Genomic DNA, 55,742 nt, shown 5'->3' with positions numbered 1-55,742 from the left:
CCCTGCGACGACGAACTGCGCGCCGAACTGCGGGCCGCCGTGGTGGCCCACCTCGAACCGGTGCTCGCCGCGTTCGCCGGACCGACCCGGCGCCGCGACCGCGCGCTCTGGGGCATGGTGACCGACGACCTCGCCTCCGCCGTCTGGTACCTCGGCCGGATGCTCGACGCGCAGGACGGCGCGGCCGCGGGTTCAACACCCCGGGGCGCAACACCCCGGGGCGCAACGGCCCGGGGTGCAACGGCCGGAGGCGCTAAAGCCGGGGGTGCAACGGCCGTGGGTGCAACGGCTGGTGGTGTTTCGGGTGGCGGTGTTACGAGCGGCGAGGACGCCGCCGTCGCCGCTGCCGCGGCGCTGTTGCCCGGCGGCACCCTGCCGCTGCCCGGAGCCGCCGACTTCCGCTGGCTGCGCACCCCGGACGGCCAGGACCACCACACCCGCACCCGGCTCGGCTGCTGCCTCTACTACGCTGTCGGGCCCGAGGCACTCGCCTGCCTGACCTGCCCGCGCACCACGGACGAGGAGCGGATCCGCTGGCTCTGACGGACGCCAGCTCTGACGGACGGTCCACGGAACGCGGCCGCGGCCACCGGGCCCCGGCCCCGATGCCCGGTGGCGGTGCTACCGGGTGTCGTCGCCGTCCGGTCGGCGCAGCACCGCCACGCCACGGTCCAGGTCGACCCCGAAGTGCGGTGGGGCCCCGGCCCGGGTGTCGTCCCGGCGGGAGGTCTGCTCCCGGCGCTGCTCGACCTGGATCCGCTTGCCCGGGCTGAACAGCGCGTGCATCTCGCCCAGCACGCCACCGCCGCCACCGCCACCGCCGCCGAGGCCGGGCCCGCGCTCACGACGGCGCGGCGAGGACTCGGACCACACCTGCCAACCCGCCAGCACCACCAGCCCGACCGCGGCCAAGGCCACGCACGCCACTCCCACGACCAGCCCCATGCCAGGCCCAACGCCTCGCCCCGGCATGAGCGTTCCCGGTTCCGGGTCCGCAGCGGCTACGCTGCCCGTGACCCCAAGGAGAGCTCTCACCCATGACCGTGCGCGGAACCCTCGTGGACATTCCGACAGCAGACGGCGTCGCCGACGCCTACCTCACCCACCCCGATGACGGCCTGCCCCACCCCGGCGTGTTGCTCTACCAGGACGCCTTCGGGCTCCGGCCCCACCTGAAGGCCATGGCCGACCGGATCGCCGAGGCCGGCTACACCGTCCTCGTCCCCAACCTCTACTACCGCAGCGGCCGCGCCCCGCTGGTGGAACTGCCCGAGATGATCGACATCGAGCAGTGCGACGAGATCTTCGCCCAGCTCGGCCCGCTGCTCTTCGGCGCCAGGAACCCGGAGACGGCCGCGCGTGACGCGGACGGCTTCCTGGCCTGGTTCGAGGAGTCCCCGCTGGTCCAGGACGGCCCGATCGGCGTCACCGGCTACTGCCTCGGCGCCTACCTGGCCCTGAGCGCCGCCGTCAGCCACCCGGACCGGATCGCCGCGGTCGGCGCCTTCCACGGCGGCCACCTCGCCACCGACCGCCCGGACAGCCCGCACCTGCGCGCCGAACGCATCACCGCGGAGCTGCACTTCGGCCACGCCGACCAGGACGAGTCGATGCCGCCCGAGCAGATCGCCCGGCTCGACGAGGCCCTCACCGCCGCCGGGGTCCGCCACCGGACGGAGGTGTACGAGGGCGCCGGACACGGCTACACCCAGGCCGACACCACCCGGTACCACGCGGGCGGTGACGGCCGGCACTGGTCGGCGCTGTTCGACCTGTTGAAGCGCAACCTACCGGCATAGCACGCCGGTTCGCCGCCCCGGCGCCCCGTCCGGCCGTAGCCGGAGAGCCGGAGAGCCGGAGAGACGTAGGGACGCAGGGACGTAGAGTGGCCCCCCGTTGTGGCCGACCGGGGGAGCGGAAGTGGCAACCAGCAGGTGGAGTGGGCGAACCGGCCGAGCACCGGCCCTGACCGGAGTTCAGCAGGTCATCGCCGAGGCGCTCGCCGAGCAGCTGCCCGGCGGCGTGCGGCGGGGCGAACTCGACCGTGACGGACGGGCGTTGCGCTGGCTGGAGGCGGGGCCCGGGACGGGCGGCGGTCCGCCGGTCGTCCTGGTCGCCGGGATGGGCACCAGCTCGCTCACCTGGGCCCCGCTGCTGCCCGAACTCGCCGGGCGGGCCAGGGTCGTGGCGTACGACCGGGCCGGGCTCGGCGCCAGCGAACCCGACCGCGCTCCGGCCCCGACCCTGGACACGCAGGTCGCGGACCTGGCCGCGCTGGTGCGGCACCTGGACGCCGGGCCGGCCGTGCTGGTCGGGCACAGCTGGGGCGGGCAGCTGGCCCAACTCCTGGCCAGGGAACGGCCGGAGCTGGTGGCCGGACTGGTCCTGGTCGATCCGGCGCACGAGGACTTCCGGCCGCGGGCGATCAGCGTGATCGAGTCGCTGCTGCTCCGGATCGAGCTGGTCCGGATCGGATTGCTGCGGATCGGGCTGTTCCGGGCGGCGCGGGTGCCCGCCGCGCCGGGCACCAGTGACGTGCCGGGCACCCGTGACGTGCCGGGCACCCGTGACGTGCCGGGCACCCGTGATGTGCCGGGCACCCGTGATGTGCCGGGCCCGGGCAACGCGGCGGCCCGGGCCGAGGCGGCCGTCCTCGCCCACCCCCACCAGCGGCGGGCCGTACTGGCCGAGAACCGGCTGTCGAACCGGGCGACCGGGCAGCTCCGCCGCCGTCGGGCCGCCGGGCCGTCGCCCGAGGTGCCGGGCACCGTGCTGAGCGCGACGCTCGGGCTGCCCCGCGGGCTGCGGGCCCGCTTCACCGCCGCCCAGGCGCGGATCACGGCCGGTGCCGCCCTCGGCGTCCACCTGGTGGTGCCCGGTGCCGGGCACGCGGTCCACCAGGACCGGCCGGGGGTGGTCGCCGAGGCCGTCCTCGCGGTGTCCCGGCAGGTCCGAATCGCCCGGAAGGCCTGACTCCCAGGGGCAATCTCCCTTCTCACAGCGGCTGCTGAGCCCGCGGCACGCTCTGGCACACTGTGTGCCGACGACCCGGCGGGGAGGGTCATGACACCTGGGGGCAGGGGAGATGAGTAGCGCGGGCACTGTGCTCGGCGGGCGGTACACGCTGGTCGAGAAGGTCGGCGGCGGGGGGATGGGGGCGGTCTGGCGGGCCGAGGACGGGGTGCTGGCCCGGCCGGTCGCCGTGAAGATCCTCCGCGCCGACCTGTTCGAGGACGGCACCGGCCTCCAGCGGTTCCGCCGTGAGGCCCAGCTGGTCGCCGCGGTCGACCACCCCGGCATCGTGGGCGTGCACGACTACGGGGAGAGCGGCGGGGACGGCGACGACGCCCGCTGCGCGTACATCGTGATGGACCTGATCGAGGGCCGGCCGCTGGACCGGGTGCTCGAGGACGACGGTCCGATGAGCGCCGAGCGCGCGCTGCGCCTGCTCGCCGACGCCCTGGACGCGCTGCACGCCGCCCATCGGCGGGGGATCGTGCACCGCGACCTCAAGCCCTCCAACCTGATGGTGCGCGAGGACGGCGGGGTGGTGATCACCGACTTCGGCATCGCCCGGGCCGTCGCCAGCACCAAGCTCACCGCGCCGTACGCGGTCATCGGCACCGCGGCCTACATGTCCCCCGAGCAGGCCTCGGGGGAGGCCACCGGCCCGGCCTCCGACCTGTACTCGATCGGCGTGGTCGGCTACGAGCTGCTGGTCGGCCGGGTGCCGTACCAGGGCGAGGGCCCGCTGCAGGTCGCGCTCAAGCACGTCAACCAGCCGGTACCGGAGCTGCCGGAGACCCTCCCGGCGGCGGTCCGGGCGCTGATCGCCACCGCGCTGGCCAAGCAGCCCGAGGACCGCTTCGAGAGCGCGGCCGGAATGGCGGCGGCGGCCCGGGTGGCGATCGGGCTGCCGGGGGCGGCGCGGAAGGCGGCGGACAGCGGGACGATCGACCTGCGGGCGGACGCCGGCGGGGCCGGGGCCGTACCTTCGGCGGCTCCCGAAGCCGGTGCGTCACCTGGCGCCGCACCCGGTGCCGCACCCGCCCCGGTCGGTCCGGAGCAGGTCGTGCGGATGGACCCGCAGGCGGAGACCGAGCCGGGCCGACGCCGCTCGCGCCGTACCCTGCTGCTCCCGGTCGTCGTCCCGATCGTGATCTCGATGGGCACGGCGACGGTGCTGCTGGTCGACCGCGGCCCCGGCCGGTCCGACGCGGCCGTGCCACCCGCCGCCCAGCCCACCGTGGTGGTGACGGTCCCGGCGGTCCCGGCCACCACCTCCGCGGCCGGCTCCGGACCCGTCACGCCGCCACCGACCGACACCCCGTCGGCCACCCCGACCGCCGACCAGCAGGCCACCGGCGGCGGGGTGCCGCCCGGTACCCAACTGCCCGTTCCCGTACCGGCGCAGGGCGGCGGCGGCTCCCAGGGGCGCGGCGGCTCGAACCCCGGCGGCGGCGCGGCCGCCGGTGGGGCTTCGGGCGGCCAGCCCGCGGGCGGGGGTACGGCGGCGGACCAGTCGCCCGCCAAGCCCGGCAACCCGGCGTCCCAGGGCGGCGGTTCAGGCGGCTCGGGAGGTTCGGCCGGTTCCGGGGGTTCGGCCGGTGCGGGCGGTTCGGCCGGTGCGGGCGGTTCGTCGGCGGGCGGCAACCCGTCCGCCCCGTCGGCGGCCGCCCGTCCCGCGTCCTGCGGCGGCAGCAGCTGGAGCACCATCGTGAGTGTCAGGAACGGCCGTCCGATCGGGATGCGCAACGACAACCTGAACGGCGACAACCCGATCGTCCTCGGCGGTGCCTCGCAGTACGGCTGGGTGCGCGCCACCGACCCGGGCAGCTGGATCGTGTTCAACGCCTGCAACAACGGCGGCCCGCAGCTGGTCCAGACCATGGACGGCAAGGTCGTGCTGAGCAACGGGTTCAGCTTCCTCACCCGGTGGACGGTCCGCAACGGCAGCACCCCGGGCTCGTACACGCTGGCCGACTACCAGAACCAGTCGTGCATGACGGACAACGGCCCCGGCAACGAGCTCACCATGGTCGCGTGCACACCCGGGAACACGGCGCAGGAGTGGAGGTTGCAGTGACGGACGCGGCGAGCGGTGCGACGGCGGACGGGGTGGCCGGGGCCGGTGAAGTGGTGCTCTACTGGCGCCCCTTGTGCACCTACTGCATGAAGCTGCGGTTCGGTTTGCTCTTCACCCGCCTGCGGTACAGCCGCCGCTTCACCCGGGTCAACATCTGGAAGGACCAGGACGCGGCCGCCTTCGTGCGTTCGGTCGCGGACGGCAACGAGACCGTGCCGACGGTGAGTGTGGCCGGCCGTCCGATGGTGAACCCCTCGTTGCGCCAACTGCTGGCCGCCGCAAGGGAGTACGGCGCGTAGGCGCCCGGTCACCGGGGTGCCGGCCTCTATCAGGCTGTCACCCCGGCGGGCAAGGGCGTTCGGTGGCGGGACCTCGCCACCGGGGCGTCAAGGGTATGTATGGAAACTTCTACAAGGATGTAAAAGTCGATCGGCCGGTCATCGGTATTGACACCCCGGCCGACCGTCGGTGGCCGACCCGCCGTCGGCGCAGGCGGTCGGGCCTGGTTCGGATCGGAGCCCCCTGCAAGGCCGCTCGAATTGCCCTGGTTCGACCGCCTTTTGAATCCCTTTACCAACTGGCGGGACCTGGCCAATCACTGATGCAGACCTGTCAATTCACCTGCCGGATTGTCATGCTTCTGGTCACCCCCCAGCGGTAGCCCCCCACCCCCACCCCTCGGTGGCAAGCCGCTCGACCGCACGGGGTTCCTGCACGTCAGCGCCCGCTCCGCCCCACAGGTGCCGACCCCGGCCCCCGGAGCGCGGCGCGACCGCGCCCAGACGCGGTTTCCCGGAAGGACTCTTACGTTGAAGCGTAAGCTCGCCGCTGTCGCCGTGCTTTCGGCCACGGCCATGCTGACCGGTGTCATCCAGGTGGCCACCACCGCCGCCCAGGCCGCCCCCGCGTCCCCGTCGCTGCAGGCACAGGCCGCCTCGCAGCACGCGGCCGTGCTCGCCGTGGCCAACGGCCAGTCCACCCCGCTCGCCCAGGCGCTCGGCCTCGGCGGCGAGGAGAAGCTGGTGGCCAAGGACGCCGTCGTCGACCAGGACGGCACCCGTCACCTGCGCTTCGAGCGCACCTACGCGGGCCTCCCGGTGATCGGCGGCGACCTGGTCGTCCACCAGAAGGCCGGCGGCGCCGTGAAGTCGGTGGACAAGGCCGTCTCCGCCCGGATCGCGCTGCCGAGCCTGACCCCGAAGATCCCCGCGGACAAGGCCGCCGACCAGGCCTCCGGCACGGTCAAGGCCACCATCGGCCAGACCATCGACTCCGACGAGTCCCCGATCGCCGACGTGCACCAGGTCGGCAAGGCCGAGCTGGTCGTCTGGGCCACCGACGGCAACCCGCGCCTGGCCTACCGGACCACCGTCGAGGGCGTGCGCGCCGACGGCACCCCGAGCGCCCAGATCCTGGTCACCGACGCGGCCGACGGCAAGGTCCTCTCCACCCACGAGAAGATCGAGACCGCCGCCGGCACCGGCAACGGCATCTTCGTCGGCCAGGTCCCCCTCGACACCAACGAGAACGGCTCGCAGTTCGAGCTCAAGGACACCAGCCGCGGCGGCCAGTCCACCACGGACATGAACAACAGCGCGTCGGGCAGCGGGTCGCTGTTCGCCAACCCCAGCAACAGCTTCGGCGACGGCACCAACAACAGCCGCGAATCCGCCGCCGTGGACGCCCAGTTCGGCGCCGCCACCACCTGGGACTTCTACAAGAACACCTTCAGCCGCAACGGCATCCGCAACGACGGCGTCGGCGCCCTCAGCCGGGTGCACTACGGCTCCAACTACGTCAACGCGTTCTGGAGCGACGACTGCTTCTGCATGTCGTACGGCGACGGCAGCAACAACAGCGCGCCGCTCACCGAGATCGACGTGGCCGGCCACGAGATGACCCACGGCGTCACCGCGGCGACCGCCAGCCTGAACTACTCGGGCGAGTCCGGCGGCCTCAACGAGGCCACCTCCGACATCATGGGCACCATGGTGGAGTGGTACGCCAACCTGCCCTCCAACCCGCCGAACTACCAGATCGGCGAGCTGATCAACCTGCGCGGCGACGGCAGCCCGCTCCGCTACATGGACCAGCCCAGCAAGGACGGCTCCTCGGCCGACTACTGGGACGCCAACGTCGGCAACCTGGACGTGCACTACTCGTCCGGTGTGGCGAACCACTTCTTCTACCTGCTGTCCGAGGGCAGCGGCGCGAAGACGATCAACGGATTCAACTACAACAGCCCGACGGCGGACGGCTCCTCGCTCGCCGGCATCGGCCGGGACAAGGCCGCGCAGATCTGGTACCGGGCGCTGACCGTGTACTTCACCTCGACGACCGACTACGCGGGCGCCCGTGCGGCCACCCTGAGCGCGGCGTCGGACCTGTACGGCGCGAACAGTGCCGAGTACAACGCGGTGGCGGCCACCTGGACCGCGGTCAACGTCAACTGACCCGGGCCTGAACCGGGTCGGGCCTGAGTTGGGCAGGCCCGGCCCGGGGCGCGTCCGAGCAGGGCCCGGTCGGACTGTGGGTGCCGAACGGCCGGGTCGGACGGCGGGGGCGACGGTGTGCGGACCACCGTCGCCCCCGCCGTCGTGCGCGTCTGGCGTGTCATGCGCGTCCGGCGCGTCTGGCGGGGCGTGCGCGTCGGGCGTGGCGGGTGGGGCGCGGGGCAGGCGGGTCAGGTGAGGTCCTGGGCGACCTCCCAGACGTGACCCGCCGGGTCGGCGAAGGCGGCCGTCCGGCGGCCCCACGGGCGGTCCACCGGGCCGTTGAGCAACGCGACGCCGCGCTCTGCCAGTTGGGCGCAGACCGCGTCCACGTCCGGGACCCGGACGGTGAGCAGCGCCCGCACCCCCACGGCGGGCGCTGCCACCGGCGCGGGCTCCACCAGCTCGGGCGCCTGGTCCGCCGCCAGCAGGTTGAGCAGCAGGTTCCGCAGTCGGAGGACGGCCGAGGCGTCGTCCTCGTGGACCACCGGCAGGCCGAAGACCTCCTGGTAGAAGGCCTTCGCGGCGGGGACGTCCGCCACGAAGAGGGTGAGGACTTCCAGTTCGTCCAGATCGGTGTGCACGGGTGCCTCCGGTTGTCGTGGGTGCACGAGGAGGATGGCACGCGGGACCGACACCGGGCTCAGCTGACGTACCGTCAATTGGCTTTGTCTTCGTACCTCTCCTGGGCGGCGAGGACGGCGTCCGCGTGGGTCTCTGCCCAGGCGCCGAGGGCGCGGATCGGGTCGAGCAGGGCGGTGCCCGCATCGGTCAGGGCGTAGTCGACGCGCGGCGGGGCCTCGGCGTAACGGTGGCGCTCCACCAGGCCGTTGTACTCCAGTCGCCGCAGCGTTTCGTTGAGCACCTTCGGGCTGAGGCCGCCGATCCGGTCCAGCAGGGTGCGCGGGCGCATCGGTCCGCCCTCGCCGAGGACGTACAGCACCACGCTGTCCCAACGGTTGGCGATCACCTCGAAGGCCAGTCGGGCACGGCAGTCCGCGGCGAACCCCGCATCGCCGCCCGGGGCGCTGCCCGGCCCGTCGCCCGGCCCGCCGCCCGATCGCTCGTCGCTGACGCCCTCGTTCCGCATGGGTCCATCCTGCCCTGTCCGTTGCCTACCCGGCGGTGTGCATCGACCCGGCTAGCGTCCGGGCACGGCATTTCACGTGACGAGGAGTGGATGGACCATGCGGATCGGCATTCTCGGTACCGGCGCCATGGCGGGCGCACTGGGCGGGGCGTGGGTACGGGCCGGGCGCGAGGTGGTGGTGGGTGGTCGGGAGGCGGCGGCGGCACGGAAGCTCGCCGGGGCGATCGGGGCCGCGGGCGGCGGCGAACCCGTGGAGGCGGCGCGGTTCGGGCAGGCGGTGCTGGTCGCGCTTCCGGCCGGGGTGGCGGAGCCGGTGGTCGCGTCGCTGGCGGACGAACTGGCCGGACGGGTCCTGTTGGACTGCACCGTCCCGATGGCCCCGGGCCCGGACGGGCCGGCGCTGACCACGGCGGGGGCCGCCGACTCCATGGCCCGGCGGCTCGCCTCGGTGGCCCCGGCGGCGCGGGTGGTGAAGGCGTTCGGCGTCTGCCACGAGAGCATCTGGTCGCTGCCACGGCCCCGCTTCGAGGGGGCGCCGCTCGGCGTCCCGTACTGCGCGGACGATCGATCGGCTGCGGCCCTGACCGCCGAGCTGGTGGCTTCGATGGGCTGCACGCCGGTGCACTGCGGCGGCCTGGACCGGGCGGGGCTGCTGGAGGCGACGGCGGTGTTCGCGATCGGTGTCTGGTGGGCGGGCGGCGAGGCCCGGCACGTCTTCCCGTCGCCCGCGCTGGCGCCGGGGGCGGTGGACGGCTGACGGGGCCGGCCGATGACGGCTGACAAGTAGCAGCGAACAGATCACAGCGAACAGATAACAGATTTCAACATCTGTTATCTGAAATCTGTTCGCTGTGATCTGTGATCTGTCAGCCGTCAGCCGTCGGCTGTGAACTGTCACCCCTCACCCGCCGGCCGTCACGCCAGGTCCTTGCGGATCTGGTCCAGGATCAGCCCGGCCCCGGTGTAGCCGATGCCGAGCATCCAGAGGCTGTCGTCCACCTGGTACACCCGGCCGTTGCGGACGGCGTCGATGTTCTTCCACAGCGCTCCCTCGGTGATCTGGGTCCGGTCGGACTTCGCCGGGTCCCCGTACACCGAGTAGAAGATGACGTCGGCCGCCGCCTGGTCCACCTGCTCGGGGCTGATCTCCAGCGAGAACCCCGGCTTGCCCTGGTTGGCCGGGCGGCCGAGCCCGAGGTCCTTGAACAGCGAGCCGACGAAGGTGTCGTCGAGGTAGAGCCGGGTGGGCGCGCCGGCCAGGAAGCGGGCCATCTCGACCCGGGTGGCCGCCGCCTTGGCCGGCCCGCCCAGTGCTGTCACGAGGTCCCGCACCTTGGCCCGGTACGCCGCGTCCGCCGCCTCGGCCTCGGCCCCGCGGCCCATCGCCTCGGCGTGCAGCCGGACGTTCTCCTTCCAGGTCGGGCCGGTGGTCCTGGACAGTACGGTCGGAGCGATCCTGGACAGCTGGTCGTACCGCTTGTCGTCGCGGACCTGGTTGCTGAGGATGAGATCGGGCCGCAGCGCCGCGATCGCCTCCAGGTTCGGCTGGCCGATCGTGCCGACCGCCTTCGTCCCGGCCAGCCGCTCGGAGGGGAGGTACCCGGGGAAGGGCGCGCCCTCGCTGACGGTGGTGGCGCCGACCGGGCTCAGTCCGAGGGTGACCGCCGAGTCGAGGGCGTCCGTGTCCAGCGCCACCACCCGCGCGGCCCGGTCCGGTACGGTGCTCGTGCCGCGCGCGTGCTGGACGGTCCGGGTGCCGCCGGAGCCCGTCGAACCGCCGCCGGGCGTGGGGGAGTCGGCCCCGCAGGCGGCGAGCAGGAGGCCGGGGGCGAGCCCGGTGGCGAGGCCGAGTGCCGCGCGGCGACTGAGAGTTCGACGATCGGGGGTTCGACGGCCGAGGGTGCGGGGCATCGGCGGCTCCTCAACGGACTGACGGGGCGCGGAAATCCCTGCCCGCCCAGCCGCCCCGCTACGCCTCGGAGCCGTACTCCCGTCGCTGGCGCAGCAGTTCGGCGTACTCGGCACGCACCCGGCGGTCCATCGCGAGGGTGAACTGCGCGTCGGCGACGGTGCGGGCGAGCGGCCGTACCCGCAGGATGCGTTCGGTGAGCTTGGCCGCCTCGCCCGGCGCCAGCGGGGTGTCGGCGGAGAGCACGCTCAGCAGGTGGTCGCTGACCACCTCGATGAAGATCTCGGCGATGGCGTCGACGTGCTCCCGGGTGCGCCGGCTGGCGTCCAGTACGGCCGAGAGCGGTACACCCTCGGCGACCAGCTCGGTGGTGGCGTCCATCAGCCGGCGGCTGACGTGGGTGATCCCGTCCTCCTCGACCGTGATGTAGCCCTGGGCGATCGATTCGGCGGTGTTCTCCTCGGTGAGCTGGTCCCCGAAGGCGGCCTTGAGCTCGTCCCACTCCAGGCGCACCGGGGTCTCGTCCGACCAGGGGGCGACGATCGCGGCTTCGAGCCCGATCAGCTCCGCGACATCCCGCCCGCTCTCGCCGGCGCCGATCAGTTCGGCGATCCCGCCCAGGGTGTGGCCGCGGTCGAGCAGTTCGCCGATCATTCGCAGCCGGGTCAGGTGCTCCTCGCCGTACCAGGCGATCCGGCCCTCCTTGCGGGGCGGTTGGAGCAGTTTGCGCTCACGGTAGAAGCGCAGGGTGCGGGTGGTGATCCCGGCCGCTTCGGCCAGTTCCTCCACCCGGTACTCGCGTTTTCTGTCGTCCGCAGCAGCTCTGACCTTGTCCACGGCGATCAGCATAGGTCCGTCAGGTCGGCGGCGGGCCCTCCGGGAATTCCGGGGACTTCCGGTGGATCCGGGCTGTCGTGCTTCTTCCATCCGGTGTCAGCAAGGACTACCCTGCCCACCATGCCAGTGATTACTGGCGCGATCGGCAGGGCTCCGGGGCGCGGCCCCGGAGGTTTCCGAGGGCGCCGCCCCCGGAAGAGCGTGAAGACCACCGCCCCACCCTCAGGAGGAGGCCGCATGGCATCCAGCAGCAAGCGCCCCCGCCCCGGCGCGACCACGGCGCCCGACCCCGGCGCCGCAGCGGAGGCCGTACCGCACGTGCGGGTGGCGGTGATCGGCTCCGGCTTCGGCGGCCTCGGTGCGGCCGTCCGGCTGCGCCGCGCCGGCATCACCGACTTCGTCGTGCTGGAGCGCGCGGACTCGGTCGGCGGCACCTGGCGCGACAACAGCTACCCCGGCTGCGCCTGCGACGTACCCTCGCACCTCTACTCCTTCTCCTTCGCGCCCAACCCCGACTGGCCGCGCAGCTTCTCCGGCCAGCCCGACATCCGCGCCTACCTGGAGAAGGTCGCCACCGTCTTCGGAATCCGCCCCCACCTGCGCTTCAACGCCGAGGTGCTGGAGGCCCGTTGGGAGGCCGAGCGGACCCGCTGGCGGATCACCACCTCGGCCGGCCAGTGGACCGCCGACGCCGTCGTCTCCGCCGCCGGACCGCTCGCCGACCCGCAGATCCCCGACCTGCCCGGCCTGAGCACCTTCCCCGGCAAGGTCTTCCACTCCTCCCGCTGGGACCACGACTTCGACCTGACCGGCAAGCGCGTGGCGATGGTCGGTACCGGCGCCTCCGCCGCCCAGATCATCCCGTCGATCCAGCCGAAGGTCGGCAAGCTGACCGTCTTCCAGCGCACCCCCGCCTGGGTCCTGCCGCGACGCGACCGCGAGATCAGCCAGCTGGAGAAGTGGCTGCACGGCCGGCTGCCGGTCACCGCCAGGATCCGCCGCGGCACCCTGTTCGCGCTCCGCGAGCTGCAGGTCGACGCCTTCGTGCGCCGCCCCGGGCTGCTGCGGGTCGTCCAGCAGCTCGCCGAGCGCCACATCGCCCAGGGCGTCGCCGACCCCGCGCTGCGCGCCAGGCTCACCCCGGACTACCGGATCGGCTGCAAGCGCATCCTGCTCAGCAACACGTACTACCCGGCGCTCGCCGCGGCCAACACCGAGGTCGTCTCCTCCGGCCTGCGCGAACTGCGCGGCTCCACCCTGGTGGCCGCCGACGGCAGCGAGCGCGAGGTCGACGCGATCGTCTTCGGTACCGGCTTCCACGTCACCGACATGCCCATCGGTGCCCGGGTGTTCGGGGTGAACGGGACCAGTCTGGCGGAGGAGTGGAAGGACGGCATGGAGGCCCTGCGCGGCTCGGCCGTGCACGGCTTCCCCAACCTCTTCTTCGTGATCGGCCCCAACACCGGCCTCGGCAACAGCTCGATGATCCTCATGATCGAGTCCCAACTGAACTACATGATCGACGCGTTGACCACTCTCGACACGGTGGGCGCCGCCGCCATGCAGCCCACCGTCCGCGCCCAGCGGCAGTGGAACCTGGAACTCCAGCACCGGATGGACCGCACCGTCTGGACCACCGGCGGCTGCCGCAGCTGGTACCTGGACCCGAACGGCAAGAACACCGTGCTCTGGCCCGGCTCCACGACCTCCTTCCGCCGCGCCACCCGCAAGGTCGACCTGGGCGAGTACGAGCTGATCATGCGCACCGAACCGAGCACCGCCCGTCCCGTCGCTTCCACCGCCGCCCAGGAGGCCACCGCATGAGTGCCGTCCAACTGCCCGCCGAGTACGTTCCGCCCACGCCCGTAGAGGAGTTGAGCATCCGGTCGGCGGACGGCATCCGGCTGCACGCCGAGGTGCACGGCCAACCCGGCGCGCCCACCGTGGTGCTGTCCCACGGCTGGACCTGCTCGACCGCCTTCTGGGCCCCGGTGATCCGCGAACTCTCCGACCGCTACCGGGTGGTGGCCTACGACCAGCGCGGCCACGGGCAGAGCGAGATCCCGCCCAGCCGGGCCCGCTACTCCACCCGGGCGCTCGCCGAGGACCTGGCCGCCGTGCTCGCGCGGACCGTCCCGGCGGGGGAACGGGCCGTACTGGCCGGGCACAGCATGGGCGGCATGACCATCATGGCCGCCGGCGGCCGCCCCGAGGTCGCCGAGCGCACCGCCGCGAACGTCCTGATCTCCACCGGTCCGGCCGACCTGGTCGCCGAACTCACCGTCCTGCCGGACGGCGTGCGCGCCCCGGGTCTGCGGCGCTTCCTGCACCGGCAGCTGCTGCGCTCCCGGTTGCCGCTCGGGCCGGTCTCGGGAGTGAGCCGGGCCGCGCTCAAGTACGCGACCATGGGGCCGAGTTCACCTGCCGGACAGGTCGAGGCGACGGCCCGGATCGTGCACGCCTGCCCGACCGCGGTCCGCTACCACTGGGCCGGGGTGCTCGACCGGCTGGACGTACGGGCCGGGCTCGGCCGGACCACCGCCCCCACCGCCGTGGTGGTGGGCACCGCCGACCGGCTCACCCCGCCGGTGCACGCCCACCGGATGGTCGCCGAACTCGCCGACCCACAGGGATTGTTGCTGCTTCCCGGGGTCGGTCACATGGCGCCGCTGGAGCGCCCGGCGGAGGTCGCGGCCGAGATCCACCGGATGGCCTGCGCCCATCTGGCGGGCGCGCCCACCGAGACCGTTTCCGTCCCTGCTGCTGCCTCCGCTCCTGCTCCTGCCTCCGCTCCCGCCTCCGCCCCTGCCGTCGACCCCGCCGTCGAGAGGACCACCGTCGCATGAACGCCATCCCGCCGCTGTCCGCGCAGGTCGTGGTGGTCACCGGGGCCGCCCGTGGGGTCGGTGCCTCGCTGGCCCGGAAGCTGGCCCGACGTGGGGCCAAGGTCGCTCTACTGGGCCTGGAACCCGAGGAGTTGAAGGCCGTCGCGGCGCAGTGCGGCGCCGACGCGACCGCCTGGGAGGTGGACGTCACCGACCTGGAGGCGCTCGGCGCCACCGCCGAGCGGATCAAGGAGCACTACGGGCGGATCGACACCGTGGTCGCCAATGCCGGGATCGCGATCGGTGGACCGCTCGCCGACAGCGACCACCGGGCGTTCAGTCGGGTGATCGAGGTCAATCTGCTGGGCAGTGTCGCCACCGCGCGGGCCTTCCTGCCGGCCCTCACCGAGAGCCGCGGCTACCTGCTGCAGATCGCCTCGCTCGCCGCACTCACCCCGGCGCCGCTGATGAGCGCCTACTGCGCCAGCAAGTCCGGGGTGGAGGCCTTCGCCCACTCGATCCGCGCCGAGGTCGCCTACCAGGGGGTCAAGGTCGGTGTGGGGTACCTGAGTTGGACCGACACGGACATGGTGCGCGGTGCCGACGAGGATGCCGTGCTCAAGCAGATGCGCAGCCGGCTGCCGTGGCCGGCCAACAAGACGTACCCGCTGGAGCCGGCCGTGGACCGGATCGTCGCCGGGATCGCCCGGCGCTCCGCCCATGTGTACGCCCAGGCATGGCTGCGCGGGATGCAGCCGGTGCGCTGGCTGCTGCCGAGCCTGATCGCCGTGGTCGGCTCCCGCGACGTCGCCAAGCTCGCCCCGCAGCTCGCGGCCACCGCCGCCTCCCGCCTGCGCGCGGTCGGGGCCGGCGGCGCGGCCGACACTGCGGCGCGGAGGGAACGGACGGGGGCGGGGGACTGACGGCGGGCGGACGAGGGGCGGCGCGTGACAGCTGACAGATGACGGATTTCAGATAACAGATAACAACTTTCGAAATCTGTCCGCTGTTATCTGTCAGCTGTTATCTGTTACCTGTTAGTTGTCACCCGCCACCCGCGATCCCCGCCAGCACCCCCAGCGCCCACCCCAGCACCGGCAACGGCGGCGAGGCCAGCCCCACCCGCACCGCGGACGGGGTGCTCCGCGGGTCCACCGCGAAGGCGGCCGCGGGTGTGACCGAGATGCCCGCCCGGGCGGCTGCGGCGACGAAGGTCTCCGCCCGCCAGGCCCCCGGCAGTTCCCACCACAGGTAGTACGAGCACGGGTCTGCCCGCAGCCGCTGCCCGGGGAGCATCTCCCGGGCCAGCGCCTGCCGGGCGGTCGCGTCCGCGCGCTTCGCCGCCGCCACCGCGGTCGGCGTCCCGTCCCCGATCCAGCGCACCGCCGCCTCCAGCGCGAAGCCGTTCGGCGTCCACCCGCCCGCCCGCAGGGCCGCCGCGACCCGCTCGCGCAGCCCGTCCGGGACGACCGCGACCCCGGTGGTCAGTCCGGGGGCGAGCCGCTTGGAGAGGCTGTCGACCAGCACCGTCCGCTCGGGCGCCAGCGCGGCGAGCGGAGCCGACCCGGGCCGCAGGAAGGACCAGATCGCGTCCTCGACCACCGGCAGGTCCAGTCGGCGCAGCTCCCCGGCCAGAGCCGCCGCCCGCTCGGGCGGCAGGCTGGTGCCGAGCGGGTTGTGCAGCCGGGGCTGGACGTACACCGCGCTCAGCGGCGCCGCGCGGTGGGCCGCCACCAGGGCGTCGGGCCGCAGCCCGTGCTCGTCGACCGCGAGCGGCACCAGCCGGATGCCCAACTGCCCGGCCACGGCCTTGACCACCGGGTACGTCAGCGCCTCGACCCCCAGCCGCTGCCCGGGCGGCACCAGCGCGGCGAGCGCCCCCGCGACCGCCTGCCGCCCGTTGCCCGCGAACAGCAGCTCCCGCGGGTCGGCGCCCCAGCCGCCCGCATCCGTCGACAGCAGTTCCGCGAAGGCCCGCCGGGCGGCCGCCGTCCCCGCCGCGCCAACCGGCCGCAGCGCCTCGCCCAGCGCGTCCGCCCGCAGCAGCGGTGCCAGGGCGGCGGCCAGCAGTTCGGACTGTCCGGGCGCGGTGGGGTAGTTGAGCTCCAGGTCGATCGGCGCGTCGGCCGGTTCGGCGAGCGGGATCCGTCCGTCGTCCGCCGCCGTACCGCGCCCGGCCCGGACGAAGGTGCCCCGCCCGACCTCGCCGACGGTCAGCCCGCGCCGGGCCAGCTCGCGGTAGACCCGGCCCGCGGTCGAGGCGGCGATGCCCCGGCTGCGGGCGAAGGCCCGCTGGGTGGGAAGCTGCTGCCCGGGTCGCAGCCGCCCGGCCGTGATGTCGGCGGCGACCCGGTCCGCGATCAGGTGGTAGTCGTCCATCCGTCTCCGAGCCCCTTCTTCGCGCCCAGGGGGCATTGCACCGAGCAGAGACGCACCGAGCATGGATACACCGCGCATCGATTGCGCCGGGCAGACATTGCACCGAGCGCAAAGCCATCATTGCATCGATCGGGATCCGCGCCCTAGCCTCCTCGCATGGACGAGCTGGACACGCTGGACACGCTGGACACGTTGACATCCGCAGTGGACGGCCACGCCGTGCTCGGCATCGCCGCCGTGGCGCTGGGCATGGCGCTGTCCCCGGGGCCGAACATGATCTACCTGGTGTCGCGCTCGATATCCCAGGGCCGCCGGGCCGGCCTGGTCTCGCTGACCGGCGTGGCGACCGGCTTCCTGGTCTACCTGGTCGCCGTGACGGCCGGAGTGGCCGCGGTCTTCTCGGTCGTCCCCGCCCTCTACACCGGGATCAAGCTGGCCGGTGTCGGCTACCTGCTCTGGCTGGCCTGGAAGGCGGTCAAGCCCGGCGGCACGGCGGTGTTCGCCCCGCAGCAGCTGCCGCCGGACCCGCCGCGCCGCCTGTTCGCGATGGGCTTCCTGACCTGCCTGCTCAACCCCAAGATCGCCATCATGTACGTCTCACTGCTGCCCCAGTTCGTGGCGCCCGAGCGCGGGCACGTCGCCCTGCAGAGCCTGGTGCTGGGCCTGGTCCAGATCGTGATCGCGGTCGGCGTGAACGGCCTGATCGCGATGACCGCGGGCGGCATCGCGGGTTTCCTCGGCCGCCGCCCGGCCTGGCTGCGCGTCCAGCGGTACGTGATGGGCACGGTGCTCGCCGGTCTCGCGGTGCACATCGCCGCCGACCGGGCCAAGGCGGTGGCCGTCTAGCCGGCGCGGCTCACGGCCCGCAGCACCTCGTACCCGGCCTGCACGAACCGTCCGTTCAGTGCCGGCCCGGTGTTGGCCAGTGCGGCTACGGCGGCCGATCCCTCCGGTGAGAATCCGACGAAGGCGGTGAACCCCCGGGTGCCACCGGAGTGGAAGTAGAGGTCCCGGTCGCCCGAGCGGCGGTGCATCCAGACCAGGCCGATCCGGTCGGTCGAGTGCGGCAGCCGCAGTCTCGAGCGCTGGACGTCTCGCGCTGCTGCCCCCAACTCGCCTTCTGCTCCGTCGAGATGGAGCCTCAGATAGCGCAGCAGGTCGGCCCCGCCGGCCCGTACCGCGCCGGCTCCCGGGAGTCCGGGGATCCGCCAGGGCGGTAGTGCCCGCCCGCGCCGGTGTCCGACGGCCCGCCCCGGTGTGTTCGGTGCGCAGCCCGTGGAGCGCAGCCCCAACGGTCGGCAGATCCGTTCGGCGAGCAGCTGCTCGTACGGGATCCCGGCAGTCTCGGCGAGCGCCCGGCCGAGGAGCGCGACCCCGTAGTTGGAGTACCTGAACCGGCTGCCCGGTGTCCCGCGTACGGTGGTTCGGGCCAGTCCGTCCCTCAACTGCTCGTCGCCGTAGGCGGCGTAGGGGTTGCTGGACCAGGCCGGCAGGGCGCTCGCGAGCAGCCCCGGCGGTAGGCGGGACAGGCCGGAGGTGTGGGTGGCCAGGTGCAGCAGGCGGATCGGTTCGCTCGAACGGACGCGCGCCGGGCGCCAGTGGCGCGGAAGCCGGTCCTCCACCGGGTCGTCCAGGGCGAGTTCGCCACGCACGGCCATGTCGGCCAGCAGCAGTGCGGTGAAGGTCTTGGTCACCGAGCCGAGTTCGAAGACGGTGTCCGCTGTGCACGGCGGCGCGGTCGGCTCGTGTCCGAGCCGTCCGTGGCAGTGCACCTCCTCCGCCTCCCCGCGTGCCACGGCCACCGTGACGGCGGTGGCGTGCGGTTGGGCAGCCCGGACCGCCGCCGCCACCGCGGCGGCCAGCTCGCTCACCCGGTCACCGGGGTGCCGCCGAGCGCACGCGAGAGCGCCACGGTGGCGGCCACCACCCCGACCACGGCGGTGTGCCCGTGATCGCGGAAGGCGTCCTCCGGGTCGTCGTAGTCGGGCGCCGACCCCTCGCACGGAATCAGGCCGTCCGGCTGCTGGACGGCGGCCAGGGCCTCCCAGCCGATCCGGCCGGTGACGGGCCGGCCGATGCACGAGTCGACGATCAACAGTTCGCCCGCGAGGTCCCACTGCTCGATCTCCAGCCAGATGTCGAGCCAGACCGGCAGCCAGTCGCGCAGGTACTCGCGCATCGGTTCGGGCAGGCACTCGGGCCGGGCGCCCCAGTCGGTGACGTGGAAGACGGTGTGGGTGACGTGGTAGGCGATCAGCCAGGCGATGGTCCACGGTTCGGGGAGGGCGCCGAGCCAGGTGGCCCCGGTGAGCGCGTTCCAGTCCGGACGGTGTTCCAGCCCCGCGATCCGCCGGGCGTTGGCCAGGGCGAGCCGGCGGTTGGCCGGGATCTCGACGGCGTGCACGGAGCGCAGACGGCCGAGCGAGTCGAGCAGTTCCTCCAGTGCGGCGTGGCGGAACCCGGCCCGGGCGAAGTGGCCGTACGTCTCCAGCGGGTCGATGACCGTGACGTGCCGCAGTTGCCGCTCGTACAGCAGCTCGCCGTCCCGGAGTTGGGCCCAGGCGGTTTCGAGGAGCTCGCGCGCGAGCTCGGTGTCGCGTGGGCCGGTGATGCCGTCGCGCATCACGAGCGAGGAGGCCAGGGCGACTTCGCAGAGCGGCTTGTAGACGTCGTTCGGTTCGGCGAGGTCGATGATCGTGTTGTCCTCGAGCCGGCCGTAGCCCTTCCGGTAGCCGTCGTGCAGCCAGGCCAGCGACCGGGAGCCGAGCTGTTGGGCGGTGGCGAGCAGCTGGGTGTCGGTCATCTGGGTGTCGGTCATCGCGGAGCCCCGTTCGACAGGGCCCGGGCTATGGCGAGTTCGAGCCCGGATCGGTCGGTGCCGTCATTGACCTGGTCGATCCGGTCCAGGACGGGCTCGAGCTCCAGTCGCAGCGGCCGGCCGTCGGCCTGCGCCCAGGCGAGCCAGCGGGCGAGTCGGACGGAGGTGGTGGCGTCGCGCCGCAGCATGGCGCGGACGGTGCCGCGGGCGAGGTCGAGCGTGCCCGCCCGGGCGGAGTCGTGCACGGGGCCGTCCAAGCCGGGCAGGGCGAGGACGGACAGTTGTGCCATCCGCGCGGACCAGGTCCGCCAGCCGAGCCGTTCCCGGTCGAACGGGGGCACGGGCGGCGGGGCGGCGGCCCGTGCGCCGTCCCCGTACGGCGTGCGGGCGAGCAGCCGGTCGGCCGCCCAGTCCCGCCAGCCGATGACGAGGGCCGCGTCCTCGGAGGCGGGCGCCGGTGCCGGGAGCGCCCGGCGCGCCTCGGCCAGCAGCGCGGCGGTGGCGGTGTCGGGCTCGGCCCCGGAGATCAACTGCGGGGCGAACACGTCCGCGCCCAGCACTCGTACGGCGGCCAGCACCGGACGGGGAGCGGCGGTGTCGTGGTCCGCGAGCGCGGCCGTGCCCCCGCCGTCCCGGAGGGCGTCGAGGGTACGGCCCGCCACTCGCTCGACCGCCGCGGCGTACTCGTCACGGAGTGGGGTCTCGGCGAACGGCATGGTGTCGTGGTTCTCCTTCGAGACGCTGAACTTACGAGATGCTGAACGTTCGAAACGCTGAACGTTCGAGAGGCTGAGCGCAGGCGCAGGCGCAGGCGCAGGCGCGAGCGCGGGGCCCGGGGGCCTGCGGGCCCGGCTAGCGGGTCGGCTTCTCCTTGGGGCCCTTCGGAGAGAGCAGCAGGAGGCCCGCCAGCAGGGCGGCGCCGGCGGCCTCCGGCAGGTACGTGGGCGCGTCGGACACGACGGCCTCGTCCTCCACCATCAGGCTCGCGAGTGTCTCGGCCTCGGCGAGCGTCGCGCTGCGTGACGCCGAAGCGGTTTCGGTCCGGAACTGAGTAAGCATCAGATGTGCCTCCTCGTCTGGTGTTCATCACCCGGTCGGGCGATGCCCCTGTCCGACACTACGAGCACGAACCGGTGCCTGCATCCGCACCTCGCTGAGCTGGGACGTTGCCCTGGGTGTGGGCGTGGCTGCGGTGAGTCGGTACGGTCTGGGCATGACCACAGCCTTGATCACCGGCGCGACCGCCGGCATCGGAGCCGCGTTCGCGCGCCGGCTCGCCCGTAGCGGCCACCGCCTCGTCCTGGTGGCCCGCGACACCGAGCGCCTGGAGCGGGCGAGCGCGAACCTGCAGCTCAAGTACGGCGCGGAGACGGAGGTGCTGACCGCCGACCTCGCCACCGACGAGGGCATCGCCGCCGTCGAGGCCCGGCTCGCGGACGCCTCGCGCCCGGTGGACCTCCTGATCAACAATGCCGGCTTCGGCAACAAGGGCGCCTTCGGGACCGTCCCGCTCCAGGACGAGCTGGACATGCTCAAGGTGCACATCGAGGCGATCCTGCGGCTGACCACGGCCGCCCTGCCGGGGATGCGCGAGCGCGGCCGGGGCGCGATCGTGAACGTCGCCTCGGTGGCGGCCTTCCTGCCGCGCGGCACGTACGGGGCGAGCAAGGCCTGGGTGGTCAGCTTCACCCAGGGCGTGCTGCGCGACCTCGGCGGGACGGGCGTGCGGATGATGGCGCTCTGCCCGGGCTTCACCCGGACCGAGTTCCACCAGCGGGCGGGCATGGGCACCGGCAACATCCCTTCCTGGTCCTGGCTCTCGGCCGAGCGGGTGGTGGACGAGGCGATGCGTGACCTCGCCCGCGGTCGCTCGGTGTCCGTGCCGGGCAAGCGCTACAAGCTGGCCGTGGCGGTCGCCCGGGTGCTGCCGTCCGGCAAGCTCGGCGGCCTGTCCTCGAAGGCGGCGCGCACGTACCGCACGAACTGAGACGGCTGCACGGACCGGGACGGCCGGACCAACCGCGACGGCGGGATGAACTGAGACGGCCGGGCCAAGGCGGCCGGACGGAGCCGGCTCCAGCGCGAGGGAACAGAGCCACCCCGAGGGAATAGAGTCACCCTCACTATTAGCTTGCCTAACTATGAGCTACTCTCGCTATGCTGGTGTCCGTCCGGCCGCCGCACCCCCGTCCGTGCCCGCACCCCGGCGCGCCCGACCCAGGGAGGCCTGTACTTGAGGCCCGCCATCAACTGGACCCCGCCCGAACGCGCCGAGGGCGCCCCCCGCCCGCCGGCCCAGTGGCGCCGCATCCTCGCGCTCTTCCGCCCGTACCGGGGCCGGCTCGCCACGGTGGGGCTGCTGGTCGCCGCCTCCGCCGTGGTGTCCGTCGTCTCGCCGTTCCTGCTCAAGGCCGTGCTGGACACCGCCATCCCGCAGGGCCGCACCGGGCTGCTCAGCCTGCTCGCGCTGGGGATGATCCTCACCGCCGTGGTGAACAGCGTCTTCAACGTGCTGCAGACGCTGATCTCCACCACCGTCGGCCAGCGCGTCATGCACGACCTGCGCACCTCCGTCTACGGCCACCTGCAACGGCAGTCGCTGGCCTTCTTCACCCGCACCCGCACCGGCGAGGTGCAGTCCCGGATCGCCAACGACATCGGCGGCATGCAGTCCACGGTGACCTCCACCACGACCAGCCTGGTCTCCAACCTCACCGCCGTGATCGCCTCGATCGTCGCCATGGTCGCCCTCGACTGGCGGCTGACGGTCGTCTCGCTGGTCCTGCTCCCGCTGTTCGTCTGGATCAGCCGCCGGGTCGGCCAGGAACGCAAGAAGATCACCACCGAGCGGCAGAAGCAGCTGGCCGCGATGAGCTCGGCGGTCCAGGAGTCGCTGTCGGTCAGCGGCATCCTGCTCGGCCGCACCATGGGCCGTTCCGACTCGCTGGCCCGGGAGTTCACCGAGCAGTCCGACCAGCTCGCCGACCTGGAGGTGCGCTCCAGCATGGCCGGGCGCTGGCGGATGAACACCATCATGATCGTGATGGCCGCGATGCCCGCGCTGATCTACTGGGCGGCCGGACTGACCTCCGCCGCCGGTGCGCCGATCGTCTCGGTCGGCACCCTGGTCGCCTTCGTCACCCTCCAGCAGGGCCTGTTCCGCCCGACCGTCAGCCTGCTCTCCACCGGCGTGGACGTGCAGACCTCGCTCGCGCTCTTCCAGCGCATCTTCGAGTACCTCGACCTGCCGGTGGAGATCGCCGAACCGCCGCACCCGGTCACCCTGGCCGACATCCGCGGCGAGGTCCGCTTCGAGGCCGTCGACTTCCGGTACGACCCCGAGCAGGAGCGCCCCACCCTGGACGGCGTCGAGCTCAAGGTCCCGGCCGGCACGTCCCTGGCCGTCGTCGGCGAGACCGGCTCGGGCAAGACCACCCTCAGCTACCTGGTGCCGCGGCTGTACGACGTCACCGGCGGCCGGGTCACCCTGGACGGCGTGGACGTGCGCGAGCTGTCCTTCGACACCCTGGCCCGCGCGGTCGGCGTGGTCTCCCAGGAGACCTACCTCTTCCACGCCTCGGTCGCCGAGAACCTGCGCTTCGCCAAGCCCGGCGCCAGCGACGCCGAACTGGTCGAGGCCGCCCGGGCCGCGCAGATCCACGACACCATCTCCGCCCTCCCGGACGGCTACGACACCCTGGTCGGCGAACGCGGCTACCGCTTCTCCGGCGGCGAGAAGCAGCGCCTCGCGCTCGCCCGCACCATCCTGCGCAACCCGCCCGTACTGATCCTGGACGAGGCCACCAGCGCGCTCGACAACCGCACCGAGCACGCCGTCCAGCAGGCCGTGGACACCCTGGCCGCCGGCCGGACCACCATCACCATCGCGCACCGGCTCTCCACCGTCCGCTCCGCCGACCAGATCGCCGTCCTGGACCGCGGCCGGGTGGTCGAACTCGGCACCCACGAGGAGCTGGTGGAACTGGACGGACGGTACGCGGCGCTGCTGCGCCGGGAGACGCCGGAGGCGGCGTCCCTGACGGACGCCGCCCTCGGTCACGCGTAGTCGTACCGGCCGCGCGGAGCGCCCGTGGCGCGGATGGCCGGCCGCGCGCGGCGCCTACGGCACTCGGCGCTCAAGCCGCCTTCGGCACCTCGTTGTAGCTCTCCACGACCTCCTGGCCGGAGAGCCGCTGGATCGCCGCCATCACCTCGTCGGTCACCTGGCGACGGGCCTTCAACGAACGGGCCTGCCCGTGCAACTCGTCGAAGTGCAGCGGTTCGCCGAAGCGGACGGTCACCTTCTTGATCCGCGGCAGCCGCTTTCCCACCGGCAGGATCTGCTCCGGTCCCTCCAGGGCCACCGGGACGACCGGGACGCCCGCCGTCAGCGCGAGCCAGGCCACGCCCGTCTTGCCCCGGTAGAGCCGGCCGTCCAGCGACCGGGTGCCCTCCGGGTAGATGCCGAAGGCCTTGCCGTCCTCCAGGATCTCCAGCGCCGACTCCAGCGAGGCCTGGGCGGAGCGGTAGGTACCGCGCTCGACCGGAACCGCGCCGATCGACTCGAAGAAGCCCTTGGAGATCCGGCCCTTGAGCCCGGTGCCGGTGAAGTACTCGGCCTTGGCGAGGAAGTGGACCCGGCGCGGGGCGGTGAGCGGGATCACGACGCTGTCGATGAACGACAGGTGGTTGCTGGCGAGGATCACCCCGCCCTTGCGCGGCACGTTCTCGATGCCCTCGATGGCCGGACGCCAGATCCCCCGTGAAAGAGGTTTCAGCACCAGCCTGGTGGCGAGGTCGAGCACGGGTTCCCTCCCTGGACGAACGACCGCCCCGGAGGAGTCCGGGCCAGCAATCAGACCCGCAGACTACGACACCCACCCGGGCGCCCGTCCACTCCCGCCGACCGTGGCGAACACCACGGCCGGGTAGGGTACGGCCGTCCGAACCGAGCAAGACTTTGCAGTACCCAGGAGGAACGATGGAGAGCGTCGAGGCCATCAAGGAGATGTTCGACCGTTTCGACAAGAACGGCGACGGCAAGATCACCCCGGCCGAGTACGCGCTGGCCGCCAACGAGATGGGCGACCACAGCGTCACCATCTCGATGGCCGAGGCACTGATCCACGCGATGGACACCCGTCACCAGGGCTACCTGGACTTCGAGGAGTTCCTGGCCGCCCGCCAGCGCTGAGCCCGCGCGGACGGGGCCGGTCGCCGTACCGGCGGCACCGGTCCCGGCCGCAGGCCCCGTCGTTCGTCCTGCTTCGCCGTTAGTTCTGCAGTCCGTCCGCCGGGACCGTCGGCGCCACCGGGAACACCCGCCGCACCACCCGCTCCGCCGCCCCGCCGTCGTCCCAGACGCAGAACCGCTCCCGGAACCGCTTCCGCGCCTCCGGCTCCGGATCGCCCGCGCGCAGCGCCCGCGCCAGCCCCGCCACGTCGACCGTGACCGCGCCCGGCGGCTGGGCGAACAGGTCGAAGTACACCCCGCGTTCGCGCTGGTACTCCTCCCAGTCCGGAGCGAATATGACGACCGGTCGGTCCAGCACCGCGTAGTCGAACATCATCGACGAGTAGTCCGTCACCAGCGCGTCCGCCGCCAGGTAGAGGTCCTCGACCACCGGGTGCGCCGACACGTCCACGATCTCCGCCGCGTCCTCACCGGCCGTCAGGTCGCCCGGGCCGTCGGCGTGGAAGTAGTGGGTGCGCACCAGCAGCGTGAACCGCGGGCCCAGCAGGCGGGCCAGCTCCGCCACGTCCAGCAGCGGCACGTAGCCGCCCTTGCCGCCGCGGTGGGTCGGCGCGTACAGCACCGCCGTGGTGCCGGGCCGCAGGCCCAGCCGCTCGCGCATGGCCCGGACCTCCGCCGGGGTGGCGTTGGCCAGCCGGTCGTTGCGCGGGTAGCCGGTGTCCAGCATCTCGTAGCGGCCCGGGAAGGCCCGGGCGAAGTGCTCGCTGGTGTGCGGGTTGGAGGAGACCAGGAAGTCCCAGCGGTCCACGGCCTCCTGGAGCCGGTCGAAGTCCATCCCCTCGGCGGCGGCCTCGGGGCGGCCCCGCAGGTCCATCCCCATCGCCTTGAGCGGGGTGCCGTGCTGGGTCTGGACGTGCACCGTGCCCGGCCGCTTCGCCATCGTGCGCGGGAAGTTGACGTTGTTCACGAAGTACTTCGCGGTCGCCATCGCCTTGAGGTACGCCGGAGTGTTGACGATCACGTACGGGACGCCGGGCGGCATCGCGTCGGCCTGCCGGCGGTTCTCCACCACCCACACACCGCGGATCTGCGGGGCGAGTTCCTTCGCCTTCTCGTAGATCGCCGCCGGGTTGCACGCGTAACCCCGGTGCCAGTACGCGGCGTAGACCGCCAGGTGCTCGTCCAGCGGCAGGCGGCGGAACGCGTTGTACGCCGTGAACCGGGCGCCGCTGCGCACGCCCTTCTTCACCGCGGGAGCCACCGCCCGCGCCCCGCGCTTGAGTTCGCGCGGCAGGCGGCCGGTGCGGCGCAGCTCGGCGTACGCGATCCGGGCGCCGCGCGCGGCCAGCCGGTACTGCACGCCGCGCACCCCGCCGGGGAAGCGGTAGTCGGCCGGGCGGTGGCGCTCGAAGTGCACGGCGATCCGGTGGAAGTAGTCCCGCCGCCGGTCGACCGGGACCAGCCCGGGGGTGTCGTAGACGTTCAGCGCCTGGCGGATGGTCCGGTCGAAGACCAGGGTGCGCAGCGACGGCGGGACGGGCCGGCCGGGGCCGTCCGGGAGCTCGCACCGGTCCAGGAAGGCGAAGATGGCGTCGTACTGGGCGAACACGTCGGCGTGCTTGGGGGAGGCGGTGGCGGTGATCGCGCCGTCCCGGCCGCGCCGGTAGTTGTAGCAGGGGCGGTCGAGGTAGCGCAGCCGCCCGGCGGCCAGCAGCGCGGGGTAGGTGACCGAGATGTCCTCGTAGTAGCCGCGGCCGAAGGAGACCCCGAGACCCTCCAGGAACGCGCGGCGGAACACCTTGTTCCACACCGACATCACGGTCTGGAACAGCGCCGGGTGCTCGGCCACCGTGCAGCCCTCGACCAGCGGGGAGCCGACCAGCACGTGCCGCCAGGGGTTGGGCTCGCTCCCGCCGTCCGGGTAGACGTGGGTGAAGTCGGTGAGCAGCACGTCGGCGGGTGCCTCGCGGCGGCGCTCCTGCGCCAGCTCGTCCAGGATCACGCCGACCGTCCGCTCGGGCAGCCAGTCGTCGCTGTCCACGAACCAGACGTACTCGCCGCGCACCTGCGGCAGGGCGGCGGCCCGGGCGCCGCCGAGGCCCTGGTTCTCGGTGAGGTGCATCACGCGCAGCCGGGGGTCGCGGGCGGCGTAGGCGTCCAGGATCGCGCCGGAGCCGTCGGGGGAGAGGTCGTCGACCGCGATGACCTCGAAGCGGGTCTCGGCGGCGGGGGTCTCGCCGAGGATCGAGTCGAGGCAGCGCGGCAGGTACCGCTCCACGCCGTGGACCGGGAGCACGATGCTGAGGAGGAGGGACACGCTGGCCGAGTCTACCGATCCACGCAGTGCGACCTGCGGGGACGTCCGGTCGGACGGGACGGGGCGGCCACGGGGTGGGGCGGGGCGGGACTCGGGTGGGGTCGGGGCGTGGGGCGGGCCCCGGACGAGGGCTGATCACCGTTCCGGGACCGCCGGTGCCTGGCCCCGGAACGGGGTGGCACCGGCAGTCTGGTGGCGGCCGGGCCGACCCTCTACGGCCGGCCGCCGGTCCGGGCACCCTACGGGCCTGGTCACCGCAGCGTCGAGGTGACCGGGCAGTGGCCCGCGGGAGCCGGAGTTCGATCGAGTCGCTTCACGACTCGAACACGCACCTGAGTGCGGTGCGGGCACCGGTGCGTTCCTCAGATATTGCTTGGAGGATCGACGCGAGTCAATCCCTCGTATGTGTTCACTTCATGAAGCGGCTTGCCGGCGGTCGCCCACCCCCGACGGTGATCGTTTTGTCGACCTTGCGACTGTCCCCTATATGGGGGCGATTCGTCGACACCGCAGCCGACACCGCAGCCGACACCGCGGTCGACACCGCGGGAGTGCCTGCCGCACGCCCGCCGGCCGCCGTTCGGCCACCCGCCCGCGCCCGTCCGCGCCCGGCGCACAGCGCGCGGACGGGCGCCGGGGTCGCGCCTCCTGGCCCTGGTGACGGATGGCGGGTCGTGCACCATCATTGATGCCTAGTCGTGACCGCCCGAGCTGCCCCTGGTGCATCGTCAGTTGACGCCGCACGGTACGGTGGCACAACACCGAGGACGGTTGCGCGAAGGCCGTCCCTCACGGATAGTCTTCGCCTCACGGCCCTGGCGCCTCGTAGGGGTGGGAAAACTGATGGAACACATGCAAGTGCGGACTCGGCCCCGTGTGCCGGCGATCCAGTGCGGTGTCGGCGCGACCGGCCGTCGGATCGAGCGACACCTGGCCGTGCTCGGCGCGCCCGCGCTCCCGGCGGTGGACACCGCCGAGGCGCTCGGGTTGATAAGGGAGCTGACGCCGCGCGGCGCCGACACCCCGGCGGCGGCCCGCCGTCGCCACACCCGGGTCTCGCTGCTGGCGCCGCTGCGCCGGCTGCGCCGCAGCCTCTTCGGCGGGCGCGGCTGAGACTCTCTGGCAGGGCCCGGGGCCTCGGCCCGGGACCGGCTTCACCAACGACCCGACGGACCACCGGATCACCGGCCCGTCGGGTCTTCGGCGTATCCGGAGGCCGGGACGGAGGCGGGGCCGCCCCATTGGTCTGAGCCTTTCACCCTATGCGAGACCGCCGTCCCGGCGTGGGCAGTCGGCGAGGCAGTACGTCCGACCGGTCGGCCTGGGCCAGGATGGCGCCATGGCGGACAACAACCACTCCACGTCAACCGGGGCGACCGGGTCCTTCCAGACCACCACCCTGGAGATCACCACCGGCAACCGCGAGGTCGCGCTGGACATCACCGACCGCTGCGCCGCGTTCCTCGACGAGCGGGCCCCGGGGCGGGACGGGCTGCTCAACGTCTTCGTCCCGCACGCCACCGCGGGGATCGCCGTCCTGGAGACCGGTTCGGGCAGCGACGACGACTTCCTCGCCACCCTGCGCGAACTGCTCCCGGCGGACGACCGCTGGCGTCACCGGCACGGCAGCCCCGGCCACGGACGGGACCACGTGGTGCCCGGCCTGGTCGCCCCGCACGCCACCCTCCCGGTGCTCGGCGGCCAACTGGCCCTCGGCGTCTGGCAGTCCGTGGTGCTGATCGACACCAACGGCGACAACCCGCGCCGCACCGTCCGGCTGTCCTTCCTGGGTTGAGTCACGAACTGAGTCACGAGCTGGGTCATGAGCCGAGCCGCGAGCTGAGCCGCGAGCTGAGCCACGAGCTGAGCCACGAGCTGAGCCACGAGCCGAGCTACGCGACGTGGCCGGCCACGGCCGCGAGGTAGCGCTCGATCGCCAGGTACTGGCAGAGCAGCGCGACCGGCCGGCCCAGCCGGGCGTACCAGGCGGACAACCGGGAGAACGCGGCCACCTCGAACCACACCTCGCCGTCGGCGTCCATCGACACCAGGAACGACTCCTCCCCGCACTCCGGGTGCCCCGGCAGCGTCCCGTACGCGAACCCGATCCGGTCCGGCTCGGCCACCGTCCACACCACCCGGCAGGGGATCACCAGCCTCGGCCACCGGCTGCCCGGCGGGCTCACCCGCAGCAGCACGGTGTCCCCGTCGCGGACCGGCCCGCCCGGGTACACCGCGAACCCGGTCCCCAACTGGCTGCCCCACCCGAGCACGTACCGCCCGGCCCGCTCCAGCACCTCGGGCCCCCGCCCGAGGTGCACCCGCCGACGCAGGTGTGCGTACCCCTCCGGCAACCGCCCACCCCGGGTCGCCCCCACCTCCGCGTACGTGGGCTCACTCGCCCGGGCAGCCCGCAACCGCCGCTGGAGGTCCCCGGACCCACGAACCCTGCCGACTGCGCCACCCGCGCCCACCGTGCCAACCATGCTGGTCACGCTAGCCCAGGCCGCAGGCACGCCTTGCGGCGGGGAGGGGGCGGGGAGTAGGAAGGCGGCATGAGTGAGACCAGGACGGACGGCACCGGGGTGGACGGCACCGTGGCGGATGGCGCCGGGGTGGACGGCGCCGGGGTGGACGGGGACGCGGCGGTCTGCGGGCCGGTGCCGGTGGGGGCGACGGAGGCGGCGCTGCGGGAGGACCCGGGGGCGGAGGGGCCGCGGGCCGACTGCGTGCTCTGCGGTGAGCCGACGGTGCTGCCCGCCGATCAGCCGGGCAGCACCCTGTGCCCGACCTGTGCCTGGCAGCAGGCCCAGCGGATCGCCTGTTCGGGCTGAGCGGGCCGGCTGGGTTCGGCGGGGCTGGGCGGGCTGGCTGAGCCGGATGGGCTGGGCGGGCTGGTACGGGGCGCGGGCGTCAGGCGTCCTCCCGGCCGACCAGGGCGAGGGTGGAGCCGTGGCGGCCCTTGCGGACCAGGAGCTGGGCCGGGATGCGGCTGCGCAGGTCGGCGACGTGGCTGACGATGCCGACGGCGCGGTCCCGTTCGCGCAGGCCGTCGAGGACGTCCATCACCTCCTCCAGGGACTGCTCGTCCAGGGTGCCGAAGCCCTCGTCGATGAAGAGGGTGTCCAGCGGCATCCCGCCGGCCTCGTCGGTGACCACGTCGGCCAGGCCGAGGGCGAGGGAGAGCGAGGCGAAGAAGCTCTCGCCGCCGGAGAGGGTGGCGGTGTCCCGCTCGGTGCCCGTCCAGGCGTCGACGACGCGCAGGGCCAGGCCGGAGCGCTTGTTGCCGGTGCCGCGGTCGTCGCTGTGGACCAGGGTGTAGCGGCCGCCGGACATCCGGACCAGCCGGTCGCTGGCCGCCGCCGCGACCTGCTCCAGGCGGGCCGCGAGCACGTACGACTCCAGCCGCATCCGCAGCCGGTTCTCGGTGGAGGTGCCGGCGGCCAGCGCGGCGAGCCGGTTGATCCGCCCGTAGCGCTCCAGTGCCGGGGCGAGCTCGGCGGCCAGTTCGTCCAGTCGGTGCCCGATCTCGGCGAGTGCCGCGCAGCGCTCCCGGGCGGCCGACCGGGCGGCGTGCGCCCGGCCGAGGCGGTCGGTGGCGGCGGTCAGCGCGGCCGCGGCGGCGGGCAGGTCGACCGGCGGACGGGCGGCGGCCTCGGCCAGTTCGGGCAGCGCCAACTCGTGCCGGACGGCGGCGGACTCCGCGCGGTGCCGCTCCAGCCGGGCCTCCAGGCGGTCCCGCTCCTCCCGGGGCAGCAGGACGGCGAGCGCGGCCCCGGCGTCCGGGAAGCCCGCCGCCGCGGCGGCCTTGCCGAGCTCCTCCTCGGCCCCGTCGAGGCGCTCCCGCGCCTCCGACGTCGCCCGCGCGGACCCGGCCACCGCGGCGACCGCCTCGGCGAGCCGGCCCAGCGTCGCGGCCCGGTCGGCGACCGAGGCGGCCGTGCCGCGCGCGGCTGACACCCTGGCGGTCAGCGCCCGCTGCTCGTCCGCCAGGGCCTGCAGCCGGTCGGTGAGGACGGCGGCGCGCTCCTTGGCCTCGTGCAGTTCGTCCAGCCGACGGGTGCGGTCCTGCGACAGCCGGGCGATCTCCCGGCCGACCCGGCCGAGCGCCTCCGCCTCGTGCAGCGCGGTGCGGTGCTCCTGCTCGAGCTCGGCGAGCGACCGCGCGAGCGCGTCCGCGGCCTCGGGGCCGGCCGCACCGGCGGCCGTCGCCTCGCGCACCCGCAGCGCGGTCAGCGCCTGGTCGGCCTCGCCCCAGGCCCGTTCGGCGGCGGCCTGCGCCCGACCGGCCCGCTCCTCGTCCTCGGCGCTCACCCGGCCGCCGGCGGCGGCCTCGGCGGGCGCCGGGTGCTCGGCCGAGCCGCAGACCCGGCAGGCCTCGCCCGGGCGGAGCTGCTCGGCCAGTTCGGCGGCCATGCCGGCCAGCCGGCGGTCCCGCAGGTCCAGGCCCACCTCGCGGGCGTCCAACGCGGCCGTGCGCAGCTCGGCGACCCTCGGCTCGGCCGCCGCGATCTCGACCCGCAGGCCGTCCCGCTCCCGGGCCGCGGCCAGGCGGGTGGTCAACTCGGCGCGCTGCCCGTCCAGTTGCTCGACCCGGGCGCTCGCCGTCCGGGCCCGCTCCTGTTGCTCCTCCAGGCGGCCCAGCTCGCCGTCGAACTCGGCCAGCCAGTCCTCGGCCTCCTCGGCCCGCTCCTCGGCGCCGCGCCGCTCCCCGGCCAGGGCGAGCTGCTCACGGGCGAGTTCGGCGCAGCGCCGCTCCTCCACCCGGGCCGTCTCCAGCCGGACCACCTCGGCGCGCAGCCGCAGCTCCGCCTCGGCCAGCTCGGTGGCACCGGCCTCGGCCCCGGCCGGGACGTGCTCCGCGATCCCGGTACGGGCCAGCGCCTCCCGGCGCCGCTGTTCCGACTCCCGGGCGCGACCGAGTGCCTCGGCCGCGCTCTCCCGCAGGCGCAGCGCGGACTCCACGCCGACCGCCTCCTGGGCGGCCGCGAGTCGCTGCCGGTCCCGCGCGGCGGCCGGCTCGAAGGCGGCCAGCCGGTCGGCCTCGGCCAGCGCCTCCCGGTGCCGGCGCTGGCGGGCGGCGAGCTCCTCGGCGCCTTCGCGCCCGTGCTGGGCGGCCCGGTGCGCCGCCTCGGCGCCCGCGAGTGCGGCCTCGGCGACGGCGAGCTGCTCGGCCGCGCCGCTGCGCAGGATCGCGGCCCAGCCGAGCAGTCCGGGGGCGAGGTCGGCATCGTCGTCCTCGGCCGGTACCCACGCCCCGGCGGGTTCGGCCCCGGGGCCGGCGGCCTGCTCGGCCTTGCTGGCGAGGTCCCGCAGGCGTCGGCGTCCGGCCTGGACGGCCGTCTCCTGGGCGCGGCGCCGGTCGGCGAGCCAGGCCTCGACGTGCCCGTAGCGCTCGGTGTCGAAGAGGCGGCGCAACAGCTTGCCGCGCTCCTCGGAGTCCCCCTTGAGGAAGCGGGCGAAGTCGCCCTGCGGCAGCAGCACCACCTGGCAGAACTGTTCCCGGCTCATGCCGATCAGCCGGTGGATCTCCTCCCCGGCCTCCTGGTGCGACTTGCTGACCGGCCGCCAGCCGGGGGCGCCGTCGCCCGCGTCGGCGGCCCACTCGCGCAGCAGGGTCTGCGGCCGCTCGACGGTGGTGCCGGTGCCGACCTTCTTCGGCCGGCGCTGCTCGGGCAGCCGGGTGATCTGCAGCCGCCGCCCGCCCAGTGTCAGCTCCAGCTCGACTTGGGTCAGCCGTTTCGGGTCGGCGTGGTCGCTGCGCAGCCGGTTGGCCCGGCGGGCGTTCGGAGTCTCGCCGTACAGGGCGAAGCAGACCGCGTCCAGCACGCTGCTCTTGCCCGCGCCCGTCGCCCCGCGCAGCAGGAACAGTCCGCCGGCGGCGAGCGCGTCGAAGTCCACCGTCTCGCTGCCCGCGAACGGGCCGAAGGCGGTGACGGTGAGCCGGTGCAGCCTCATCGGGGCAGGTCCGCCTTCCGGTCGGCGTCGGTGCGGACGTGCTCGAAGCCCTCGCGCAGCCAGCCGAGCTCGTCCGGCTCCGGCTCGGCCCCGGGGCGGACGTGCCGCAGGAAGCCCTCGGCGATCTCCAAGTCCCCCCGGCCGCTGACCCGGGAGGCGTACGACCGGGACGGCTCGGCGCCGCCGTCCTCGGGGTCGAACAGCAGCTGGAGGGTGTGCGGGAAGCGGCGGCGGAGTTGCTCCATCGGCTCGCTCGGGCGGGCGGAGTCGGTGAGCGTGACCTGTACCCAGGACTGCTCGTGCTCGGTGTGCTGCTCGTCGGCGAGCAGTTCGGCGAGCGTGCCGCGCAGGGTGGCGAGGGGGCGGGGCCGGGGGCAGTCGACCCGCTCGGCCGTCACCGCGCCGTCGGCGGCGAGGTCGACCAGCCACATGGTCTTGCGCTGGCGCGCCTCGGAGAAGGAGTAGGCCAGCGGGGAGCCGCTGTACCGCAGGTGCGGGGCGAGGGTCTGGCAGCCGTGGAGGTGGCCGAGCGCGGCGTAGTGCACCCCGTCGAACACCGAGGCGGGGACGGCGGCGACCCCGCCGACGGCGATGTCCCGCTCGCTGTCGCTGGCTGCCGCGCCGGTGACGAAGGCGTGCGCGAGCACCACTGCCCGCGTCCCCTCGGGGCGGGCCGCCAGGTCGGCCCGGACCTGCTCCATCGCCGCACCGAGCACCGCCGCGTGCCCGCCCTTGGCGAGCCCGAACCGCTCGCGGACCAGGGTCGGCTCCAGGTAGGGCAGCCCGTACACCGCCACCGGGCCGTGCTCGTCCGCCAGCAGGACCGGCTCGGCGCACTCGCCCGGGTCCGTCCGCAGGTGGATCCCGGCGCGCCCGATCAGGCCGGCGCCGACCCCGAGGCGGCGGGCCGAGTCGTGGTTGCCGCTGATGAAGACCGTCGGGACCTGGAGCTCCGCCAGCCGGTGCAGCACGTCGTCGAACAGCGCGACCGCGTCCAGGCTCGGCAGCGCCCGGTCGTACACGTCCCCGGCGACCAGCACGGCGTCCACGCCCTCGGACCGGACCACGTCCACGAGGTGGTCCAGGAAGGCGTGCTGGGCGTCGTGCAGGCTCTCCCGGTGGAAGGAGCGCCCGAGATGCCAGTCGGAGGTATGCAGCAGTCGCATGGTCCCCGACCCTAACGCCCGGCACTGACACTCCCGGCCTGCTCAGTGGCCACGGGGGCCGGCCGGTGGAGGCCACGGGGGCCGCCCGGTGGGCGGGCGGTGAGTGCGCGGTGGGCGAGGGGCTCATTTTTGCCCCTCGATGTGCTGCGAGGGGCGGCTTTAGGGGCACATATTTCTCCTTCGAGGGGCCCCGGGCGTCGGTGTTCGATTACTCGGGGTGGATTGTCAGTGGCTCTGTGTATGTTCCGTGGCGTCGGCGGATCCGGGAGTCGGAGGCCGACCGGACAGGAGGAGACCATGACCGTGCGGGAGTCGGTGTACGAGGTGTCGGGAGCGGTGTCGGGCGTCGTGGTGGTGCGGAAGCGGCTGCTGCGGGAGCCGGGGGCGCTGCTGTTCGGCGGGCGGAGGCCGGGGTCCGGGCCCGGGAGCGGGAACGGGGCCGGGAGCGGGGCCGGCCCCGGGTTCGGGCGACCGCCGGCCGGTGGCCCCGGTGGGGCCGCGCCGCCGGGCGCGGGGCGACCGCCGGGTGCGCGGGCCGGCGGTCCCGGTGGGGCCGGGGGAGCCGGGGCGCGGGGGCGGCGCGGTGGCCGGGCCCGCGGGGCGCCGCCCCAGCCGGTGGCGGTGGCGCTGGCCGTCGAGGCGGAGGACTTCGCCGTGCTGGCGGAGTACGGGTTGTTCGGCGCGCTCGGGCACCACGAGTACCTGGTGCGGGCGGAGGGTCAGCTCAGGGGCCTGTACCAGCAGGGGCTGGAGGTGCACCTGCGCGTGCTGGAGGCGGGTGACTTCGAGGACTACTGCGCCGCGCTCGGCCTCGATCCCCGGGCGTCGGCCGCCCGGGTCGCGTATGCGGGGGATCCGGACCTGGCCGGGGAGCCCTTCGTCTACGCGGGGGAGCCGATGGCCGACCTCCTCCCGGTGCTGCTGGACGACCACCGGGCGCGGGTGCGGATGTCCCTCGCCTGTGCGGTGCTGCTCGACGTGCTGGGTGACGACCTGGCCGGGCAGCGGCGGATGGCGGCCGTGATGCGGTACGTGACGTCCGTGTACCTGGCGCTGGCCGAGGGCGCGGGGGAGGGCTGCCACCTGCTGACGCTGCGCTGCCACGGCCCGGAGGACGGCGAGCAGCTCACCTCGGCGGTGGACCTCTGCGTGGAGGCGGGGCGCCTGCAACCCGCCGGGCGGGACGTGGAGGCGTTCTGCGTCACGCTCGCGGCCGGAGTGGCCTCGGGCGGAGCGGGGGCGTTGCTGCTGCACGGCGACCCGGCCGCGTCGCCGTCGCGGGTGTCGCAGTGGTCGTCGGACTGGTCGTCGAACCGGTCCTCGGGCGCTCCGCCGGGCGGGCCCGGGGGCGGGGGCGGCAACGGGCCCGCGGGCGACGGCGGGAGCGGGCCCGCGGACGGGGCGAGGTCCGGGCCGCGGGTGCGGGGCTGGGCACTGGCCGGTGGGCGGCTGCGGCCGATGACCGCCCACGAGGTGTTCGACGAGCTGGCCGACGACGCGGCGCGCGGGGTGCCCTTCCCGCCCGGTGCGGTCCCGCAGCCGGGGTTCCCGCTGCCGGGCCTCCCGGAAGCCGGGGGCGGGGGTGGGCTGCTGGGGTGATCAGGGGGTTCGCGGCCTCCGCATCCACCATGCGGCGCTGGGGACTGTTCATCGACCGCCTGTTCGGGGAAGATCGGAGAAGATCAACAGCAGGAGTGCGCGGTCCCCCACGCCGCCACTCCGGTCGCTCCGCTCCGTACCGTGCTCCGTAGGGTCCGGCGAGCCCGACACCGAGAGGGGGGACGCGCGGCATGGGCCGGATCGAGTTCACGGCGGAGATCGCCGAGCTGCTCGGGAAGGTGCGCCGGCGTCCCACGGCGGGTTGGCCGTGGCGGCCGGGCGAGCAGGTGCCCGAGGGGCTGCCGATGAAGCAGTCCTGGGGCTGGCTGTTCGCCCCGGACGGCCGGGTGCTGACCCTGGTCAACCCCAGGGACGGGATCTGCTCGCTGCCCGGCGGGTCGCTGGAGCCGGAGGACGACGGCGACCCGGCCGCCGCCCTGGCCCGGGAGGCGGGGGAGGAGGCCCAGGCCGTGATCGGTCGGCCGTACTACCTCGGCTACCTGTACGACCGGGTCGGCTCGGCGAACGGCGGGCACGAGTGTGCCCGGGTCCGGATGGCGGCGGCGCTGCGGGCGGTCGGTCCGAGCGCGGCCGATCCGGCCTCGGGCCGGCACTACCGGCGGCTGCTGGTCGCGCCGGGGCTCGCGGTCGAGCTGCTGGGCTGGGGCGAGCCCGGGCTGCGCCAGGCCCGGGCGGCGGTCGCCACCGCCGTCCGCTGGCTCGGCGTGCCGGCCGCCGCGAACGAGGAGATCGAGGAGCTCCCGGTCGAGGGCTGCACGGTCTTCCCCGGCCCGGTGTACCCGGGCGGCGGGCGCTTCCCGCGGTACTGAGCCGGGCCCTCGGAACGCGGTCGGCGGCGTGCCGTCCCCGGAACGGGGCTGCCCGGCGGCGGGCCCGGAACTGACGCACCGGCGGCCGTACGCCGACCTTTGGCTGACGGCGAGCTGACTTCTCGGAAGTTTTTTGTCTACACGCGATGACCGACACGCGTCGACATACACCCGCACCCACCTGGGCGAACTCACGCTCGGTCGAGGGTAGTTCACTTCCGTGCTATCAGACGGCCCGTCAATGTCCTTGGCATGAGCGCTTCCGCGCGGGGCTACTGCCTGGTATCCCTTCTGTGACCCACGTCATATCAGGAGGTGCCATGCTCCGCCCTGCTCGTGCCCTGTCCGTCGCCGCCATCGCGGCCGGTCTCACCATGACGACGCTCTTCACGGCGTCGGCCGCCGATGCGGCGGGTGTCAGCTACGTCGCCCTCGGGGACTCGTACTCGGCCGGCGTCGGTGCCGGCAGCTATCTGAGCGACAGCGGTAGCTGCAAGCGCAGCACCAATGCGTACGCGTACCTGTGGAAGAGCACGAACAAGCCGTCCTCCTTCTCCTTCGTGGCCTGTTCGGGGGCGAGAACCGGCGATGTGCTCAACAGTCAGGTCTCCGCGTTGAACAGCGGCACCACGCTGGTCAGCCTGTCGATCGGCGGCAACGACGCGGGCTTCGCCGACACGATGAAGACCTGCGTGCTGGGCTCCGACAGCGACTGCCTCAACGCCGTCAACACGGCGAAGAGCTACGCGACCAACACCCTGCCCGGCCAGCTGGACCGGGTGTACTCCGCCATCAAGGCCAAGGCCCCGAAGGCCCACGTCGTGGTGATGGGCTACCCGCACCTGTACAAGGTCGGCGGCGACTGCCTCTTCGGCATCGGCGACACCAAGCGTGCCGCCATCAACGGTGCGGCCGACACGCTGGACGGCGTGATCGCCAAGCGGGTCGCCAATGCCGGCTTCACCTTCGGCGACGTGCGCGGCGCCTTCACCGAGCACGAGATCTGCGGCTCGCAGAGCACCTGGCTGCACAGCACCACCCTGCCGATCGACGAGAGCTACCACCCGAACGCGGCCGGCCAGTCCGGGGGCTACCTCCCGGTGTTCAGTCGCTCCTGAGCGAAGCGGCGTCGAGCGCGTCGGTGTCGGGCGGCCGCGGCCGGCAGGTACCGATGCGACTCTCCGTGCCGGAGCGCGCGTACGCCTGTGCAGGGCGCGTGCGCGCCGGCGCCCGGTGTGACAGTCGGCGTGAACGTGCCTTGCTTGCAGGGCAGTTCACCTTCCGCGCCGGCGGACTGCCCGCCACTGCATTTGGCATGAGCACTTCCGTGTTCGATTGCCGCTCGATCTCCCTTCCTGTGACCCCCGTCATATCTGGAGGTACGATGCTCCGCCCTGCCCGTGCCCTCTCCGTCGCCGCGATCGCGGCGGCCCTCACCATGACGACGCTCCTCACCGCGTCAGCCGCCAATGCGGCCGGCGTGAACTACGTCGCCCTCGGCGACTCCTACTCGGCCGGCGTCGGTGCCGGCAACTACCTGGGCGACAGCGGCAGCTGCAAGCGCAGCGCCAACGCGTATGCCTCGCTCTGGACGAACGCGAACTCCCCGGCCTCCTTCACCTTCGTCGCCTGCTCGGGCGCGAGAACCGGTGACATCCTCAACAGCCAGATCTCCGCACTGAACAGCGGCACCACGCTGGTCAGCCTCTCGATCGGCGGCAACGACGCGGGCTTCTCCAGCACCATGAAGACCTGTGTGCTCGGCTCCGACAGCGACTGCCTCAACGCCGTCAACACGGCCGAGAACTACGCGACCAACACCCTGCCCGGCCAGCTGGACCGGGTGTACAGCGCCATCAGCGCCAAGGCCCCGAACGCCCACGTCGTGGTGATGGGCTACCCGCACCTCTACCAGATCGGCGGCTACTGCCTCTTCGGCATCGGCGACACCAAGCGAGCCGCCATCAACGAGGCCGCCGACACCCTGGACGGTGTGATCGCCAAGGAGGTCGCCAACGCCGGCTTCACCTTCGGCGACGTGCGTGACGCCTTCGCCGGCCACGAGATCTGCGGCTCGCAGGACACCTGGCTGCACAGCACCACCCTGCCGATCGACGAGAGCTACCACCCGAACGCGGCCGGCCAGGCCAACGGCTACCTCCCGGTGTTCAGCCAGTCCTGAGGCGTCCCCGCTCTGCCGCTCCGTTGGTCCGCCGTCCCTGGCGGGCTGACGGTGTGAGGCCGGTGCCGCCGTCCCCTCCCGGGCCCTGGGAGGGGACGGCGGCACCGCCACGTCAGTGGTCGGCGCCGGGGCCGGGCCGCACCGGTGGGAAGGGGATCCCGGCGAGAGCGGGCAGCAGCTCCGCCTCCTCGTGATCGAGGTGCGCCTCCAACTCGTCCGACATCCGGTCCAGTTCGGAGCGGAGCCGGTCCGGCTCGGTGACCTCGATCCCGGCCAGCAGTGCCACCAGTTCCTCCTTGATCCTCCCGATCGCCCGGTGCTGCTCGCCGAGCCGCTCCAGCACCCCGGTGAGCTCCGGGTGGCTGCGTGCGAGGGCGGGGAAGATCGCGGAGTCCTCGCCGGTGTGGTGGTGCGTCAACCCCTCGCAGAACGCCAGGCAGTGCTGGCGCAGCTGCAGCCCGAGCCCGGCCGGGCTGCCGGGGGAGTGGGCGTGGGCCTCGGCCCGGACGTGGCGCAACTGGGCCCGCAGCCAGCTGTGTGCCTCCAGCAGCTTGTCGGCCAGGCTGCGGACGTTGCGCGGGTGGCCCGGCGGCGCTTCGGGGCGCTCCAGGACGACCACCGGCAACTCCCGCTCGGTGTGCGCCTGGTAGTCGCCGTACCCGGGTGCCCGGCGGACGACGGCGGCGAACAGCCGCGCGCGGCGTGGACCTTCGGCGGGTACCGCGATCGCGTCGAAGGTCTCGGTGCCGAGCTCGACCCGGACCACGGGGTGGGCCAGCAGATTGCGGTACCACTGTGGGTGTTCCGGCGCGCCGGCGGCCGAGGCGATGACCAGCAGCAGCCCCTCGGACCGGACGTACCCGAGCGGTACGGTGTGCGGCCGACGGGTGTGCGCCCCGGTGGTGGTCAGCAACAGCAGGTCGCCGCCCTCGAACGGGCCGCCGACCCGGCCGTCGTTGGCGCGGAACTCCTCGATGACATTCAGGTTGAAGGACATGGGCATGTGTGTGTGGTGAAGTCTCCTGCGAGTGAGGGGGCGCGGCCACACACGGCGTCACGCGACGAGCGGGCGGACACCGTGGTGGCCGCCTGGGTCAGATCAGGGCAGCGGAGAAGGTACTCATCGCGCATCGTCCCTTTGCGTGCAAGGTGCTGGCTCGGCTGCCGGCCGACCCACTGCTCTGTGGCCGACGCCGCGCTGCACGCCCCCATTAGAGGTGGGCCGCGGATGCCCTGTCAATGGGCGTGATCACCGTGGAGCGAACAGCGAACAGCGAACAGAGAACAGAGAACAGAGAACAGCGAACAGAGAACAGCTGACAGATTTCATCATCTGAAATCTGTCAGCTGTCATCTGTCATCCGTTCGCCGCCTGGGGCGGACCGGACCGGACCGGTCAGCGCAGGTAGTCGATCAGCCCGGCCGGCTTGAGGCCTGCGGCGTCGGCGGCGGCGAGGGCGCGCGGCAGGTCGGTGGCGAGGGTGTCGGTCCAGTGCATCAGGATCACGTCGCCCGGCTGGAGCGGGCCCGGGTGCCAGATGTTGGAGGCGCCCCAGCTGTAGTCGGCGTCGGCGGTCAGTACGGTGCGGATGCCGCAGTTGGCGGCGGCCTGCAGGGTGTCGGCGTTCCAGGCGAAGAACGGCGGGCGGAACACCACGGGTGCGGTGCCGAACAGTCGGGTCATCGCGTCGCGCGCGTCGCAGATCTCCACCTGCTGCCGCTCCAGCGGGAGTTTGCTCAGGTCGGAGTGCGAGACGCTGTGGTCCTGGATGGAGGAGCCGGGCACGGCGGTGACCCGCTTGAAGAAGTCCGGGTCGGTGCCGGCCGGCATCGGCAGCGGGAAGGCCGTGATCGGCAGGTGGTGGTCGGCGATGAAGCGTTCCGCCTCGGGGGTGCGCTGCCAGCCGTCGTCCACGGTGAAGAAGACGACCTTGTCGGTGGTCGGGATCGAGCCGGCCGCCACCGCCGGGGCGGGCGCCGGGCCGTCGACCCGTACGTCGTCCACCGAGAACGGGCCCTGCTGGTACCAGCCGTGCACGTACAGCCGGACGCTGTGGGCGTTCGGGCCGGTGGTGAAGCGGGTGGTCAGCTGCTGCCAGCCGCCGGAGGTGGTCTCGGTCCAGGCAGGAGCGACGTCCTGGCCGGTGCCGGTGGCGCCCAGGTAGACGAAGGCGCCGCGCACCCAGGCCGAGGCGGTGTAGGTGGTGCCCGGCTGGACGGCGACGGTCTGTGCGCACTCGCCGGTGGAGTCGTCGTTCGCCGGGGTGACGGTGAGCGCCGAGGTGCCGGAGTGCGCGGCGGTGGTGGTGACGGCCGCCTCGGCCGGGCCGCCGGTGCAGTTCCAGCCGGGGATGCTGCCCCAGTCGGCGAGGTCGGGGGAGGGCAGTTCGAAGCCGGGGTTCGTGGCCAGGTTGACGGTCGCGGCGCCCGCGCCACTGCCGGGGCCGGCGGCGGAGACAGTGGGAGAGGCGGATGCCGCCGGGACGGCGAAGGCGGTGAGCAGCGCGACGGAGGCGGCCAGCGCGGACAGGCGCGTGGACATCGACACGTGAGGACTCCAGCTGGTGGGGGCACGCCCGTGGGGAGGGCGCGAAACGGGAATCTGGACCGTGGAACCGGGGCGCTCCCGGAGGGGCGGGAGCAGGTGGTGCAGGTGCGCCGCACTCGGACCGAAGAGCAACAATGGACTGGACCAATCCACCCGTCAAGAGACCAGCAGGTGAACTGCAAGGCGAACGATCCGTCCTGAAACGGGACAAGACGGTACGTCAGAAGACCTGTCCGGCGGGACGGTTCGGATGGAGGTCCGGCCCGACTCAGGAGAGGTACAACTCCTCGATGTCCGTCGAGTAGTACTCCGCGATCGCCGCCCGCCGCAGCTTGAGCGAGGGGGTCAGCAGCCCCTGTTCCAGGCTGAACTCCCGTGGCAGCAAGCGGAACGCGCGGATCGACTCCGCCCGCGAGACGGCGGTGTTCGCCGCCGCCACCGCGCGCTGGATCTCGATGTGCAGCTGCTCGTCCGCCAGCACCGCCCAGGCGTCCAGTTGCTCCCGTCCACGGGTCTTGAGCCAGTGCGCCAGCGCGGCCGGGTCGAGGGTGATCAGCGCCGCCACGTACGGGCGGTCGTCACCGACCACCAGGCACTGGGAGACCAGCGGGTGCGCCTCGACCCGTTCCTCCAGGGCCGTCGGGGCGAGGTTCTTGCCGCTGCTGGTGACGATCAGGTCCTTCTTGCGGCCGGTGATGGTGAGGTAGCCGTCCTCGTCCAGCCGGCCCAGGTCGCCCGTGCCGAACCAGCCGTCGACCAGCGATTCCGCCGTGCATCGCGGGTGGTTGAGGTAGCCGCCGAAGACCGAGCCGCCGCGCACCCACACCTCATGGTCGTCGGCGATGGCCACCGAGGCGCCCGGCACCGGCTGCCCGACGGTGCCGAGCTTCTGCCGGCCGGCCGGGTTGGCGGTGATCGCCGCGCTGGTCTCGGTCAGGCCGTAGCCCTCGTAGAGCTGGAGCCCGGCGCCGGTGAAGAAGAGGCCCAAGTCCCGTCGCAGCGAGGAGCCTCCGCACATCACGGTGCGCACCCGCCCGCCGAGCACGGCGCGCAGCTTCGGGTAGACGGTCCGCTCGTAGGCGAGGTGGCGCAGCCGCAGGGCCGTACCGGGGCCGGGGCCGCGGCCGAAGGCCTTCTGCTCCCGGGCGGCGGCCCAGTCGACGGCCACCTGCCGGGCCTGCTCGAAGAGTTCACCGCGCCCGGCCTCCTCGGCGGCGCGCCTGGCCCGCTGGAAGATCTTCTCGAACACGTACGGGACGGCGTGCAGGAAGGTCGGCCGGAAGCTCGCCAGGGCGGGCAGCAGTGCGTCCGTGGAGACTTCGGGGACGTGCCCGATCCGGAAGCCGCCGCGGATCGCCGCGATCTGCACCGCCCGTCCGTAGACGTGCGCCAGCGGCAGGAAGAGCAGGGTGGCGGGCTGGCCGCCACCGCCGGTGTCGCGCAGCACCTCGCCCCAGCCGGTGAGCAGCGAGTCGGCCTCGGCGGCCAGGTTGGCGTGGCTGATCAGGCAGCCCTTGGGGCGTCCGGTGGTGCCCGAGGTGTAGACCACGGTGGCGATGTTCGCGGCGGTGACGCCGAGGCGCTGGCGGTGCACCAGGGCGTCGGGGACGCCCAGGCCGTCCTCGGTGATCGCGGCGACGCAGTCGCGGTCCAGCTGCCAGATCCCGGTCAGGTCGGGCAGGGCGTCGCAGACCGCGCCGACGGTCATCGCGGCGTCCTCGTCCTCGACCAGGCAGGCCACCGCCTGGGTCTCGGCGAGGATCCAGCGCACCTGCTCGGGGGCGGCGGTGGGGTAGACGGGCACGGTGATCGCGCCGATCGACCAGAGTGCGTAGTCGAACAGCGTCCACTCGTAGCGGGTGCGGGACATCAGGGCGACCCGGTCGCCGTAGCGCACGCCGCGGGTCAGCAGGCCCTTGGCGAGGGCGAGGACGTCGTCCCGGAACTCCCGTGCGGTGACATCCCGCCAACGTCCGTCGCCGGTCCGTCGGGACAGTTGCACCAGGTCCGGGCGGTGTTCGGCGGTGTCGTACAAGGAGTCGGCGAGTCCTCCGGTGGCCTCGGGCCCGGCCGGGGCGGGGGTGGTGAACTCGCGCACAGTCCTCCCCAGTTCGCGTCGCACGGTGCTGTCCGTCGGCCCCGGCGCAGGGGCACCGGGGTGGCGGCGCCCGGGCGTGCGGGGTGGTGCGAAACTATCGGATCGGCCTGTCACTGCCCAGGGTTGTGGCGGGGACGCGACGAGATCGGCACCGATCCGCGCGGATGGTGTCGCAGTTGGGGAGGAGTCGCGGAGGCGCCCGTGGGGCCCCCTGGCTCCCTCCTGGCTCCCCTCTGGGTTCCCCCGGCTGCCCCTTGCTCCCCCGCGGTTTCTGCTGGGAGTCACCGGGGAGTCGGCCGGGAGCCGTCGGTGAGGGCTGGGTGGCGGGTCGGGGAAGGGGTCGGGTCCGGCTCGGGGCGGGGTAGGGCGGGGTGGATCGCGGCCGCCCCCTGACGTGTCCGGGGCAAGGCGGAGGAGCGGAATGGTTCGACCCTCGAACGTGTGGTCAGGGCGTAGTAGAGTCTCGCAGACCTGTGACCGGGAGCCCCCGCAGCTCCCTGCCCAGGACTCCCCGAGTACCGCCCCGCCCGCCGTCCAGCTTGCCGTCCCACCCGTGGCCCCTCGCGGTCACGCCCGCAGTTCCGACCCTGGTTCCCTCCCCGGTTCCAGTGCCGGTTCCAACCCCAGTTCCGCCCGCAGGTCCGCCCGCAGCTCCGCCCGTCACCCCCAGTACCCCGGAAGCCCTCCGAACCGCTCCCCGTCCGCGCCTGGCACTTCCCGACCGAGGACTCCATGCGTTTGCGCAGCAGCTCGATCCGCGCGAAGATCATCGCGCTGCTCCTGGTGCCCATCGTCGCGCTCGTCGCCCTGTGGGCGTACGCGACGCTCGCCGCCACCGGGGACGCCTGGAGCCAGTTGTCGATCAGCCGTACGTACAAGGAGTACGGGGCGGCGGTGGACCAGTACACCGGCGACCTGCAGAACGAGCGCCGCGCCGCCGTCCAGCACCTGGCCGACCCGAACTCGCCGGTCGCCCGGGACGGCTTCGAGCACGCCAGGGCGGCCACCGACCGCAGCCTCGCGGTGCTGCGGCAGAAGAAGGACACCGCCGGCGACCGGCTCTCCACCGGCCAGCGGGCCCGCCTGCTGCAGATCATCGCCGCCGCCGACCAGCTCGGCCCGCTCCGCGCCCAGGTCGGCCGACTGGCGCTCAACTGGGAGTTCGCCCTCGGACAGTACAGCGACCTGATCCGGCCGGTGTTCGGCTTCCGGTCCGCGTACGTCGCCCGGCAGAGCGGCCAACTCCCGCGCCAGGGCACCATCCTGATCGAGCTGGTGCGCGCCCGCGAGTACCTCTCCCAGGAGGACGCGGCGATGGAGGGCCTGCGCACCGGCGCGGCCCGGCCCACCGCCGAGCAGTACCAGGCCGCACTGGACGCCCTGCACAACCAGCAGGCCCTGTTCACCGTCTACATCGCCGAGCTGGAACCCGCCGACCAGGCCGACTACATCGCGCTGCGCGGCGGCGAGGCCTGGGGTGCGCTGGCCCGGGCCGAGGCGGACTTCGTCGGCGCCGGCGGCCCCGACCGGGTGGTCCAGGCGCTCAACGGCGACAACTGGCGGGAGACCGCCGACCGCTCGCTCGGCGACCTCTCCTCGATCAACTCCCGGATCACCGCCGGGATGGACGAACGCGGGCGCTCGGCCGCGATCGCGGCGCTGTGGCGCGGCGGCATCGCCGGTGCGATCGGCCTGGTCGCCGTCGTGCTGTCGGTGATGATCTCCTTCCGGATCGGGCGCGGCCTGGCCCGCGAGCTGATCAACCTGCGCAACGCGGCCAATGAACTCGCCAGCACCCGACTGCCGTCCGTCATGCTCCGGCTGCGTCGCGGCGAGCCGGTGGACGTCGCCGTCGAGGCGCCCGAACTGCGCTTCGGCCAGGCCGAGATCGGACAGGTCGGCCAGGCCATCAACGCGGTCCAGCGGGCCGCCGTGGAGGCCGCCGTCGAACAGGCCGAACTGCGCCGGGGCGTCGCGGCGGTGTTCGTCAACCTGGCCCGGCGCAGCCAGGTGCTGCTGCACCGGCAGCTCACCCTGCTCGACACCATGGAGCGCCGCACCGAGGACCCGGCGGAGCTGGAGGACCTCTTCAAGGTCGACCACCTCACCACCCGCATGCGCCGACACGCCGAGGGCCTGATCATCCTGGCCGGCGGCTCGCCCGGACGCGCCTGGCGCAAGCCGGTGCGGATGGTGGACGTGGTCCGCGCGGCGGTCGGTGAGGTCGAGGACTACGCCCGGGTGATCGTCCGGCCGTTCCCCGGCACCGGCCTGCTCGGCAGCGCCGTCGCCGACGTCACCCACCTGATCGCCGAACTGGTCGAGAACGCCGCGGTGTTCTCCCCGCCGACCACCCAAGTCACGGTTCAGGGTGAGGTGGTGGCGCACGGCTTCGCGCTGGAGATCGACGACCGCGGGCTCGGGCTGAGCGAACAGCTGCTCGCCGAGATCAACGAACGCATCACCGAGGAGCAGGAGTTCGACCTCGCCGACACCGACCGGCTGGGGCTGTTCGTGGTCAGCCGGCTCGCCCGGCGGCACGGCATCCGGGTCCACCTGCGGCCGTCCCCGTACGGGGGGACGACGGCAGTGGTGCTGATCCCGCGCGAACTGCTGGCGGAGGCGCCCGACGGGTTGCCGGAGCCGCCTGCGGCCGGGGGTGGCTCCGGCGGTGTCGCCGGCGGAGGACGACGGCCGGTGGGCCGGGCGGCCGGGCGTACGGGCGGGCGCACGCCCGGGCGGCGTGACCTGGTCGCGGTGCCCGACCCGGCCTCCGGTGGGGCGGCGGACCCGTCCGCGGAGCCGTCCGTGGCCCCGTCCGGGGGTGCTGCCGCGGCCCCCGATGCGGCCGCCGCTACGGCTACGGATCCGTCCACGGGCCGGTTCGCGAGTCCGGCGTCTGCCGGGGGAACGGGCGGGCGGCACCGGGTGACCGGTGGACCGCGGCCGTCCGTGCCCGAGGCCGGGCGTACGGCCAACGGGCTGCCGCGCCGGGCGGCACGGACCAAGGGCGGTCCGGTGCTGGTGCCCGCGCCGTCGTCGGACGTCGAGAGCGGGACGGGGACGGGGACGGGACGGCACCGGCGGGACGCGGCGCAGGCCGCGGTCGCCGCGGTGGACGCAGTGCCGGTGCATGCAGCGCCGGTGGACGCCGCTCCGGTCGACGCCGTGCCCGAGGATGCCGTGACCGGAGGTGCGGCCCCCGTCGCCGCCGCTCCGGCCGACGCCGCGCCCCGGACGCCGGGCGGGCTGCCCCGCCGGGTCCGGCAGGCGAACCTCGCGCCGCAGCTCAAGGAACTGGCGAAGGACCGCCTCCGCGGGGAGACCGGGGCCGCGGGCCGGGCCGGAGGAGTGCCGTCGGAGGCCGCCGACGTACGGGAGGCCGGCCGGGCCGCGGAGGTCCGGGAACGCTCGCCCGAGGAGGCCAGGGCCACCTTCGCCTCGTTCCAGCGCGGCTTCACCCGTGGCCGGGGCACCACTGCCCAGGCGGACCGTACGGCCCCGGCGGACCGTACCGCCCCAGGGGACCGTACGGCCGCGTCGGGCGCCCGGCCCGTCGCCGTGCCGCGCTGGCAGCCGCCGGACACCTCCCGGCGGGCGATCAGCCCCGCGCCCGCCCCGGCGGCGCTGCCCGCACCCGCGCCCGGGGACGCCGCCCGGGCGCCGCTCGCCCGCCGGATCCCGCCGGGCCAGCCGGTGCGGCGGAACCCTGCGGCCGTCCCGGCCGTACCACCAGTGACACCCTCAGTGCCCGTACCACCGGCAGGACCCGCCACACCGGCAGGACCCGTAGCACCGGCAGTGCCCGCTACGGCCGCAGTACCCGCAGTACCCGCAGGACCCGCTGCACCCTCAGGATCCGCAGGATCCGCAGCCCTCGCAGTGCCCGCACCACCCGCTCCAGCGGAAGGAACTGATTCATGACCACTTCGACGCAGCCGTCCGGGGACCTCAACTGGCTCCTGGACGACCTGGTGGGCCGGGTCGCGGCCCTGCGGCACGCGGTGATCCTCTCCAGCGACGGGCTGGCCACCGGCGCCTCGCGCGATCTCGACCGCGAGGACGCCGAGCACCTCGCCGCGGTCGCGGCCGGGTTCCACAGCCTGGCCAAGGGGGCCGGCGGGCACTTCAAGGTCGGCGGGGTCCGGCAGACGATGGTGGAACTGGACGAGGCCTTCCTGTTCATAACGGCCGCGGGCGACGGCAGCTGCCTGGCCGTGCTGAGCGAGGCCGAGGCGGACATCGGCCAGATCGCCTACGAGATGGCCCTGCTGGTCAAGCGGGTCGGCGAGCACATGGCCGCCGAGCCGCGCACCGAAACCGCCGCGCCGAGGGGCTGAGCGGTCCGATGGCGGATCCGATGGCGGACGGCTCGGTGACCCCGGAGGGCGCGGAGCCGGCGGGTGCGGCCCCGGACGGTGCCCGACCCGACGGCTCGGCCCCGGGCTCGGCCCGCGACGGCTCGGCCACGGACGGCGCGGGCCCCGACGGCTCGGTCTCCGACGGCTCGGCCTCCGACGGCTCGGTCTCCGACGGTGCGGGGCCGGAGCAGGACACCCCGGGCGGACCCGAGGTCGACCTGTTCCGGCCGCGCACCCCGGTCGACGACCGGTGGTTCGACGACGAGGCCGGACCGGTGGTGCGGCTCTACTCGATGACCAGGGGCCGCACCCGGCCGGTCGAGGAGGGGCTGTTCGACCTGATCTCGCTGGTCACCGCCAAGGAGCCCGGGCCGGAGGTGGGGGCCGTGCCCGCGCACGTCCTCGATCCGGAGCACCAGACCCTGCTGGCCTGGTGCCGCCACGAGCCGCTGTCCGTCGCCGAGCTCGGCTCCTACACCGACCTGCCGGTCAGCGTCGTGCGCGTCCTGCTCGGCGACCTCTACGACGCCGACCTGATCAGCGTCACCCGACCCGTTCCGCTCGCCGAGCTGCCGGACGAGCGCCTGCTGCGAGACGTGATCAATGGACTCCGTGCGCTCTGACCCCACCCCGCCGAGCACCGCTCCGATGCCCGCCGGGAGCGCCAACGACCCGCGCTGGCGCGGCGGTCCGGCCGCCGCGGTGAAGATCCTGGTGGCGGGCGGGTTCGGCGCGGGCAAGACCACCCTGGTCGGGGCGGTCAGCGAGATCCGGCCGCTGCGCACCGAGGAGGAGCTCAGCGAGCTGGGCCGCCCGCTGGACGACACCTCGGGGGTGGAGGCCAAGCGGACCACCACGGTGGCGATGGACTTCGGCCGGATCGACCTGCGGCCCGGCCTCGCGCTCTACCTGTTCGGGACCCCCGGGCAGGACCGGTTCTGGTTCGTCTGGGACGAGTTGGCGCGCGGCGCGCTCGGCGCCGTGGTGCTCGCGGACACCCGACGGCTGGCCGACTGCTTCCCCTCCGTCGACTTCTTCGAGCAGCGCGGCATCCCGTTCCTGGTCGCGGTCAACTGCTTCGACGGCACCGAGCGGTTCGCCCCGGAGGAGGTCCGGGACGCGCTGGACCTCGATCCGGGCATCCCGGTGGTGCTGTGCGACGCCCGGTTGCGGGAGGACGGCAAGGAACTGCTCGTGGCGCTGGTCGAGCACGCCGCCGAGCTCCGTCGGCGGGCCACGGCCCGGACCTGAGGCTCCGTGGGATCGGCCCTGGTCAGGGGCGCTTCGTGCACCCGACGTCTCATTCGGTGGTCCACATGTCGGACGAACGGTGTGCGGAAGGTTGCCTAGAAAGGCTTGGGCGTGGAAGGCTCTGTGGACGAAAGCCGTTCCGGCGCGCACCGGACCAGGGGTGTGTCGCCGCGCGGGCAACGAAGCGCGATGAACCGCAACGAAGCGCGGTGAGGCGCAACGAAGCGCAAGGTAGCGCGATGAAGCGCAAGCGCGTGGAGCGCGACGAGGCAGGACGAAGGGGGAGGGCAGCAGGGATGACCGTCGGCAAGCGACGCATCACCGCCGTGCCCGGCCCCGTCATGCCGGTGCTCACCGTCCGCCGCTACATCGACCACGCGCTGATCTGCAGCGCCTGTTGTCGCTGACCGGCTTCCTTCACTCCGGTACGTCCCCGGCACCCCAGGCCTGCACCCGGCCGCCGCCCGACGCACCACCGACCCCGTCGACCAGGCCGTAGCGGAACGCACGTCAGGAGCGCCCGCGGCCGACCGATCCGGCCCCGCCCCGCCCCGTCCCGCGGAGAGACCACCAGTGAACACCGTTCGCCCCAGCAACTCCCTCGAACCGTTCTGGCCGTCCCGGCAGCCACACCTGTTCGATCAGACGTGTCCGGGCTCGCCCAGCGCGTCCCGGCCCTCCGCCCGCTGAACCCGGTCCCCCGGTCCAGCTCCGGCAGTACGCCCGGTCGACGCGCAGACGACTCCACCCCGTCCGTCACGCGCGAAATGAGCGGCACACCATGTCTTCCTCCTCCACGGCCACCCTGCCCCTGCCCACCGCGACCCCGCACCTGCGCGCGGTCCGCTCCGTTCCTCCGACCTCCCTCCCTCCCGTCTCCGCCGTTCCCTCCGTCATCCCTTCCGTCGTCCCTTCTGTCGTCCCTTCTGTCGTCCCCTCCCTCCCGTCGGTCTCGCCCGTGGTCGGGCCGGTCCGTCCAGGGGGCGGCGCGGGTGCCGGTGCGGCCGGTGCCCCGGTCGTCGGCGGCACCCAGTCCTGGGCTGTCGCACCGCCGGCGCCCGCGTCGCTGCTCGCCGCGCTGCCGGAGGGGGCGGCCGTCGTCGCCACCCTGCCGCAGGGCGTGCTGCCGCAGGGACTGCTCGCCCAGTACGGCGCGCAGACCGGCGCGCCCGGCGGTCACCCGATGGTCGGCTACCTGGTGCTGGTGCCGGCCGAGAGCCCGGCGGCCGGGCCGGTCGGCCTGGCCGGGCACGCCGCTACGGGCACGCTGCCGGGCGGTGTCGGGACGGGCGGTTCGGGGACGGGCACCGCGGGGACGAGCGCAGCACCGGCCGCCGTCCGTCCGGTCCGGCCCGCCGGACGCGGCATCGCCGTCGACGCCGAGCGGCGCAACGCCTACGTCGACGGGCGGCTGCTCGACCTCACCTACCTGGAGTTCGAGCTGCTGGCCCACCTCACCGAGCACCCGCAGCGGGTGCACACCCGGGACCACCTGGTCTCGGCGGTCTGGGGCTACGGCCACGTCGGGGACGGTCGCACGGTGGACGTGCACGTCGCCCGGCTGCGCCGCAAGCTCGGCCCCGCCTACCGGGACTCGATCGTGACGGTGCGCCGGGTCGGGTACAAGTACACGCCGGTCAACTGAGCTGCCGCTCAGCCCTGTTCGGCCGTTGGCCGACCGTGTCCGACTCATGACCGTTGGCCCACTCATGACCGTTGGCCCACGGCCCACGGCCCACGGCCCTCGGCGCGAGGCCTCCCTGTGTCGCAGCGGGCCGTCCGTTCCTTTGCTGAACGGGCGGCCCGCTGCGGTGTGTTGGCGCGGCGTGGGCGGTGCGAGTCGAGTGGGTGCGTCTGCCGGTCAGGCCCGTTGGTCGGGTGGCAGGAGGAGGACGGAGAGGGCTTCGGCGCAGGTCCGGGCATGGGCCAGGAACCGGTCCAGCCGGTCGTCGGTGAGGTGCGCCGGGGTCGAGCGGACCGCGAGCGCGAACCGGGCCTGTCCGGCGGCGTCCAGTACGGGAACCGCGAGCGTCCGCACCCCGGCGGCGGACTCGCCGTCGTTGAGGGCGTGACCAGCCGCCCGTACCCGCGCCAACTCCTCTTCCAGGAGCGCCGGTTCGGTGATCGTACGGTCGGTGAAGGAGGGTAGCGGGCCGAGCGCGGACACCGCAGCCTCACCCGCGCGCGGCCAGGCGAGCAGGACCTTGCCGAGCGCGGTGGAATGCAGCGGTCGGCGCAGGCCGAGCCCGGTGTCCGGCCGGACCGAGCCGCCGACCAGGATGACGGCGTGCGGGCCGCTGCGGATCGCCAGGTCGGCGGTCGTTCCGGTGCGCCGGGAGAGCAGCTCCAGTTCGGGGCCCGCCAGGTGCAGTCCGCGCTGGTGGAAAGTGAGTTGGCCGAGTTCGGCGACCGCCGGGCCCAGCCGGTAGCGGGCCGTCTGATCGTCCTGCTCCAGGAACCCGGCGCTGACCAGCGTGCGGGCGAGCCGGTGCGCCGTGGAGACCGAGAGGTCCATCCGGCGGGCCAGGTCCGAGGCGCTGAGGTCGGGGCCGTTGTCGTGGAAGCAGTGCAGCAGCCCGAGCGCGCGCTGGACGGCCTGGGCGCCGGCCGGGGGGCTCTGGACGGCGGTGGCGGCCTCGGCCATGGCACCTCGCGTTCGGTTCGTGACTCCGGGCGGTGCGCCGGAGGGAGTCTCAGCGTAGGGCAGCGAGTGCTGCGGAGATGTGTCAACGACATTGCAATGGACTAGCGTTGATGAACAACTGGTCCCACCATGTGGCAAAGGCTTGCTTCCGGATCGGCCGGCGTGGAACGCTCCTCGCATCGCGCCGCCCGCTCCTCGGTACGGGCGGCGCATGATCGCCATGGCCATCGCCGTCATCATCGCCGTCCTACCTCGCCCGCGCTCGTTGCACCCGTGTGCCGCGACGCGTGGATTCCCGTGCGCCGGAACCGGAAGGAGCAGCGCCGTGACGTCCGACCGGTGTGTTCCCTCCTGTTGCTGTTGTCGCTGACGCTCCTCGTTTCCCCTGCTCCTGCTCCTGCGCCTGCTCCTGCGCCTTCGTGCGCCGTGCGGTGCGCGCTCTGCGCTCTGCTTTCCGCTCGCTGCTGCGCGCCCTGTCGCGCGGCAGTGGCGCACCCGAACTCCGATGTCTCCGACCGTCGTCGGACCCCCGAAGAGGACCACGCCCCGTGCCCAGTCGTTCGCCGAGTTCCTCCGCCGTTCCCGAAACCCTCTGGTTCACCCGCTGCCCGGTGCCCACCGCGACCGGCATCGCCGCCGATCAGGGGTGGCTGGCGCGGGAGTTCGCCGCCGACGGGATCGCCGTCCGCTCGCTCCAGGACGCCCCGCCGGAGGTGGCTGCCGACCACCACTACACCCACGCGCTCACCGGGCTCTTCCGCGAGGGCGGCAACGTCCCCGCGCTGTGGGCCCGTTCGCGTGGGGAGGCGACCAGACTGATCGGGCTGACCTGGATCGAGGAGCGGCAGGTCGTCCTGGTCCGGGCCGGGAGCGGCATCGACGAGCCCGGGCAGCTGAGCGGGCTGAGGCTGGCGGTGCCACATCATGGGATCGGCATCGACTTCTGGCGGGCCATGGCCCTGGCCGGCTTCCGGGGCGCCCTGGCGCTCGCGGGTTTCGGGCTGGAGGACGCCGAGCTGGTCGACGTGCCGGCCACGACCTGGTGTATGCGGTGGTCTCCGCGCCCCGCCCAGACCACGGCGCCTTGCTCGTCCTGGACGTCGGCCCGGTGCGTACGGTCGCCGACCTCAAGGGCGGCACCGTCGTGCTCGGCGTCGGCTCCTGGCAGACCCACCTGCTCGCCAAGACGCTTGACGCGCATGGGCTTTCGTACGGCGAGGACGTCACCCCGGCGCGGCCGGTGGCGGGGGACGATCAGGCCCGGAGGCTGCGCGAGGGCGAGATCGCAGGCTGGATCGCCCAGGGTGCCGAGCTCGCCGCGGCCCGTCGCGGTGGGGAGTTCCGCGAGCTGATCCGTACCGGGGACGTCATCACCGACCGCTCGGTCTTCTTCGCCCGCGGGGACTTCGCCACCGACCGCCCCGAGGTGGTCGCCGCGATCGCCACCGCGCTGCGCCGGGCGGACGCCTGGGTGGCCGCCCACCCGGCCGAGGCGGCCGCGATCGCGGCCCGGGAGCTGGGCGGAACGGCCGCTGACTGGCGTGCCGCGCTCGTCGCGCTGCCCTGGCAACTGGAGCCGGCCACCGACGCGTTCGTGGCCGAGCAGCAGGAGGCGGCGGACATCTTCCACCGGGTCGGCTTCATCGACCGCGCGCTGACCGTCGCCGACGCGCAACTGTCCGCTCTGGAGGCCCCGGTGGCCGCCGCACTCGGGAAGGACAGCTGAGCCGTGGCCTCCGAAGTCCTCTGGTACATCATCCCGTGCGAAGGGCACTACCCCTGGGAGCCCTCCGGCCGACGCCCGGTGGACCTGCGGTACCTGCAGCAACTCGCAGGCAGTGTCGAGCGCTTGGGCTACACCGGCGCACTGCTCGCCACCGACCTGTACGACGTCTGGGCCCTCGGCAGCGCGCTCGCCGCGGCCACCGGACCGGCCTTCAAACCGCTGCTGGCCGTACATCTCGGTCTGGTCTCGCCCACCCTGCTCGCCAAGATGGCGCTCAGCTCCGACCACCTGCACGGCGGGCGGCTGCGCTTCAACGTGGTCAACGGCTCCACCGCGCAGCTGCGCGAGTACGGCCTGGACGTCGAACACGACGACCGCTACCGTCTCAGCGCCGAGTACTGGTCGATCGTCAAGCGCCTCACGGCCGGCGAAGTCTTCGACCATGAGGGTGAGTTCTACCGGTTGAGGAACGCCGGTGCGAGCCTGCGCGAGCTCACCCCGGTGCAGCCCGGTGGCGTCCCGCTCTGGTTCGGCGGCAGTTCGCCGGCCGGTATCGAGATGGCCGCCCGGCACGTGGACGTCTACCTGACCTGGGGTGAGCCGCCGCACCTGCTCAAGGAGAAGCTCGACCTGGTCCGCGAGCGCGCCGCCGCGCACGGACGGAGCGTGCGGATCGGGCTGCGGCTGCACCTGATCGTTCGGGACACCGAGGAGGAGGCCTGGGCCGCCGCCGACCGGCTGCTGGATGTGACGAGCGAGGCGACGTACGCCCGGCAGCTGGGATCGGCCGAGGGGGAGGACGGCGTGGGCTGGCAGCGCCAGTTCCGCCAGCACGGCGGAAAGGTTCCGGCGTGTGCCCGGGAGCTGGAGGCCTACCCCAATCTCTGGCCGGGCATGAGTCTGTTCCGGCCCGGTCCGGGGACGGCGGTGGTCGGCTCGACGGCTCAGGTGGTCGAGCGGTTGAAGGAGTTCGAGGCGCTGGGCGTCGACACCTTCATCCTCTCCGGGAACCCGCTGCTCGAGGAGGCCCACCGGGTAGCAGAAACGGTTCTCCCGGCCTTGGGCATCGGCATCCGGCGCTGACCGCCGGCAGGTGGCGGATGACAGATGTCGACGAACAGATAACAGCTGACAGATTTCGAAATCTGTCAGCTGTTATCCGTCATCTGTCGCCCGTCACCGTCACGTGGCTTGGCCTGTGACCCCTGACCCGTTCCCCGTCACGCGCTCAGCCGGTCGATCTCCGCCAGCTGCTCCTCCGTCAGCGGCCCGCCGGCCAGTGCGTCGAGGTTCTGGTCGAGCTGGGCCACGCTGCTCGCACCGATGATCACCGAGACCACCCGCGGGTCCCGCAGCACCCAGCACAGGGCGAGCTGGGCCAGGGTCTGCCCGCGCTCCTCGGCGACCTTGTTCAGTGCCCGCAGCTGGTCCAGCTTCGACTCGGTCAGCACCTCCTCCTTCAGGAACTTCCCCACCGACATGCGCGAGCCGGCCGGGACCCGGCCCGACAGGTAGCGATCCGTCAGCAGTCCCTGGGCAAGGGGCGAATAGGCGATCAGGCTGGTCCGGGTGTCGCCCACCGCCTCCAGCACACCACCCTCCTCCACGTTCCGGTTGAGGATCGAGTAGGCCGACTGGTTCAGCAGCACCGGCGTCCCGAGTTCGCGCAGGATCGCCACCGCCTCCCGGTGCTGCTCCGCCGGGTAGTTGGAGATCGCCGCGTACAGGGCCTTGCCCGAGCGCACCGCGCTGTCCAGCGCCCCCATCGTCTCCTCGATCGGGGTGTCCGGGTCGTAGCGGTGCGAGTAGAAGACGTCGACGTAGTCCAGCCCCATCCGGCCCAGCGACTGGTCCAGGCTGGCCAGCAGGTACTTGCGGCTGCCGCCGTTTCCGTACGGGCCGGGCCACATGTCCCAGCCGGCCTTGGTGGCGATGAACAGTTCGTCGCGGTACGGCCGGAAGTCCTGCGCGAACAGGTAGCCGAAGTTGCGCTCCGCACTGCCGTACGGCGGTCCGTAGTTGTTCGCCAGGTCGAAGTGGGTGACGCCCCGGTCGAAGGCCCGGCGCAGCACGGCCCGCTGCACGTCCAGCGGCTGGGCGTCACCGAAGTTGTGCCAGAGCCCCAGTGAGACGGCGGGCAGCTGAACTCCGCTGCGGCCGGCCGTCCGGTAGGTCATCGAGGCATAGCGGTCATCCGCGGCGAGGTAGCTCATGCCGGACATCTTGCCAGTCGGCACCGCCCGATCAAGTCCCCGGGAGTGTCTTGCCCCGCCTTCCTCTGCTGCTTATCCTCGCGGAGGACCAGGTGGGGCAGCGCGGGGCCGGCTTCGGCCGCGTGCGGACGAGGCGGAGGGGGAGCGTGATGGCAGTCCGGACCGTAGCGGTCGAGGCCACCGTGACCGTCGTGCCCCGCTGTTGTCGCCGCCACCGCC

49 protein-coding genes and 1 pseudogene (1 of these 50 running past the window's edge) are annotated in these 55,742 nt (G+C 73.5%); 30 read left to right on the top strand and 20 right to left on the bottom strand.

Going from position 1 to position 55,742, the window contains the following annotated elements; all coding sequences use genetic code 11:
- Window positions 1–543 carry the 3' portion of an iron-sulfur protein gene (locus ACIQWA_RS04600; RefSeq protein ID WP_402478092.1) on the top strand. Its footprint begins 504 nt before the window's first position, so only the last 543 of its 1,047 coding nucleotides appear in the window; its start codon lies off the left edge, out of view; it ends in the stop codon at window positions 541–543.
- Between the two features lie 78 nt (window positions 544–621).
- Here ACIQWA_RS04600 and ACIQWA_RS04595 read toward each other — a convergent pair whose 3' ends face one another.
- Window positions 622–918, bottom strand: coding sequence for a DUF6191 domain-containing protein (locus ACIQWA_RS04595; RefSeq protein WP_402478089.1), 297 nt, complete (start codon window positions 916–918; stop codon window positions 622–624).
- Between the two features lie 119 nt (window positions 919–1,037).
- Between ACIQWA_RS04595 and ACIQWA_RS04590 the strand changes: the two genes are divergently transcribed.
- The 5 genes from ACIQWA_RS04590 to ACIQWA_RS04570 all read left to right on the top strand — a co-directional run bounded on the left by ACIQWA_RS04590 (window position 1,038) and on the right by ACIQWA_RS04570 (window position 7,539).
- A complete protein-coding gene (locus tag ACIQWA_RS04590; protein ID WP_402478087.1) occupies window positions 1,038–1,799 on the top strand; it encodes a dienelactone hydrolase family protein in 762 nt (253 codons plus the stop codon).
- A gap of 121 nt (window positions 1,800–1,920) precedes the next feature.
- On the top strand, window positions 1,921–2,973 hold the full coding sequence (locus ACIQWA_RS04585) for an alpha/beta fold hydrolase (RefSeq protein WP_402478084.1): 1,053 nt from the start codon (window positions 1,921–1,923) through the stop codon (window positions 2,971–2,973).
- Between the two features lie 112 nt (window positions 2,974–3,085).
- Window positions 3,086–5,086 (top strand): serine/threonine-protein kinase, encoded by a 2,001-nt coding sequence (locus ACIQWA_RS04580; RefSeq protein ID WP_402478081.1) that lies wholly within the window; start codon window positions 3,086–3,088, stop codon window positions 5,084–5,086.
- The gene (locus ACIQWA_RS04575) at window positions 5,083–5,385 is read left to right on the top strand and encodes a glutaredoxin domain-containing protein (RefSeq protein WP_402478080.1); all 303 of its coding nucleotides are present in this window, start codon (window positions 5,083–5,085) and stop codon (window positions 5,383–5,385) included. The genes ACIQWA_RS04580 and ACIQWA_RS04575 overlap by 4 nt, the downstream gene beginning before the upstream one ends.
- A 555-nt stretch (window positions 5,386–5,940) precedes the next feature.
- Window positions 5,941–7,539 carry a M4 family metallopeptidase gene (locus ACIQWA_RS04570; RefSeq protein WP_402479652.1) on the top strand — a complete coding sequence of 533 codons (1,599 nt, stop codon included), beginning with the start codon at window positions 5,941–5,943 and terminating at the stop codon, window positions 7,537–7,539.
- Window positions 7,540–7,769: 230 nt separating this feature from the next.
- On the opposite strand, the gene ACIQWA_RS04565 is transcribed toward ACIQWA_RS04570, so the two are convergent.
- Window positions 7,770–8,162, bottom strand: coding sequence for a VOC family protein (locus ACIQWA_RS04565; protein ID WP_360229782.1), 393 nt, complete (start codon window positions 8,160–8,162; stop codon window positions 7,770–7,772).
- A 74-nt stretch (window positions 8,163–8,236) separates the two neighbouring features.
- A complete protein-coding gene (locus ACIQWA_RS04560; protein ID WP_402478078.1) occupies window positions 8,237–8,668 on the bottom strand; it encodes a winged helix-turn-helix transcriptional regulator in 432 nt (143 codons plus the stop codon).
- Between the two features lie 97 nt (window positions 8,669–8,765).
- Here ACIQWA_RS04560 and ACIQWA_RS04555 point away from each other — a divergent pair, with 97 nt between their 5' ends.
- Window positions 8,766–9,425: an NADPH-dependent F420 reductase gene (locus ACIQWA_RS04555; RefSeq protein ID WP_402478075.1), complete on the top strand. Its 660-nt coding sequence runs from the start codon at window positions 8,766–8,768 to the stop codon at window positions 9,423–9,425.
- Between the two features lie 158 nt (window positions 9,426–9,583).
- Here the strand turns inward: ACIQWA_RS04555 and ACIQWA_RS04550 are convergent, their stop codons facing one another.
- Both ACIQWA_RS04550 and ACIQWA_RS04545 read right to left on the bottom strand, forming a co-directional pair.
- A complete protein-coding gene (locus ACIQWA_RS04550; protein WP_402478072.1) occupies window positions 9,584–10,579 on the bottom strand; it encodes an ABC transporter substrate-binding protein in 996 nt (331 codons plus the stop codon).
- Between the two features lie 58 nt (window positions 10,580–10,637).
- On the bottom strand, window positions 10,638–11,426 hold the full coding sequence (locus ACIQWA_RS04545) for a MerR family transcriptional regulator (RefSeq protein ID WP_402478069.1): 789 nt from the start codon (window positions 11,424–11,426) through the stop codon (window positions 10,638–10,640).
- 225 nt (window positions 11,427–11,651) lie between these two features.
- Between ACIQWA_RS04545 and ACIQWA_RS04540 the strand changes: the two genes are divergently transcribed.
- Genes ACIQWA_RS04540 through ACIQWA_RS04530 form a run of 3 tightly spaced genes read left to right on the top strand, consistent with a single transcriptional unit; the run spans window position 11,652 to window position 15,162 of the window.
- Window positions 11,652–13,238, top strand: a complete 1,587-nt coding sequence (locus ACIQWA_RS04540) for a flavin-containing monooxygenase (RefSeq protein WP_402478067.1) — start codon at window positions 11,652–11,654, stop codon at window positions 13,236–13,238.
- Window positions 13,235–14,260, top strand: a complete 1,026-nt coding sequence (locus ACIQWA_RS04535) for an alpha/beta fold hydrolase (protein ID WP_402478064.1) — start codon at window positions 13,235–13,237, stop codon at window positions 14,258–14,260. Before ACIQWA_RS04540 ends, ACIQWA_RS04535 begins: the two co-directional genes overlap by 4 nt.
- Window positions 14,257–15,162, top strand: coding sequence for an SDR family oxidoreductase (locus tag ACIQWA_RS04530; RefSeq protein WP_402478061.1), 906 nt, complete (start codon window positions 14,257–14,259; stop codon window positions 15,160–15,162). Before ACIQWA_RS04535 ends, ACIQWA_RS04530 begins: the two co-directional genes overlap by 4 nt.
- A 121-nt stretch (window positions 15,163–15,283) precedes the next feature.
- Here the strand turns inward: ACIQWA_RS04530 and ACIQWA_RS04525 are convergent, their stop codons facing one another.
- The gene (locus ACIQWA_RS04525) at window positions 15,284–16,618 is read right to left on the bottom strand and encodes a PLP-dependent aminotransferase family protein (RefSeq protein WP_402478059.1); all 1,335 of its coding nucleotides are present in this window, start codon (window positions 16,616–16,618) and stop codon (window positions 15,284–15,286) included.
- A gap of 156 nt (window positions 16,619–16,774) precedes the next feature.
- Here ACIQWA_RS04525 and ACIQWA_RS04520 point away from each other — a divergent pair, with 156 nt between their 5' ends.
- Window positions 16,775–17,464, top strand: a complete 690-nt coding sequence (locus tag ACIQWA_RS04520) for a LysE family translocator (RefSeq protein WP_402478057.1) — start codon at window positions 16,775–16,777, stop codon at window positions 17,462–17,464.
- On the opposite strand, the gene ACIQWA_RS04515 is transcribed toward ACIQWA_RS04520, so the two are convergent.
- The 4 genes from ACIQWA_RS04515 to ACIQWA_RS04500 all read right to left on the bottom strand — a co-directional run bounded on the left by ACIQWA_RS04515 (window position 17,461) and on the right by ACIQWA_RS04500 (window position 20,495).
- On the bottom strand, window positions 17,461–18,489 hold the full coding sequence (locus tag ACIQWA_RS04515) for a serine hydrolase domain-containing protein (protein ID WP_402478055.1): 1,029 nt from the start codon (window positions 18,487–18,489) through the stop codon (window positions 17,461–17,463). The two genes, ACIQWA_RS04520 and ACIQWA_RS04515, sit on opposite strands and share 4 nt — an antisense overlap.
- The gene (locus tag ACIQWA_RS04510) at window positions 18,486–19,436 is read right to left on the bottom strand and encodes a DUF6895 family protein (protein WP_402478052.1); all 951 of its coding nucleotides are present in this window, start codon (window positions 19,434–19,436) and stop codon (window positions 18,486–18,488) included. Before ACIQWA_RS04510 ends, ACIQWA_RS04515 begins: the two co-directional genes overlap by 4 nt.
- Window positions 19,433–20,152 carry a hypothetical protein gene (locus tag ACIQWA_RS04505; RefSeq protein ID WP_402478049.1) on the bottom strand — a complete coding sequence of 240 codons (720 nt, stop codon included), beginning with the start codon at window positions 20,150–20,152 and terminating at the stop codon, window positions 19,433–19,435. Before ACIQWA_RS04505 ends, ACIQWA_RS04510 begins: the two co-directional genes overlap by 4 nt.
- Window positions 20,153–20,288: 136 nt before the next feature.
- The gene (locus tag ACIQWA_RS04500) at window positions 20,289–20,495 is read right to left on the bottom strand and encodes a hypothetical protein (protein ID WP_360229756.1); all 207 of its coding nucleotides are present in this window, start codon (window positions 20,493–20,495) and stop codon (window positions 20,289–20,291) included.
- 154 nt (window positions 20,496–20,649) lie between these two features.
- Between ACIQWA_RS04500 and ACIQWA_RS04495 the strand changes: the two genes are divergently transcribed.
- Both ACIQWA_RS04495 and ACIQWA_RS04490 read left to right on the top strand, forming a co-directional pair.
- Window positions 20,650–21,423, top strand: a complete 774-nt coding sequence (locus tag ACIQWA_RS04495; RefSeq protein WP_402478046.1) for an SDR family NAD(P)-dependent oxidoreductase — start codon at window positions 20,650–20,652, stop codon at window positions 21,421–21,423.
- 246 nt (window positions 21,424–21,669) lie between these two features.
- Window positions 21,670–23,502, top strand: a complete 1,833-nt coding sequence (locus tag ACIQWA_RS04490; protein ID WP_402478043.1) for an ABC transporter ATP-binding protein — start codon at window positions 21,670–21,672, stop codon at window positions 23,500–23,502.
- A 70-nt stretch (window positions 23,503–23,572) separates the two neighbouring features.
- Here ACIQWA_RS04490 and ACIQWA_RS04485 read toward each other — a convergent pair whose 3' ends face one another.
- Window positions 23,573–24,241 carry a lysophospholipid acyltransferase family protein gene (locus tag ACIQWA_RS04485; protein ID WP_402478039.1) on the bottom strand — a complete coding sequence of 223 codons (669 nt, stop codon included), beginning with the start codon at window positions 24,239–24,241 and terminating at the stop codon, window positions 23,573–23,575.
- Between the two features lie 176 nt (window positions 24,242–24,417).
- Here ACIQWA_RS04485 and ACIQWA_RS04480 point away from each other — a divergent pair, with 176 nt between their 5' ends.
- The gene (locus tag ACIQWA_RS04480; protein WP_350504210.1) at window positions 24,418–24,630 is read left to right on the top strand and encodes an EF-hand domain-containing protein; all 213 of its coding nucleotides are present in this window, start codon (window positions 24,418–24,420) and stop codon (window positions 24,628–24,630) included.
- A gap of 79 nt (window positions 24,631–24,709) precedes the next feature.
- Here ACIQWA_RS04480 and ACIQWA_RS04475 read toward each other — a convergent pair whose 3' ends face one another.
- Window positions 24,710–26,947: a CDP-glycerol glycerophosphotransferase family protein gene (locus tag ACIQWA_RS04475; RefSeq protein ID WP_402478036.1), complete on the bottom strand. Its 2,238-nt coding sequence runs from the start codon at window positions 26,945–26,947 to the stop codon at window positions 24,710–24,712.
- Window positions 26,948–27,790: 843 nt separating this feature from the next.
- On the opposite strand from ACIQWA_RS04475, the gene ACIQWA_RS04470 reads away from it, so the two are divergent.
- Window positions 27,791–28,060, top strand: coding sequence for a hypothetical protein (locus tag ACIQWA_RS04470; protein ID WP_360229746.1), 270 nt, complete (start codon window positions 27,791–27,793; stop codon window positions 28,058–28,060).
- A 226-nt stretch (window positions 28,061–28,286) separates the two neighbouring features.
- Complete coding sequence (locus ACIQWA_RS04465; protein ID WP_360229744.1) at window positions 28,287–28,742, top strand: YjbQ family protein; 456 nt, start codon at window positions 28,287–28,289, stop codon at window positions 28,740–28,742.
- Window positions 28,743–28,839: 97 nt separating this feature from the next.
- Here the strand turns inward: ACIQWA_RS04465 and ACIQWA_RS04460 are convergent, their stop codons facing one another.
- Complete coding sequence (locus ACIQWA_RS04460) at window positions 28,840–29,325, bottom strand: DUF1990 family protein (RefSeq protein WP_402478035.1); 486 nt, start codon at window positions 29,323–29,325, stop codon at window positions 28,840–28,842.
- Window positions 29,326–29,502: 177 nt separating this feature from the next.
- Between ACIQWA_RS04460 and ACIQWA_RS04455 the strand changes: the two genes are divergently transcribed.
- A complete protein-coding gene (locus ACIQWA_RS04455; protein WP_402478034.1) occupies window positions 29,503–29,781 on the top strand; it encodes a hypothetical protein in 279 nt (92 codons plus the stop codon).
- A 79-nt stretch (window positions 29,782–29,860) separates the two neighbouring features.
- On the opposite strand, the gene ACIQWA_RS04450 is transcribed toward ACIQWA_RS04455, so the two are convergent.
- Window positions 29,861–32,905, bottom strand: a complete 3,045-nt coding sequence (locus tag ACIQWA_RS04450) for an AAA family ATPase (RefSeq protein WP_402478031.1) — start codon at window positions 32,903–32,905, stop codon at window positions 29,861–29,863.
- The gene (locus ACIQWA_RS04445; RefSeq protein WP_402478028.1) at window positions 32,902–34,071 is read right to left on the bottom strand and encodes an exonuclease SbcCD subunit D; all 1,170 of its coding nucleotides are present in this window, start codon (window positions 34,069–34,071) and stop codon (window positions 32,902–32,904) included. The genes ACIQWA_RS04450 and ACIQWA_RS04445 overlap by 4 nt, the downstream gene beginning before the upstream one ends.
- Window positions 34,072–34,368: 297 nt before the next feature.
- Between ACIQWA_RS04445 and ACIQWA_RS04440 the strand changes: the two genes are divergently transcribed.
- The 4 genes from ACIQWA_RS04440 to ACIQWA_RS04425 all read left to right on the top strand — a co-directional run bounded on the left by ACIQWA_RS04440 (window position 34,369) and on the right by ACIQWA_RS04425 (window position 38,682).
- Complete coding sequence (locus ACIQWA_RS04440; RefSeq protein ID WP_402478027.1) at window positions 34,369–35,670, top strand: hypothetical protein; 1,302 nt, start codon at window positions 34,369–34,371, stop codon at window positions 35,668–35,670.
- Between the two features lie 191 nt (window positions 35,671–35,861).
- Window positions 35,862–36,500 carry a hypothetical protein gene (locus ACIQWA_RS04435; protein ID WP_402478025.1) on the top strand — a complete coding sequence of 213 codons (639 nt, stop codon included), beginning with the start codon at window positions 35,862–35,864 and terminating at the stop codon, window positions 36,498–36,500.
- A 320-nt stretch (window positions 36,501–36,820) separates the two neighbouring features.
- On the top strand, window positions 36,821–37,618 hold the full coding sequence (locus ACIQWA_RS04430) for an SGNH/GDSL hydrolase family protein (protein ID WP_402478022.1): 798 nt from the start codon (window positions 36,821–36,823) through the stop codon (window positions 37,616–37,618).
- Window positions 37,619–37,884: 266 nt separating this feature from the next.
- Window positions 37,885–38,682: an SGNH/GDSL hydrolase family protein gene (locus ACIQWA_RS04425; RefSeq protein ID WP_402478018.1), complete on the top strand. Its 798-nt coding sequence runs from the start codon at window positions 37,885–37,887 to the stop codon at window positions 38,680–38,682.
- Between the two features lie 112 nt (window positions 38,683–38,794).
- Here ACIQWA_RS04425 and ACIQWA_RS04420 read toward each other — a convergent pair whose 3' ends face one another.
- The 3 genes from ACIQWA_RS04420 to ACIQWA_RS04410 form a co-directional block, all read right to left on the bottom strand.
- Entirely contained in the window at window positions 38,795–39,685 is an 891-nt protein-coding gene (locus ACIQWA_RS04420) for a nitroreductase/quinone reductase family protein (RefSeq protein ID WP_402478015.1), read from the bottom strand.
- A gap of 393 nt (window positions 39,686–40,078) precedes the next feature.
- Window positions 40,079–41,224, bottom strand: a complete 1,146-nt coding sequence (locus ACIQWA_RS04415; protein ID WP_402479650.1) for a polysaccharide deacetylase family protein — start codon at window positions 41,222–41,224, stop codon at window positions 40,079–40,081.
- 274 nt (window positions 41,225–41,498) lie between these two features.
- Entirely contained in the window at window positions 41,499–43,328 is a 1,830-nt protein-coding gene (locus ACIQWA_RS04410) for an AMP-dependent synthetase/ligase (RefSeq protein ID WP_402478012.1), read from the bottom strand.
- Between the two features lie 732 nt (window positions 43,329–44,060).
- Here ACIQWA_RS04410 and ACIQWA_RS04405 point away from each other — a divergent pair.
- From ACIQWA_RS04405 to ACIQWA_RS04380, 6 genes are all read left to right on the top strand, one after another.
- On the top strand, window positions 44,061–47,252 hold the full coding sequence (locus tag ACIQWA_RS04405; RefSeq protein WP_402478010.1) for a nitrate- and nitrite sensing domain-containing protein: 3,192 nt from the start codon (window positions 44,061–44,063) through the stop codon (window positions 47,250–47,252).
- Window positions 47,249–47,668, top strand: a complete 420-nt coding sequence (locus tag ACIQWA_RS04400; RefSeq protein WP_030283024.1) for a roadblock/LC7 domain-containing protein — start codon at window positions 47,249–47,251, stop codon at window positions 47,666–47,668. The genes ACIQWA_RS04405 and ACIQWA_RS04400 overlap by 4 nt, the downstream gene beginning before the upstream one ends.
- Before the next feature lie 239 nt (window positions 47,669–47,907).
- The gene (locus ACIQWA_RS04395; RefSeq protein WP_402479647.1) at window positions 47,908–48,312 is read left to right on the top strand and encodes a DUF742 domain-containing protein; all 405 of its coding nucleotides are present in this window, start codon (window positions 47,908–47,910) and stop codon (window positions 48,310–48,312) included.
- 25 nt (window positions 48,313–48,337) lie between these two features.
- Entirely contained in the window at window positions 48,338–48,940 is a 603-nt protein-coding gene (locus ACIQWA_RS04390) for a GTP-binding protein (protein ID WP_402479645.1), read from the top strand.
- A gap of 239 nt (window positions 48,941–49,179) precedes the next feature.
- On the top strand, window positions 49,180–49,347 hold the full coding sequence (locus ACIQWA_RS04385; RefSeq protein ID WP_360229726.1) for a hypothetical protein: 168 nt from the start codon (window positions 49,180–49,182) through the stop codon (window positions 49,345–49,347).
- Between the two features lie 374 nt (window positions 49,348–49,721).
- On the top strand, window positions 49,722–50,585 hold the full coding sequence (locus ACIQWA_RS04380) for a winged helix-turn-helix domain-containing protein (protein WP_402478006.1): 864 nt from the start codon (window positions 49,722–49,724) through the stop codon (window positions 50,583–50,585).
- Between the two features lie 216 nt (window positions 50,586–50,801).
- On the opposite strand, the gene ACIQWA_RS04375 is transcribed toward ACIQWA_RS04380, so the two are convergent.
- Window positions 50,802–51,584 carry an IclR family transcriptional regulator gene (locus ACIQWA_RS04375; RefSeq protein WP_360229722.1) on the bottom strand — a complete coding sequence of 261 codons (783 nt, stop codon included), beginning with the start codon at window positions 51,582–51,584 and terminating at the stop codon, window positions 50,802–50,804.
- Between the two features lie 548 nt (window positions 51,585–52,132).
- Between ACIQWA_RS04375 and ACIQWA_RS04370 the strand changes: the two are divergent.
- The 3 genes and pseudogenes from ACIQWA_RS04370 to ACIQWA_RS04360 form a co-directional block, all read left to right on the top strand.
- Window positions 52,133–52,642 (top strand): annotated as a pseudogene (locus ACIQWA_RS04370) (ABC transporter substrate-binding protein); the annotation flags it as partial.
- A gap of 26 nt (window positions 52,643–52,668) precedes the next feature.
- Window positions 52,669–53,310, top strand: a complete 642-nt coding sequence (locus tag ACIQWA_RS04365; protein ID WP_402478002.1) for an ABC transporter substrate-binding protein — start codon at window positions 52,669–52,671, stop codon at window positions 53,308–53,310.
- A 3-nt stretch (window positions 53,311–53,313) separates the two neighbouring features.
- Entirely contained in the window at window positions 53,314–54,393 is a 1,080-nt protein-coding gene (locus ACIQWA_RS04360; RefSeq protein WP_402477999.1) for an LLM class flavin-dependent oxidoreductase, read from the top strand.
- A gap of 137 nt (window positions 54,394–54,530) precedes the next feature.
- Here ACIQWA_RS04360 and ACIQWA_RS04355 read toward each other — a convergent pair whose 3' ends face one another.
- Window positions 54,531–55,523, bottom strand: coding sequence for an aldo/keto reductase (locus ACIQWA_RS04355; RefSeq protein ID WP_402477997.1), 993 nt, complete (start codon window positions 55,521–55,523; stop codon window positions 54,531–54,533).
- Between the last annotated feature and the right edge of the window lie 219 nt (window positions 55,524–55,742).

Source organism: Kitasatospora sp. NPDC098652 (assembly GCF_044760155.1).
Taxonomy (GTDB): Bacteria; Actinomycetota; Actinomycetes; order Streptomycetales; family Streptomycetaceae; genus Kitasatospora.
Note: the sequence above shows the minus strand (reverse complement) of the source record. Positions and strands in the feature narration are given on the sequence as shown.

Excerpts from the sequence above, each read along its gene's own strand:
- ACIQWA_RS04505 (WP_402478049.1), bottom strand. The coding sequence starts at position 20,152 with ATGCCGTTCGCCGAGACCCCACTCCGTGACGAGTACGCCGCGGCGGTC.
- ACIQWA_RS04555 (WP_402478075.1), top strand. The coding sequence starts at position 8,766 with ATGCGGATCGGCATTCTCGGTACCGGCGCCATGGCGGGCGCACTGGGC.
- ACIQWA_RS04405 (WP_402478010.1), top strand. The coding sequence starts at position 44,061 with ATGCGTTTGCGCAGCAGCTCGATCCGCGCGAAGATCATCGCGCTGCTC.
- ACIQWA_RS04455 (WP_402478034.1), top strand. The coding sequence starts at position 29,503 with ATGAGTGAGACCAGGACGGACGGCACCGGGGTGGACGGCACCGTGGCG.
- ACIQWA_RS04520 (WP_402478057.1), top strand. The coding sequence starts at position 16,775 with ATGGACGAGCTGGACACGCTGGACACGCTGGACACGTTGACATCCGCA.
- ACIQWA_RS04380 (WP_402478006.1), top strand. The coding sequence starts at position 49,722 with ATGTCTTCCTCCTCCACGGCCACCCTGCCCCTGCCCACCGCGACCCCG.
- ACIQWA_RS04440 (WP_402478027.1), top strand. The coding sequence starts at position 34,369 with ATGACCGTGCGGGAGTCGGTGTACGAGGTGTCGGGAGCGGTGTCGGGC.
- ACIQWA_RS04495 (WP_402478046.1), top strand. The coding sequence starts at position 20,650 with ATGACCACAGCCTTGATCACCGGCGCGACCGCCGGCATCGGAGCCGCG.
- ACIQWA_RS04530 (WP_402478061.1), top strand. The coding sequence starts at position 14,257 with ATGAACGCCATCCCGCCGCTGTCCGCGCAGGTCGTGGTGGTCACCGGG.
- ACIQWA_RS04525 (WP_402478059.1), bottom strand. The coding sequence starts at position 16,618 with ATGGACGACTACCACCTGATCGCGGACCGGGTCGCCGCCGACATCACG.
- ACIQWA_RS04510 (WP_402478052.1), bottom strand. The coding sequence starts at position 19,436 with ATGACCGACACCCAGATGACCGACACCCAGCTGCTCGCCACCGCCCAA.
- ACIQWA_RS04470 (WP_360229746.1), top strand. The coding sequence starts at position 27,791 with ATGGAACACATGCAAGTGCGGACTCGGCCCCGTGTGCCGGCGATCCAG.
- ACIQWA_RS04550 (WP_402478072.1), bottom strand. The coding sequence starts at position 10,579 with ATGCCCCGCACCCTCGGCCGTCGAACCCCCGATCGTCGAACTCTCAGT.
- ACIQWA_RS04580 (WP_402478081.1), top strand. The coding sequence starts at position 3,086 with ATGAGTAGCGCGGGCACTGTGCTCGGCGGGCGGTACACGCTGGTCGAG.
- ACIQWA_RS04445 (WP_402478028.1), bottom strand. The coding sequence starts at position 34,071 with ATGCGACTGCTGCATACCTCCGACTGGCATCTCGGGCGCTCCTTCCAC.
- ACIQWA_RS04400 (WP_030283024.1), top strand. The coding sequence starts at position 47,249 with ATGACCACTTCGACGCAGCCGTCCGGGGACCTCAACTGGCTCCTGGAC.
- ACIQWA_RS04415 (WP_402479650.1), bottom strand. The coding sequence starts at position 41,224 with ATGTCCACGCGCCTGTCCGCGCTGGCCGCCTCCGTCGCGCTGCTCACC.
- ACIQWA_RS04500 (WP_360229756.1), bottom strand. The coding sequence starts at position 20,495 with ATGCTTACTCAGTTCCGGACCGAAACCGCTTCGGCGTCACGCAGCGCG.
- ACIQWA_RS04480 (WP_350504210.1), top strand. The coding sequence starts at position 24,418 with ATGGAGAGCGTCGAGGCCATCAAGGAGATGTTCGACCGTTTCGACAAG.
- ACIQWA_RS04420 (WP_402478015.1), bottom strand. The coding sequence starts at position 39,685 with ATGCCCATGTCCTTCAACCTGAATGTCATCGAGGAGTTCCGCGCCAAC.
- ACIQWA_RS04390 (WP_402479645.1), top strand. The coding sequence starts at position 48,338 with ATGCCCGCCGGGAGCGCCAACGACCCGCGCTGGCGCGGCGGTCCGGCC.
- ACIQWA_RS04535 (WP_402478064.1), top strand. The coding sequence starts at position 13,235 with ATGAGTGCCGTCCAACTGCCCGCCGAGTACGTTCCGCCCACGCCCGTA.
- ACIQWA_RS04560 (WP_402478078.1), bottom strand. The coding sequence starts at position 8,668 with ATGCGGAACGAGGGCGTCAGCGACGAGCGATCGGGCGGCGGGCCGGGC.
- ACIQWA_RS04590 (WP_402478087.1), top strand. The coding sequence starts at position 1,038 with ATGACCGTGCGCGGAACCCTCGTGGACATTCCGACAGCAGACGGCGTC.
- ACIQWA_RS04465 (WP_360229744.1), top strand. The coding sequence starts at position 28,287 with ATGGCGGACAACAACCACTCCACGTCAACCGGGGCGACCGGGTCCTTC.
- ACIQWA_RS04355 (WP_402477997.1), bottom strand. The coding sequence starts at position 55,523 with ATGAGCTACCTCGCCGCGGATGACCGCTATGCCTCGATGACCTACCGG.
- ACIQWA_RS04540 (WP_402478067.1), top strand. The coding sequence starts at position 11,652 with ATGGCATCCAGCAGCAAGCGCCCCCGCCCCGGCGCGACCACGGCGCCC.
- ACIQWA_RS04545 (WP_402478069.1), bottom strand. The coding sequence starts at position 11,426 with ATGCTGATCGCCGTGGACAAGGTCAGAGCTGCTGCGGACGACAGAAAA.
- ACIQWA_RS04570 (WP_402479652.1), top strand. The coding sequence starts at position 5,941 with ATGCTGACCGGTGTCATCCAGGTGGCCACCACCGCCGCCCAGGCCGCC.
- ACIQWA_RS04425 (WP_402478018.1), top strand. The coding sequence starts at position 37,885 with ATGCTCCGCCCTGCCCGTGCCCTCTCCGTCGCCGCGATCGCGGCGGCC.
- ACIQWA_RS04435 (WP_402478025.1), top strand. The coding sequence starts at position 35,862 with ATGGGCCGGATCGAGTTCACGGCGGAGATCGCCGAGCTGCTCGGGAAG.
- ACIQWA_RS04385 (WP_360229726.1), top strand. The coding sequence starts at position 49,180 with ATGAAGCGCAAGCGCGTGGAGCGCGACGAGGCAGGACGAAGGGGGAGG.
- ACIQWA_RS04430 (WP_402478022.1), top strand. The coding sequence starts at position 36,821 with ATGCTCCGCCCTGCTCGTGCCCTGTCCGTCGCCGCCATCGCGGCCGGT.
- ACIQWA_RS04375 (WP_360229722.1), bottom strand. The coding sequence starts at position 51,584 with ATGGCCGAGGCCGCCACCGCCGTCCAGAGCCCCCCGGCCGGCGCCCAG.
- ACIQWA_RS04450 (WP_402478031.1), bottom strand. The coding sequence starts at position 32,905 with ATGAGGCTGCACCGGCTCACCGTCACCGCCTTCGGCCCGTTCGCGGGC.